This window comes from Pseudomonas sp. P1.31, from assembly GCF_001269815.1.
In the GTDB taxonomy this organism is placed as follows: Bacteria; Pseudomonadota; Gammaproteobacteria; order Pseudomonadales; family Pseudomonadaceae; genus Aquipseudomonas; species Aquipseudomonas rustica.
Genome location: NZ_LHVN01000003.1, coordinates 57,290 through 112,871, shown reverse-complemented (window position 1 = coordinate 112,871; position 55,582 = coordinate 57,290). Strand labels below are relative to the sequence as shown.

Annotated in this window: 59 protein-coding genes, 2 tRNA genes and 2 pseudogenes (2 of these 63 cut by a window edge); 35 read left to right on the top strand and 28 right to left on the bottom strand. The window is 57.4% G+C overall.

Translation table 11 applies throughout. The features are described from left to right. Both typA and thiI read right to left on the bottom strand, forming a co-directional pair. Nucleotides 1–1,772, bottom strand: the 5' portion of a protein-coding gene (gene typA / locus AD669_RS01335; protein WP_053116604.1) for a translational GTPase TypA. It extends 49 nt beyond the left edge of the window; 1,772 of the gene's 1,821 nt are visible here — the first part of the coding sequence; it begins with the start codon at nt 1,770–1,772; its stop codon lies off the left edge, out of view. Between the two features lie 139 nt (nt 1,773–1,911). Further along, on the bottom strand, nt 1,912–3,366 hold the full coding sequence (thiI, locus tag AD669_RS01330; RefSeq protein WP_053116603.1) for a tRNA uracil 4-sulfurtransferase ThiI: 1,455 nt from the start codon (nt 3,364–3,366) through the stop codon (nt 1,912–1,914). Between the two features lie 328 nt (nt 3,367–3,694). Between thiI and glnA the strand changes: the two genes are divergently transcribed. The 5 genes from glnA (at nt 3,695) to ntrC (ending at nt 9,216) form a co-directional block, all read left to right on the top strand. Then, nucleotides 3,695–5,101, top strand: coding sequence for a type I glutamate--ammonia ligase (gene glnA, locus AD669_RS01325; protein WP_008080570.1), 1,407 nt, complete (start codon nt 3,695–3,697; stop codon nt 5,099–5,101). A 232-nt stretch (nt 5,102–5,333) separates the two neighbouring features. Continuing rightward, entirely contained in the window at nt 5,334–5,846 is a 513-nt protein-coding gene (locus tag AD669_RS01320; RefSeq protein WP_053116602.1) for a DUF4124 domain-containing protein, read from the top strand. Next, nucleotides 5,843–6,466 (top strand): DUF4124 domain-containing protein, encoded by a 624-nt coding sequence (locus AD669_RS01315; protein ID WP_053116601.1) that lies wholly within the window; start codon nt 5,843–5,845, stop codon nt 6,464–6,466. Before AD669_RS01320 ends, AD669_RS01315 begins: the two co-directional genes overlap by 4 nt. A 231-nt stretch (nt 6,467–6,697) precedes the next feature. Continuing rightward, nucleotides 6,698–7,783 (top strand): nitrogen regulation protein NR(II), encoded by a 1,086-nt coding sequence (gene glnL, locus AD669_RS01310; RefSeq protein ID WP_053116600.1) that lies wholly within the window; start codon nt 6,698–6,700, stop codon nt 7,781–7,783. Then, nucleotides 7,780–9,216 (top strand): nitrogen regulation protein NR(I), encoded by a 1,437-nt coding sequence (gene ntrC, locus AD669_RS01305; RefSeq protein ID WP_053116599.1) that lies wholly within the window; start codon nt 7,780–7,782, stop codon nt 9,214–9,216. The genes glnL and ntrC overlap by 4 nt, the downstream gene beginning before the upstream one ends. Before the next feature lie 520 nt (nt 9,217–9,736). On the opposite strand, the gene AD669_RS01300 is transcribed toward ntrC, so the two are convergent. Further along, nucleotides 9,737–10,174, bottom strand: coding sequence for a hypothetical protein (locus AD669_RS01300; RefSeq protein ID WP_053116598.1), 438 nt, complete (start codon nt 10,172–10,174; stop codon nt 9,737–9,739). Between AD669_RS01300 and AD669_RS01295 the strand changes: the two genes are divergently transcribed. Then, entirely contained in the window at nt 10,173–10,628 is a 456-nt protein-coding gene (locus tag AD669_RS01295) for a tRNA (cytidine(34)-2'-O)-methyltransferase (RefSeq protein ID WP_053116597.1), read from the top strand. The genes AD669_RS01300 and AD669_RS01295 overlap by 2 nt on opposite strands. A gap of 183 nt (nt 10,629–10,811) precedes the next feature. On the opposite strand, the gene secB is transcribed toward AD669_RS01295, so the two are convergent. The 3 genes from secB to AD669_RS01280 are packed head-to-tail and all read right to left on the bottom strand — an operon-like array spanning nt 10,812 to nt 12,023. Then, a complete protein-coding gene (gene secB / locus AD669_RS01290) occupies nt 10,812–11,297 on the bottom strand; it encodes a protein-export chaperone SecB (protein ID WP_016772114.1) in 486 nt (161 codons plus the stop codon). A 57-nt stretch (nt 11,298–11,354) separates the two neighbouring features. Continuing rightward, nucleotides 11,355–11,609 (bottom strand): glutaredoxin 3, encoded by a 255-nt coding sequence (grxC, locus tag AD669_RS01285; RefSeq protein WP_007909231.1) that lies wholly within the window; start codon nt 11,607–11,609, stop codon nt 11,355–11,357. Then, nucleotides 11,610–12,023, bottom strand: coding sequence for a rhodanese-like domain-containing protein (locus tag AD669_RS01280; RefSeq protein WP_053116596.1), 414 nt, complete (start codon nt 12,021–12,023; stop codon nt 11,610–11,612). Nucleotides 12,024–12,176: 153 nt separating this feature from the next. On the opposite strand from AD669_RS01280, the gene gpmI reads away from it, so the two are divergent. From gpmI to AD669_RS01260, 4 genes are all read left to right on the top strand, one after another. Beyond that, nucleotides 12,177–13,706: a 2,3-bisphosphoglycerate-independent phosphoglycerate mutase gene (gene gpmI, locus AD669_RS01275; RefSeq protein ID WP_053116595.1), complete on the top strand. Its 1,530-nt coding sequence runs from the start codon at nt 12,177–12,179 to the stop codon at nt 13,704–13,706. A 241-nt stretch (nt 13,707–13,947) separates the two neighbouring features. Beyond that, nucleotides 13,948–15,234 carry a murein hydrolase activator EnvC gene (locus tag AD669_RS01270; protein ID WP_053116594.1) on the top strand — a complete coding sequence of 429 codons (1,287 nt, stop codon included), beginning with the start codon at nt 13,948–13,950 and terminating at the stop codon, nt 15,232–15,234. A 34-nt stretch (nt 15,235–15,268) separates the two neighbouring features. After that, complete coding sequence (locus tag AD669_RS01265) at nt 15,269–16,588, top strand: S41 family peptidase (protein ID WP_053116593.1); 1,320 nt, start codon at nt 15,269–15,271, stop codon at nt 16,586–16,588. A gap of 2 nt (nt 16,589–16,590) precedes the next feature. Next, on the top strand, nt 16,591–17,367 hold the full coding sequence (locus AD669_RS01260; protein WP_053116592.1) for a divergent polysaccharide deacetylase family protein: 777 nt from the start codon (nt 16,591–16,593) through the stop codon (nt 17,365–17,367). A gap of 84 nt (nt 17,368–17,451) precedes the next feature. Here AD669_RS01260 and AD669_RS01255 read toward each other — a convergent pair whose 3' ends face one another. From AD669_RS01255 to AD669_RS01225, 7 genes are all read right to left on the bottom strand, one after another. Then, a complete protein-coding gene (locus AD669_RS01255; protein WP_053116591.1) occupies nt 17,452–18,207 on the bottom strand; it encodes an ABC transporter substrate-binding protein in 756 nt (251 codons plus the stop codon). Nucleotides 18,208–18,289: 82 nt separating this feature from the next. Then, on the bottom strand, nt 18,290–19,060 hold the full coding sequence (hisF, locus tag AD669_RS01250; RefSeq protein WP_053116590.1) for an imidazole glycerol phosphate synthase subunit HisF: 771 nt from the start codon (nt 19,058–19,060) through the stop codon (nt 18,290–18,292). A gap of 90 nt (nt 19,061–19,150) precedes the next feature. Next, nucleotides 19,151–19,900 (bottom strand): 1-(5-phosphoribosyl)-5-[(5-phosphoribosylamino)methylideneamino]imidazole-4-carboxamide isomerase, encoded by a 750-nt coding sequence (gene hisA, locus AD669_RS01245; RefSeq protein ID WP_053116589.1) that lies wholly within the window; start codon nt 19,898–19,900, stop codon nt 19,151–19,153. Nucleotides 19,901–20,001: 101 nt separating this feature from the next. Further along, on the bottom strand, nt 20,002–20,262 hold the full coding sequence (locus AD669_RS01240; protein ID WP_053116588.1) for a DUF2164 domain-containing protein: 261 nt from the start codon (nt 20,260–20,262) through the stop codon (nt 20,002–20,004). Next, on the bottom strand, nt 20,263–20,901 hold the full coding sequence (gene hisH / locus AD669_RS01235; RefSeq protein WP_053116587.1) for an imidazole glycerol phosphate synthase subunit HisH: 639 nt from the start codon (nt 20,899–20,901) through the stop codon (nt 20,263–20,265). Then, entirely contained in the window at nt 20,901–21,494 is a 594-nt protein-coding gene (gene hisB, locus AD669_RS01230; RefSeq protein ID WP_042557195.1) for an imidazoleglycerol-phosphate dehydratase HisB, read from the bottom strand. The genes hisH and hisB overlap by 1 nt, the downstream gene beginning before the upstream one ends. A 273-nt stretch (nt 21,495–21,767) precedes the next feature. After that, nucleotides 21,768–23,432: an OFA family MFS transporter gene (locus tag AD669_RS01225; protein ID WP_053116586.1), complete on the bottom strand. Its 1,665-nt coding sequence runs from the start codon at nt 23,430–23,432 to the stop codon at nt 21,768–21,770. 306 nt (nt 23,433–23,738) lie between these two features. Between AD669_RS01225 and AD669_RS28685 the strand changes: the two are divergent. From AD669_RS28685 to AD669_RS01165, 12 genes and pseudogenes are all read left to right on the top strand, one after another. After that, nucleotides 23,739–23,879 (top strand): annotated as a pseudogene (locus tag AD669_RS28685) (aspartate 1-decarboxylase autocleavage activator PanM); the annotation flags it as partial. A gap of 78 nt (nt 23,880–23,957) precedes the next feature. Beyond that, the gene (locus tag AD669_RS01215; protein ID WP_053116585.1) at nt 23,958–26,180 is read left to right on the top strand and encodes an AsmA family protein; all 2,223 of its coding nucleotides are present in this window, start codon (nt 23,958–23,960) and stop codon (nt 26,178–26,180) included. Next, a complete protein-coding gene (mutY, locus tag AD669_RS01210) occupies nt 26,177–27,244 on the top strand; it encodes an A/G-specific adenine glycosylase (protein WP_053116584.1) in 1,068 nt (355 codons plus the stop codon). Before AD669_RS01215 ends, mutY begins: the two co-directional genes overlap by 4 nt. Beyond that, a complete protein-coding gene (locus tag AD669_RS01205; protein ID WP_053116583.1) occupies nt 27,241–27,513 on the top strand; it encodes an oxidative damage protection protein in 273 nt (90 codons plus the stop codon). The genes mutY and AD669_RS01205 overlap by 4 nt, the downstream gene beginning before the upstream one ends. 103 nt (nt 27,514–27,616) lie before the next feature. Further along, nucleotides 27,617–27,692: transfer RNA gene (locus tag AD669_RS01200), tRNA-Phe, on the top strand. Nucleotides 27,693–28,007: 315 nt separating this feature from the next. Further along, nucleotides 28,008–29,087 (top strand): hypothetical protein, encoded by a 1,080-nt coding sequence (locus AD669_RS01195; protein ID WP_053116582.1) that lies wholly within the window; start codon nt 28,008–28,010, stop codon nt 29,085–29,087. A 74-nt stretch (nt 29,088–29,161) separates the two neighbouring features. Next, a complete protein-coding gene (locus AD669_RS01190) occupies nt 29,162–29,953 on the top strand; it encodes a TSUP family transporter (RefSeq protein ID WP_053116581.1) in 792 nt (263 codons plus the stop codon). A 158-nt stretch (nt 29,954–30,111) separates the two neighbouring features. Next, nucleotides 30,112–30,372 (top strand): hypothetical protein, encoded by a 261-nt coding sequence (locus AD669_RS01185; RefSeq protein WP_053116580.1) that lies wholly within the window; start codon nt 30,112–30,114, stop codon nt 30,370–30,372. A 175-nt stretch (nt 30,373–30,547) separates the two neighbouring features. Continuing rightward, nucleotides 30,548–31,606 (top strand): YhcG family protein, encoded by a 1,059-nt coding sequence (locus tag AD669_RS01180; RefSeq protein WP_053116579.1) that lies wholly within the window; start codon nt 30,548–30,550, stop codon nt 31,604–31,606. A gap of 68 nt (nt 31,607–31,674) precedes the next feature. Continuing rightward, nucleotides 31,675–32,649 (top strand): alpha/beta fold hydrolase, encoded by a 975-nt coding sequence (locus tag AD669_RS01175; protein ID WP_053116578.1) that lies wholly within the window; start codon nt 31,675–31,677, stop codon nt 32,647–32,649. Between the two features lie 28 nt (nt 32,650–32,677). Next, on the top strand, nt 32,678–33,091 hold the full coding sequence (locus AD669_RS01170; RefSeq protein WP_053116577.1) for a hypothetical protein: 414 nt from the start codon (nt 32,678–32,680) through the stop codon (nt 33,089–33,091). A 6-nt stretch (nt 33,092–33,097) separates the two neighbouring features. Next, nucleotides 33,098–33,550 (top strand): hypothetical protein, encoded by a 453-nt coding sequence (locus AD669_RS01165; RefSeq protein WP_008080542.1) that lies wholly within the window; start codon nt 33,098–33,100, stop codon nt 33,548–33,550. A 70-nt stretch (nt 33,551–33,620) separates the two neighbouring features. On the opposite strand, the gene gabP is transcribed toward AD669_RS01165, so the two are convergent. Beyond that, nucleotides 33,621–35,012, bottom strand: a complete 1,392-nt coding sequence (gene gabP, locus AD669_RS01160) for a GABA permease (protein ID WP_053116576.1) — start codon at nt 35,010–35,012, stop codon at nt 33,621–33,623. Nucleotides 35,013–35,566: 554 nt separating this feature from the next. Here gabP and AD669_RS01155 point away from each other — a divergent pair. The 8 genes from AD669_RS01155 (at nt 35,567) to AD669_RS01120 (ending at nt 41,939) form a co-directional block, all read left to right on the top strand. Next, on the top strand, nt 35,567–36,340 hold the full coding sequence (locus AD669_RS01155) for an ABC transporter ATP-binding protein (RefSeq protein WP_053116575.1): 774 nt from the start codon (nt 35,567–35,569) through the stop codon (nt 36,338–36,340). Between the two features lie 13 nt (nt 36,341–36,353). Then, nucleotides 36,354–37,103: an ABC transporter substrate-binding protein gene (locus AD669_RS01150; RefSeq protein ID WP_053116574.1), complete on the top strand. Its 750-nt coding sequence runs from the start codon at nt 36,354–36,356 to the stop codon at nt 37,101–37,103. Between the two features lie 78 nt (nt 37,104–37,181). Continuing rightward, nucleotides 37,182–37,874, top strand: coding sequence for an ABC transporter permease (locus AD669_RS01145; protein ID WP_007909165.1), 693 nt, complete (start codon nt 37,182–37,184; stop codon nt 37,872–37,874). Beyond that, nucleotides 37,875–38,564: an ABC transporter permease gene (locus AD669_RS01140; protein ID WP_053116573.1), complete on the top strand. Its 690-nt coding sequence runs from the start codon at nt 37,875–37,877 to the stop codon at nt 38,562–38,564. It abuts the gene before it with no gap. Next, nucleotides 38,545–39,780 carry a methyltransferase gene (locus tag AD669_RS01135; protein ID WP_053116572.1) on the top strand — a complete coding sequence of 412 codons (1,236 nt, stop codon included), beginning with the start codon at nt 38,545–38,547 and terminating at the stop codon, nt 39,778–39,780. Before AD669_RS01140 ends, AD669_RS01135 begins: the two co-directional genes overlap by 20 nt. Before the next feature lie 345 nt (nt 39,781–40,125). Next, nucleotides 40,126–40,962 (top strand): FkbM family methyltransferase, encoded by an 837-nt coding sequence (locus AD669_RS01130; protein ID WP_053116571.1) that lies wholly within the window; start codon nt 40,126–40,128, stop codon nt 40,960–40,962. 76 nt (nt 40,963–41,038) lie between these two features. Continuing rightward, a tRNA-Thr gene (locus AD669_RS01125) sits at nt 41,039–41,114 on the top strand. A gap of 252 nt (nt 41,115–41,366) precedes the next feature. Then, on the top strand, nt 41,367–41,939 hold the full coding sequence (locus AD669_RS01120) for a hypothetical protein (protein WP_053116570.1): 573 nt from the start codon (nt 41,367–41,369) through the stop codon (nt 41,937–41,939). 74 nt (nt 41,940–42,013) lie between these two features. Here the strand turns inward: AD669_RS01120 and AD669_RS01115 are convergent, their stop codons facing one another. From AD669_RS01115 to AD669_RS01100, 4 genes are all read right to left on the bottom strand, one after another. After that, complete coding sequence (locus tag AD669_RS01115; protein WP_053116569.1) at nt 42,014–42,607, bottom strand: hypothetical protein; 594 nt, start codon at nt 42,605–42,607, stop codon at nt 42,014–42,016. A 9-nt stretch (nt 42,608–42,616) separates the two neighbouring features. Beyond that, complete coding sequence (locus AD669_RS01110) at nt 42,617–42,955, bottom strand: hypothetical protein (RefSeq protein ID WP_053116568.1); 339 nt, start codon at nt 42,953–42,955, stop codon at nt 42,617–42,619. After that, nucleotides 42,948–43,727: a TIGR04255 family protein gene (locus AD669_RS01105; protein WP_256218794.1), complete on the bottom strand. Its 780-nt coding sequence runs from the start codon at nt 43,725–43,727 to the stop codon at nt 42,948–42,950. The genes AD669_RS01110 and AD669_RS01105 overlap by 8 nt, the downstream gene beginning before the upstream one ends. A 384-nt stretch (nt 43,728–44,111) precedes the next feature. Beyond that, a complete protein-coding gene (locus tag AD669_RS01100; RefSeq protein ID WP_053116567.1) occupies nt 44,112–44,630 on the bottom strand; it encodes a hypothetical protein in 519 nt (172 codons plus the stop codon). Between the two features lie 900 nt (nt 44,631–45,530). Here AD669_RS01100 and AD669_RS01095 point away from each other — a divergent pair. After that, the gene (locus AD669_RS01095; protein ID WP_053116566.1) at nt 45,531–46,676 is read left to right on the top strand and encodes a PIN domain-containing protein; all 1,146 of its coding nucleotides are present in this window, start codon (nt 45,531–45,533) and stop codon (nt 46,674–46,676) included. A 193-nt stretch (nt 46,677–46,869) separates the two neighbouring features. Here AD669_RS01095 and AD669_RS01090 read toward each other — a convergent pair whose 3' ends face one another. Beyond that, on the bottom strand, nt 46,870–47,373 hold the full coding sequence (locus AD669_RS01090) for a hypothetical protein (protein ID WP_053116565.1): 504 nt from the start codon (nt 47,371–47,373) through the stop codon (nt 46,870–46,872). Nucleotides 47,374–47,477: 104 nt separating this feature from the next. Between AD669_RS01090 and AD669_RS28680 the strand changes: the two are divergent. After that, nucleotides 47,478–47,603, top strand: a pseudogene (locus AD669_RS28680) (Abi family protein); the annotation flags it as partial. A 114-nt stretch (nt 47,604–47,717) separates the two neighbouring features. Further along, complete coding sequence (locus AD669_RS28675; protein WP_256218793.1) at nt 47,718–47,867, top strand: hypothetical protein; 150 nt, start codon at nt 47,718–47,720, stop codon at nt 47,865–47,867. 10 nt (nt 47,868–47,877) lie between these two features. Here AD669_RS28675 and AD669_RS28670 read toward each other — a convergent pair whose 3' ends face one another. Further along, on the bottom strand, nt 47,878–48,063 hold the full coding sequence (locus tag AD669_RS28670) for a hypothetical protein (protein ID WP_256218792.1): 186 nt from the start codon (nt 48,061–48,063) through the stop codon (nt 47,878–47,880). 471 nt (nt 48,064–48,534) lie between these two features. Between AD669_RS28670 and AD669_RS01075 the strand changes: the two genes are divergently transcribed. Next, on the top strand, nt 48,535–48,816 hold the full coding sequence (locus AD669_RS01075; protein WP_053116564.1) for a DUF3077 domain-containing protein: 282 nt from the start codon (nt 48,535–48,537) through the stop codon (nt 48,814–48,816). Between the two features lie 43 nt (nt 48,817–48,859). On the opposite strand, the gene AD669_RS01070 is transcribed toward AD669_RS01075, so the two are convergent. The 3 genes from AD669_RS01070 to AD669_RS01060 all read right to left on the bottom strand — a co-directional run bounded on the left by AD669_RS01070 (nt 48,860) and on the right by AD669_RS01060 (nt 50,763). Beyond that, nucleotides 48,860–49,525, bottom strand: coding sequence for an RES family NAD+ phosphorylase (locus tag AD669_RS01070; protein ID WP_082341374.1), 666 nt, complete (start codon nt 49,523–49,525; stop codon nt 48,860–48,862). A gap of 11 nt (nt 49,526–49,536) precedes the next feature. Further along, nucleotides 49,537–49,944: an MbcA/ParS/Xre antitoxin family protein gene (locus tag AD669_RS01065; RefSeq protein WP_053116562.1), complete on the bottom strand. Its 408-nt coding sequence runs from the start codon at nt 49,942–49,944 to the stop codon at nt 49,537–49,539. A 255-nt stretch (nt 49,945–50,199) separates the two neighbouring features. Beyond that, complete coding sequence (locus AD669_RS01060; protein ID WP_172680062.1) at nt 50,200–50,763, bottom strand: PBECR2 nuclease fold domain-containing protein; 564 nt, start codon at nt 50,761–50,763, stop codon at nt 50,200–50,202. 449 nt (nt 50,764–51,212) lie between these two features. Here AD669_RS01060 and AD669_RS01055 point away from each other — a divergent pair, with 449 nt between their 5' ends. Continuing rightward, nucleotides 51,213–52,139 carry a LysR family transcriptional regulator gene (locus AD669_RS01055; RefSeq protein ID WP_053116561.1) on the top strand — a complete coding sequence of 309 codons (927 nt, stop codon included), beginning with the start codon at nt 51,213–51,215 and terminating at the stop codon, nt 52,137–52,139. On the opposite strand, the gene AD669_RS01050 is transcribed toward AD669_RS01055, so the two are convergent. The 5 genes from AD669_RS01050 to AD669_RS01030 all read right to left on the bottom strand — a co-directional run. Then, nucleotides 52,056–52,373, bottom strand: a complete 318-nt coding sequence (locus AD669_RS01050; protein WP_053116560.1) for an AzlD domain-containing protein — start codon at nt 52,371–52,373, stop codon at nt 52,056–52,058. The genes AD669_RS01055 and AD669_RS01050 overlap by 84 nt on opposite strands. After that, nucleotides 52,352–53,068, bottom strand: coding sequence for an AzlC family ABC transporter permease (locus AD669_RS01045; protein ID WP_053116559.1), 717 nt, complete (start codon nt 53,066–53,068; stop codon nt 52,352–52,354). The genes AD669_RS01050 and AD669_RS01045 overlap by 22 nt, the downstream gene beginning before the upstream one ends. After that, complete coding sequence (locus tag AD669_RS01040; protein ID WP_053116558.1) at nt 53,065–53,442, bottom strand: GNAT family N-acetyltransferase; 378 nt, start codon at nt 53,440–53,442, stop codon at nt 53,065–53,067. The genes AD669_RS01045 and AD669_RS01040 overlap by 4 nt, the downstream gene beginning before the upstream one ends. A gap of 79 nt (nt 53,443–53,521) precedes the next feature. Then, entirely contained in the window at nt 53,522–54,268 is a 747-nt protein-coding gene (locus tag AD669_RS01035; RefSeq protein ID WP_053116557.1) for a 2OG-Fe dioxygenase family protein, read from the bottom strand. Nucleotides 54,269–54,499: 231 nt separating this feature from the next. Beyond that, a protein-coding gene (locus tag AD669_RS01030) for an OprD family porin (RefSeq protein ID WP_053116556.1) crosses the window boundary here: on the bottom strand, nt 54,500–55,582 show its 3' portion. It continues 204 nt past the right edge of the window; only the last 1,083 of its 1,287 coding nucleotides appear in the window; its start codon lies beyond the right edge, outside the window; the stop codon is at nt 54,500–54,502.

Sequence of the window (55,582 nt, the reverse complement as noted above, 5' to 3'; positions counted from 1 at the left end):
ATCTTCTTGCGAAGACGGATGGACTTAGGAGTTACTTCGCACAGCTCGTCTTCCTGGATGTATTCCAGAGCCTGTTCCAGAGTGAACTTCACTGGTGGAACCAGAGCGATGGTTTCGTCTTTACCCGAAGCACGCATGTTGTCGAGCTTCTTGCCCTTGGTAGGGTTAACGCCCAGGTCGTTGTCACGGCTGTTCTGACCAACGATTTGACCGTTGTAGATCTCTTGACCGTGTTCTACGAACAGCTTGCCACGAGCCTGCAGGGTTTCCAGCGAGTAGGTCAGTGCCTTACCGGTTTCAACCGAAACCAGAACGCCGTTCTGACGGCCGGACATGTGGCCCGACTTGACGGTGTCGTAACGATCGAAGATCGAGGTCAGGATGCCAGCACCGTTGGTCAGGGTCAGGAACTGGTTACGGAAACCGATCAGACCGCGAGCAGGGATGTTGTATTCCAGACGAACACGGCCCTTACCATCCGGAACCATGTTGGTCAGGTCGCCTTTACGCAGACCCATCTCTTCCATGACCTTGCCCTGCGAATCTTCAGGGATGTCGATGGTTACGTTTTCGAACGGTTCTTGTTTAACGCCGTTCACTTCACGAATGATTACTTCCGGACGGCCCAGGGCCAGCTCGAAGCCTTCGCGACGCATGGTTTCGATCAGTACCGAGAGGTGCAGCTCACCACGGCCGGAAACCTTGAACTTGTCAGCCGAGTCGCCTTCTTCAACGCGCAGTGCAACGTTGTACAGCAGCTCTTTGTCCAGACGATCCTTGATGTTACGGGAGGTCACGAACTTGCCTTCTTTACCGCAGAATGGCGAGTCGTTTACCTGGAAGGTCATCGAAACGGTTGGCTCGTCAACGGTCAGAGGCTTCATCGCCTCAACAGTCAGCGGGTCGCACAGGGTGTCGGAGATGAACAGCGATTCCATACCGCTGATGCAAACGATGTCGCCTGCTGCAGCTTCTTCAACGTCAATACGGTGCAGACCGTGGTGACCCATCAGCTTCAGGATACGACCGTTGCGACGCTTGCCGTCGGCACCGATAGCCACAACCGGGGTGTTCGGCTTGACGCGACCACGAGCGATACGGCCAACGCCGATAACACCCAGGAAGCTGTTGTAGTCCAGTGCGGAGATCTGCATCTGGAACGCGCCTTCACGGTCGACTTTAGGGGCCGGAACGTGATCGACAACCGCTTGGTACAGCGGAGTCATGTCTTCAGCCATGTCGGTGTGATCCAGACCGGCAATGCCGTTCAGGGCCGAGGCGTAAACAACCTGGAAGTCCAGTTGTTCTTCGGAAGCACCGAGGTTGTCGAACAGGTCGAAGATCTGATCCAGAACCCAGTCCGGACGCGCGCCTGGACGGTCAACCTTGTTGATGACCACGATTGGACGCAGGCCGGCTTCGAAAGCCTTCTTGGTCACGAAACGGGTTTGCGGCATAGGGCCGTCTTGAGCGTCAACCAGCAGCAGAACGGAGTCAACCATCGACATTACGCGTTCAACTTCGCCGCCGAAGTCGGCGTGGCCCGGGGTGTCCACGATGTTGATGTGGTAGCCGTTCCAGTTGATGGCGGTGTTTTTCGCCAGAATGGTAATACCGCGCTCTTTTTCCTGGTCGTTGGAGTCCATCACGCGCTCGTCGTTGAGCTCGTTGCGCTCCAGAGTGCCGGATTGACGCAGGAGTTTGTCTACCAGGGTGGTTTTACCATGGTCAACGTGGGCAATGATGGCGATGTTACGTAGATTTTCGATCACTTGTGTATCTCGATCAGAGGATTCGGTTTGCTGACAAGTCTTGGCAGCGATTAGCAGTAGTGTCCGGCATGGCCGTTACAGCTTGACGGCGGTGTCGGGGGGCCGGTGACGCAGGCCACAGGCAAACAGCCCCGGGCACTTAGCTCGGTCGATAAACGCGCACATTGGCATGCCCCTCACTGAGCAAATGGTGAGCATGCAGGCGACTCATCACGCCTTTGTCGCAATACAGCAGGTACTGGCGAGTCGGATCCAGCTCCTTGAAACGAGCGTTCACTGCGTAGAACGGCATCGTCTGTACTTCTACGCCAGCGAGTTCCAGCGGCTCATCCTCGGCGGCATCCGGGTGACGGATGTCGATCACGATCTGGCCAGCCAGTGCTTCGCTGACTTCTTCAATCTGTACGTCCTGGCCCAATTCGTCGATCACGCGATCGATCGGCACCAGTTTGGCGTTTTCGAGCGCACGCTCGAGCACCGCCATGTCGAATTCTTTCTCTTCGTGCTCAACGCGACCGCGTTTGGCGGCGGTCTTCGGGTTGACCGAAATGACCCCGCAGTATTCCGGCATGTGCCGGGCGAAATCGGCGGTGCCGATTTCATTGGCCGTGTCGATGATGTCCTGCTTGTGCGCCACGATCAGCGGGCGCAGGACAAGCTTGTCGGTCACGCAGTCGATCACCGACAGGTTCGGCAACGTCTGGCTCGACACCTGGGAGATCGCTTCGCCGGTGACCAGCGCTTCGATCTGCAGGCGGTCAGCGATGTTGGACGCCGCGCGCAACATCATACGCTTCAATACGACGCCCATATGACTGTTATCGACTTTGAGGAGAATTTCGCCGAGAACTTCTTCGAACGGAACACTGACAAATAGCACGCGTTGCGAGCTGCCGTACTTCTTCCAGATGAAATGCGCGACTTCCATAACGCCCAATTCATGGGCGCGACCGCCCAGATTGAAGAAACAGAAGTGGGTCATCAGGCCGCGACGAATGATCTGGTAGGCCGCAACGGTCGAGTCAAAGCCGCCGGACATCAATACCAGTGTCTGCTCAAGGGCGCCGAGCGGGTAACCGCCGATGCCGTTGTGCTGGCTGTGAATCACAAACAACCGTTTGTCGCGAACTTCGATACGGACTTCGATTTCCGGCGATTTCAGGTCAATCCCGGCAGCACCGCACTCACGACGCAGCTTGCTGCCGACGTATTTTTCCACGTCCATCGAGCTGAAGGCGTGCTTGCCGGCACGCTTGCAACGCACCGAAAAGATCTTCCCGGCCAGCGCATCGCCGTAGTGCTCTTTGCACTTCTCGGTGATGTCGTCGAAGTCCCCCAGCGGGTACTCGTCGATCTGCAGAAAGTGCGCGATGCCCGGCATGCAGGTCAGGCGCTCACCCATCTCTTTCAAGGCTTTGGCATCGGTAATGCGGGTTTCCAGCTCGAGATTGTCCCACACACCGTTCACCACCACGGCCGGGTCCAGGTCGCGGAGCACGGTGCGGATGTTCTTGGCCAACTGGCGGATGAATTTCGTCCGGACAGGTCGGCTTTTGATGGTGATCTCGGGGAAGACTTTTACGATTAGTTTCATGAAAACAGCGCGCGAACGGCCAGCCGAAAAAGGGGGGCGCGGATTATAGCGGAAATTGCTCAAGGTTTAACCAGTTAATGTGCAGAAGGTTTTGTCTGCACCAAAACGGGTCATTTTCGATTGGGGACGCTACATTAGGGGGCGAGATTTGCAGCATTAAGGCGCTTTGCACCTTAATAAGCGTGAATTTGGGGCAAAAAACCCATGCTGGGGCACTGGCATGCAATTTGCTCCCTTGTGAGGCAGGTTGCCTTGGCAGAGTATTCGCGCCGGCATCACCCACATTTAAGGGCATCCACTACCAAGCCCGAAGCCACCCGGAGGACATATGTCGAAGACGGTTCAACTCATCAAAGATCATGACGTCAAGTGGATTGATCTGCGCTTCACGGACACCAAAGGTACTCAGCACCACGTGACCATGCCGGCTCGCGATGCTTTGGACGATGACTTCTTCGAAGTCGGCAAAATGTTCGACGGCTCCTCCATCGCTGGCTGGAAAGGCATCGAAGCCTCCGACATGATCCTGATGCCGGTTGACGAAACTGCCGTTCTCGACCCGTTCACCGAAGACGCCACCCTGATCCTGGTGTGCGACATCATCGAACCTTCGAGCATGCAAGGCTACGACCGCGACCCACGTGCGATCGCCAAGCGCGCCGAAGAACACCTGAAAGCCACCGGTATCGGTGACACCGTATTCGCCGGTCCAGAGCCAGAATTCTTCATCTTTGACTCGGTGAAATTCAAGTCGGACATTTCCGGCTCGATGTTCAAGATCTACTCCGAGCAAGGTTCGTGGATGTCCGACCAGGACATCGAAGGCGGCAACAAGGGTCACCGTCCAGGCGTCAAAGGCGGCTACTTCCCGGTTCCACCGTTCGACCACGACCACGAAATCCGTACCTCCATGTGCAACGCACTGGAAGAAATGGGCCTGACCGTTGAAGTTCACCACCACGAAGTGGCGACTGCCGGCCAGAACGAAATCGGCGTCAAGTTCAACACCCTGGTGAAGAAAGCCGACGAAACCCAAACCCTGAAGTACGTTGTACACAACGTTGCTGACGCTTACGGCCGCACCGCGACCTTCATGCCGAAGCCACTGTACGGCGACAACGGTTCGGGCATGCACGTACACATGTCGATCTGGAAAGACGGCAAGAACACCTTCGCAGGTGAAGGCTATGCCGGCCTGTCCGATACCGCTCTGTACTTCATCGGCGGCATCATCAAACACGGTAAGGCCCTGAACGGCTTCACCAACCCGGCGACCAACTCGTACAAGCGTCTGGTACCAGGCTTCGAAGCTCCGGTCATGCTGGCCTACTCGGCTCGCAACCGTTCCGCTTCGATCCGTATTCCTTACGTGTCGAGCCCGAAAGCCCGCCGTATCGAAGCCCGCTTCCCGGATCCGGCTGCCAACCCGTACCTGGCCTTCGCAGCACTGCTGATGGCTGGTCTGGACGGTATCCAGAACAAGATCCACCCTGGCGACGCTGCTGACAAAAACCTGTACGACCTGCCGCCTGAAGAGGCGAAAGAGATCCCACAAGTTTGCGGCAGCCTGAAAGAAGCCCTGGAAGAGCTGGACAAGGGCCGCGCGTTCCTGACCAAGGGCGGCGTATTCTCCGACGACTTCATCGACGCTTACATCGCGCTGAAATCGGAAGAAGAAATCAAGGTTCGTACCTTCGTACACCCACTGGAATATGAGCTGTACTACAGCTGCTGATCCGGTAGCGCCGCGTTCCGTGGCGTGAGTAAAAGAGGCCTCCTTCGGGAGGCCTTTTTTATTGCAGATCAAAAGATCGCAGCCTTCGGCAGCTCCTACATCGATCCCTGTAGGAGCTGCCGAAGGCTGCGATCTTTTGACTTTGCTTTTCAATTCCAATTGTTAACAGCTTGGGCCTCTCGCCCACCCTGACCTATGCTGCACCCCATCGCTTTCAATCCCGGTCGATTTCATGGGTCGCACCTTTCTCTATATTCTATTGTTGATCGCCCTGCCCGCCGCCGCGCAGATCTACAAGTACACCGATGCCAACGGCAACACCGTCTACAGCGATCACTCGCCGGACGGCGTACAGGCGCAGCCCGTGGAGTTGCCGCCGCTCAATCGCGTCGAGCCGCAAGCGCCGAGCGCACCCCCTGCGCCCGTCAGCGACAACCGCGAACCTCAGCGCAACGCCTACGACATCCTCGAACTCGCCGGGCTGCCCACCGAAGAAGCCCTGCGCGCGAACAACGGCACCTTCACCGTCAACGTGCTGATCAAGCCGCGTCTGCAACCGCCGCATCAACTGAGGCTGGTACTCGATGACGAACCCTACGGTCAGCCAAGCAATGTGCCGATCCTGCAATTGGTCAACGTCGATCGCGGCGAGCATCGTCTCGCCGTGCAGGTCATCGACGGTCAGACGATCATTCAACAGAGCCCGCCAGTCGCTCTCAGCGTACAGCGGGTGCACACGCCATGATCCGCGCATGGCTGATCGTCGCGATGGTGCTGGTGACACTGCAGGCCTCAGCCGAGGTGTTCACTTACATTGATGCCCAGGGCAATCGCGTCTACACCGATCAACCGCGCAGCAACGCCAAGCGCGTACCGATCGCGACCAGCAATCGCATGTCCGCCAACCCCACCGCCGCTGCACCGATCACCACCGCGAAAAAATCACCGGAGCAACCGCCCTTCCACTACGACATGCTGCGCATTCTGGTGCCCGAACCCGATGCGACGATTCGCAGCAGCGCCGGCGAAATCATCGTCAGCGTCACCAGCGAACCCGGCCTGCAACGTGGTCACCGCTATCGCCTATTACTGGACGGCCAGGCCACCGGCGAACCCGGCCTGAGCCCTGTGTTCCCGCTGAACAACATTGATCGCGGCAGCCACAATCTCTCGGTTGAAATCCTCGATTTGGAGGGCCGCACCGTCGAACGCACCGCCAACCAGCCGTTCCACATGTTGCGCATTTCCCTCGCGCAGAAGCGCCAGGTCAAACCCTGCGCCGCCGACGACTACGGCGTACGTCCGGAATGCCCTTTGAAAGACAAACCGCCCGAGCCGAAAAACCCCTTCCTGCGTTTCTTCTAACGCCGTTCAGCTTTGCGCACTATATTGGTGCAATAGCCTGCACCGTACTCACATTCCAACCCATTTTGGTTCGAAACTACCCGCGAGAGCTGGCCCAGTGCCACGTAAACGAGCGTCAAACGCCTGTTTCAGGGGTTAAGCGCTTCTTTTCAGAGCCTTGGTTTGGTTTTTGCATTTTCAGTTCACCGACGCTTGCTTGTTGCGCACGCTCCGCCCCCAAAAGAGGCTCCGATGACCATTAGCGACGCAATCCACCGTTTGCTGCTCGACAACCTGACCACCGCCACCATCCTGCTCGACGCCGAACTGCGCCTTGAGTACATGAACCCGGCGGCGGAGATGCTGCTCGCCATCAGCGGGCAGCGTAGCCATGGGCAATTCATCAGCGAGCTGTTCACTGAATCCACCGAAGCGCTGAATTCGTTGCGCCAAGCGGTAGAGCAGGCGCACCCGTTTACCAAGCGCGAAGCGATGCTCACTGCCCTCACCGGCCAGACCTTGACCGTGGATTATGCGGTTACGCCGATCCTCAGTAACGGCGCGACCATGCTCCTGCTGGAAGTGCATCCGCGTGATCGCTTGCTGCGGATCACCAAGGAAGAGGCGCAAATTTCCAAACAGGAAACCAGCAAAATGCTGGTGCGCGGCCTCGCCCACGAGATCAAGAACCCGCTGGGCGGCATCCGTGGCGCCGCGCAGTTGCTCGCCCGCGAACTGCCGGAAGAAAGCCTGCGCGATTACACCAACGTGATCATTGAAGAGGCCGATCGCCTGCGCAATCTGGTCGACCGCATGCTCGGCTCGAACAAGTTGCCGTCGCTGGCGATGTGCAACATTCACGAAGTGCTGGAACGCGTTTGCCATCTGGTCGAAGCCGAAAGCCAGGGCTGCATCACCTTGGTGCGCGATTACGACCCAAGCATTCCCGACGTGTTGATCGACCGCGAACAAATGATTCAGGCGGTGTTGAATATCGTGCGCAATGCCATGCAGGCGATCAGCAGCCAGAACGAACTGCGCCTGGGCCGCATCAGCCTGCGCACCCGCGCCATGCGCCAGTTCACCATCGGCCACGTCCGTCATCGTCTGGTGACCAAGATCGAGATCATCGACAACGGCCCGGGGATCCCCGCGGAACTTCAAGAAACCATTTTCTTTCCCATGGTCAGCGGACGCCCGGACGGTACCGGACTCGGCCTGGCCATTACCCAGAACATCATCAGCCAGCACCAGGGCCTGATCGAGTGTGACAGCCATCCAGGCCACACCACCTTCTCGATCTTTCTGCCACTGGAACAAGGAGCCACATCGACATGAGCCGTAGTGAAACCGTGTGGATCGTCGATGACGACCGTTCTATCCGTTGGGTTCTGGAAAAGGCCTTGCAGCAGGAAGGCATGACCACCCAGAGCTTCGACAGCGCCGATGGCGTGATGAGTCGGCTGGCCCGTCAGCAGCCTGACGTGATCATTTCCGACATCCGTATGCCGGGTGCCAGCGGTCTGGATCTGTTGGCGCGGATTCGCGAGCAGCACCCACGGTTGCCGGTCATCATCATGACCGCTCACTCCGATCTGGACAGCGCTGTCGCCTCGTATCAGGGCGGCGCGTTCGAGTATTTGCCGAAGCCGTTCGACGTTGATGAAGCGGTGTCGCTGGTCAAGCGCGCCAATCAGCACGCGCAGGAACAGCAAGGCCTGGAAGTCGTTCCGGCGCTGACGCGCACCCCGGAAATCATCGGTGAAGCGCCGGCGATGCAGGAAGTGTTTCGCGCCATCGGGCGCTTGAGCCACTCCAACATCACCGTGCTGATCAACGGCGAATCCGGCACCGGTAAAGAACTGGTCGCCCACGCCCTGCACCGCCACAGCCCGCGCGCGGCCTCGCCGTTTATCGCGCTGAACATGGCGGCGATTCCCAAGGATCTGATGGAGTCCGAGCTGTTCGGCCATGAGAAAGGCGCGTTCACCGGCGCGGCGAATTTGCGTCGCGGCCGCTTTGAACAGGCTGACGGCGGCACGCTGTTCCTCGATGAAATCGGCGACATGCCGGCAGATACGCAAACCCGTTTGCTGCGGGTTCTGGCCGATGGCGAGTTCTATCGCGTTGGCGGGCATGTGCCGGTCAAGGTCGATGTGCGCATCATCGCCGCGACGCACCAGAATCTGGAAACCCTGGTGCACGCCGGCAAATTCCGTGAGGACTTGTTCCATCGACTCAACGTGATCCGCATCCACATCCCGCGCCTGTCGGATCGTCGCGAAGACATCCCGACCCTGGCCAAGCACTTCCTCAGCCGCGCCGCGCAAGAACTGGCGGTCGAACCGAAGCTGCTGAAAAGCGAGACCGAGGAATACCTGAAAAACCTGCCGTGGGGCGGCAACGTGCGTCAGCTGGAGAACACCTGCCGCTGGATCACGGTGATGGCGTCCGGGCGCGAAGTGCACATCAGCGACCTGCCGCCGGAACTGCTGAACCTGCCGCAGGATTCGGCGCCAGTGACCAATTGGGAGCAGGCGCTGCGTCAGTGGGCGGATCAGGCCTTGGCGCGCGGCCAGTCGAGTTTGCTCGACAGCGCAGTGCCGGCGTTTGAGCGGATCATGATCGAGACGGCGCTGAAGCACACGGCCGGACGTCGCCGTGATGCGGCGGTGTTGCTGGGTTGGGGGCGTAATACCCTGACACGCAAGATCAAGGAATTGGGGATGAAGGTTGATGGTGCGGATGAGGATGAGGGGGATGAGGGTTAAACCCCAAGTTCTTCGCTGAACGTCAGACCAATCGCGAGCAGGCTCACTCCTACAGTTGGAATGCGCTCCCCTGTAGGAGTGAGCCTGCTCGCGATGCTTTTGAGGCCACTGTGCACCGCATGGATGCACGATGACCCTTGATCGGGCACTGCCAGTCTTCCGAAAGACCACCTCAAAACCTTTAAAGCTCAGCCTTCAAAAAACACGAAAGCCCCGAATCCCGGGGCTTTCGCGTTTCTGCTCAGCTTTTTTGTTTCAACAAATTAAAACCTGGCACGCGCCCTGCAACACCTCTTACAGGTGATTCGTTTCACCACCCGTTTCGGGGACCTTGGTACAGGCAGGCCGGGGATTCCCCTCTTTACACCGGGCGCAGATCGCCACGCGATGCGCCCACCCTTTTGGGATCCTTGGTACAGGCAGGCCGGGGGTTCCCTCTTTACACCGGACCGACGCGTCACGCGAAGTCCACCCCGTTTTGGGAACCCTGATACAGGCAGGTCAGGGATTCCCGCTTTTATTACTCGCGGAGATGGATCTCCAGCCGCCAGCGGTCATCGACCTTGCTGCCGGCCCAGTCTCCCTGCAGCGGCCGCGCCGCCAACACCGTCAGCAACAACCCTCCGTCACTCGCTCGCGTGCGCCAGTTCACGTCCTTGCCGTTGAGCTTGAGCTGACCTTTCTGCGCTCGGCCCTCGGCCTGAAACAGCAGGGCCACGGTGCCATCGATGATCTCACCGTGCAGCTTCGGCTCGTTGTTGAACCACACCACCAAACCGCCGTCAGTCACTTCGACTTGCTGCAGCACACTGGGATCCGGCGTGGTCAGACGGCCAATCATCAAGCCGATCATCATCCCGACAATCGCCAGCGAACCGATCACTCGCGGGAATAGTTTCGAACGCCGGTCTGCTTGCGGCGTAGAATGCGCGTCATCTTTACCTTCGGAGCCGTGCATGTTTCACGTCATCCTTTTTCAACCAGAAATTCCGCCGAATACCGGCAACGTTATCAGGCTGTGCGCCAACAGCGGCTGCCACCTGCATTTGATCGAACCGCTGGGCTTCGAGATGGACGACAAGCGCTTGCGCCGTGCCGGTCTCGACTACCACGAATATGCCACGCTGCAACGCCACGCCGACCTCGCCAGTTGCCTGGAAAGCATCGGCAACCCTCGGGTGTATGCGTTCACCACCAAGGGCTCGCGGCCGTTTCATGATGCCGCGTTTGTCCCGGGTGATGCGTTCATCTTCGGCCCGGAAAGTCGTGGCTTGCCGCCGGAAGTGCTCGACGCCCTTGGGCCGGATCAGCGCCTGCGTCTGCCGATGCGTGAAGGCTGCCGTAGCCTGAACCTGTCCAACACCGTAGCGGTCGCCGTGTACGAAGCCTGGCGCCAGAACGACTTCAAGTAACACCACAAAACCGCAGTTCCTGACTCCACTGTAGGAGCTGCCGAAGGCTGCGATCTTTTGATCCTGCTTTTCAAGATCAAGATCAAAAGATCGCAGCCTGCGGCAGCTCCTACATGAGACGAGTATTTCAGCCCAAGAAAAAAGCGCCTGTTACGGCGCTTTTTTCGTTGTAGCCAGGACCGTTTATTGAACGGTTGGCGTCTCGCCGCTTTCCTGCATGCGCTGCAGTTCTTGCGCGTACAGGGCGTCGAAGTTCACCGGAGCCAGCATCAGGGCCGGGAACGAACCACGGGTGACCAGGCTGTCCAGGGTTTCGCGGGCGTACGGGAACAGGATGTTCGGGCAGAACGCACCCAGGGTGTGGCTCATCGAAGCCGCGTCGAGGTTCTTGATCAGGAAGATACCGGCCTGTTGCACTTCAGCGATGAAAGCAACTTCTTCACCGTTTTTCACGGTGACGGACAGGGTCAGCACGACTTCGTAGAAATCACCTTCCAGCGCTTTCTGACGAGTGTTCAGATCCAGACCGACCGCCGGATCCCACTGCTGGCGGAAGATCGCCGGGCTTTTCGGGGCTTCGAAGGACAGGTCGCGTACATAGATGCGCTGCAAGGAAAATTGCGGTGCGGTTTCTTCTTCGCTGGCTGCAGTGTTCTGTTGGTCAGTCATCTCAGATCCTTTCTGATCTTGGGTCTTTTAGGGAGTGCTGTACGTGGGTGCAGCCGTTCAGGCCTTGAGCAGCGCGTCGAGTTTGCCGGCGCGCTCCAGGGCAAATAAATCATCACAACCGCCGATGTGCTTGCTGCCGATCCAGATCTGCGGCACGGACGTGCGCCCCGCTTTCTGGGCCATTTCGGCGCGCACCTGCGGCTTGCCATCGACCTTGATCTCTTTGAAGGCCACGCCTTTGTTCTCGAGCAAATACTTGGCTCGGGAGCAATAAGGGCAGTAGTCGCTGGAGTAGACGATGACTTCGCTCATTTACTTCACCAGCGGCAGGTTGTCGCCTTTCCAGCTGGAGATCCCGCCGGACAGCTTGGCGGCGGTAAAGCCGGATTTCATCAGTTCGCGGGCGTGAGTGCCGGCGGTCTGGCCCAGGGCGTCGACCAGAATGATGGTCTTGGTCTTGTGCTTTTCCAGCTCGGCGGTGCGCGCAGCCAGTTTGTCCTGGGGAATGTTGATCGCGCCAACGATGTGGCCGGCAGCGAAATCCTTGGCCGGACGGATGTCCACCACCACGCCTGCGTCTTTATTGACCAGCGCAGTCAGTTCGCCGGTGCTCAGGCTTTTACCGCCGCCCTGCATCGTGTGCGCCAGCAGCAGAGCCAGCAGTACGACGAAGATACCGACAAGAATGTAGTGGTTAGTGGCAAATTCAATCAGGTGAGCAACCATCGAAGGAGGTTCCAGGGCGTTAAAATGTCGGCCAGTATACACAGCCACTATGGTCGGCCAAACCCCGTCCGGCGGTGACGCGGTCGGAACTTAGCTTTAAACTCCAACTCCCTTTTCCATCGCCCTCTTCTTTATTAGCCACGAGTGGATTCCATGACTACCACGCCTAAACCTTTGGTCCTGATGATTCTCGACGGCTTCGGTCACAGCGAAAGCCCCGAATCCAACGCCGTTTTTGCGGCGAAGAAGCCCGTCCTTGATCGCCTGTGGGCCACCGTGCCAAACGGCTTGATCTCGGGCAGCGGCATGGACGTCGGTCTGCCGGACGGCCAGATGGGCAACTCCGAAGTCGGCCACATGAACCTCGGCGCCGGCCGCGTGGTGTATCAGGACTTCACCCGCGTGACCAAGTCGATCCGCGACGGCGAATTCTTCGAGAACCCGACCATCTGCGCCGCTGTGGATAAAGCCGTGGCCGCCGGTAAAGCCGTGCACTTCATGGGTCTGCTCTCCGATGGCGGCGTGCACAGCCACCAGGATCACCTGATCGCGATGGCCGAACTGGCCTTCAAGCGCGGCGCTGAAAAAATCTACCTGCACGCTTTCCTTGATGGCCGCGATACGCCGCCGAAAAGCGCTGCGTCGTCGATCGAATTGCTCGATGCAACCTTCCAGGCACTGGGCAAGGGCCGCATCGCCAGCATTATCGGCCGTTACTTCGCAATGGATCGTGACAACCGCTGGGATCGCGTCGCTCAGGCCTACAACCTGATCGTCGACGGCAACAGCGAATTCAACGCCGCCACCGCGCAGGAAGGCCTCGACGCGGCTTACGCTCGCGGCGAGAGCGACGAATTCGTCAAAGCCACGACCATCGGTGAGCCGGTGAAAGTTGAAGACGGCGACGCTGTGGTGTTCATGAACTTCCGCGCCGACCGCGCCCGCGAGTTGACTCGCGTATTCGTCGAAGACGATTTCAAGGATTTCGAGCGCGCACGCCAGCCAAAACTGGCCGGGTTCGTCATGCTGACCCAATACGCGGCAAGCATCCCGGCACCGTCGGCATTCGCCGCGGGCAGCCTGGAAAACGTGCTCGGCGATTACTTGGCGAAGAATGGCAAAACCCAGCTGCGCATCGCTGAAACCGAGAAATACGCGCACGTGACCTTCTTCTTCTCCGGCGGTCGTGAAGAGCCGTTCCCGGGCGAAGAGCGCATTCTGATCCCGTCGCCGAAAGTCGCCACTTACGACTTGCAGCCGGAAATGAGCGCGCCGGAGGTCACCGACCGCATCGTTGAAGCCATCGAAAACCAGCGTTTCGATGTGATCGTGGTCAACTACGCCAACGGCGACATGGTCGGCCACAGCGGTGTGTTCGACGCGGCGGTGAAAGCGGTTGAATGCCTGGATACTTGCGTCGGTCGCATCGTTGAAGCACTGGAAAAGGTCGGTGGTGAAGCGCTGATCACGGCTGACCACGGCAACGTTGAAAAAATGGCCGACGAAGAAACCCACCAGGCGCACACCGCGCACACCACCGAGCCGGTGCCGTTCATTTATGTCGGCAAGCGTGATCTGAAAGTGCGTGAAGGCGGCGTGCTGGCGGATGTGGCACCGACCATGCTGAAGCTGCTGGGTCTGGAAAAACCGGCGGAGATGACCGGTACCTCCATCCTGGTCTAACCCGCCCGATCAAACACCACAAAACCCTGTGGGAGCGGGCTTGCTCGCGAATGCGGTAGATCAGTCGACTTCAATGTTGCCCGACCCACCGCATTCGCGAGCAAGCCCGCTCCCACATTGGTTTTGCGCTATTTTCAATACCGAATCTGCTCCAGTTATCACACAGCCCCAATTTGGCGTTTTTTTTGCAGCCTCGGGCGGGCATACTAGGCCGTCCCTTACCCTGGTGCCGCCCGCCCCTATGCTTCGCGTCCTGATCGCCCTTGCTCTGACCTGCCTGCTCCAACCGGCCTTCGCTGACGAGCGCGCGCAAACCCAACAGCAGTTGGACGCCACGCGTCAGGACATTGCCGAGCTGAAAAAGCTGCTGGGCAAAGTCCAGGAAGAAAAATCCGGCGTGCAGAAAGAGCTCAAGGGCACGGAAACCGAGCTGGGCAAGCTGCAGAAGCAGGTCGATGCGCTGCAGAAAGAACTGCAGAAAAGCGAATCCGAGCTGCAGCGACTCGATGCAGAGAAAAAAAAACTCCAGAGCGCGCGCACTGAACAGCAACGACTGATCGCCATTCAGGCCCGTGCGGCTTATCAGAACGGTCGGCAGGAGTACCTCAAGCTGCTGCTCAACCAGCAGAATCCCGAGAAATTCGCCCGCACCCTCACCTATTACGATTACCTGAGCCAGGCCCGCCTGGAGCAGTTGAAGAACTTCAACGAAACCCTGCGCCAACTGGCCAATGTCGAACAGGACATCGCCGCGCAACAGGCGCAATTGCTGGTGCAGAAAAGCAGCCTCGACACCCAGCGCGACGAACTGGAAAAAGTCCGCAAGGAACGTCAGCAGGTGCTCGCCAAGCTCAATGACGACGTAAAGGCCCGCGATCAGAAACTCGCCGCACGCGAGCAGGATCAGGCAGACCTGTCTAAAGTCCTTAAAACCATTGAAGAAACCCTGGCCCGTCAGGCCCGTGAGGCAGAAGAAGCGCGGCAGAAAGCGCTGATCGCCCAGCAGGAAGCGGAAAAAAAGCGCTTGCGTGAGGCGCAGGCGGAAAACACCGACGCCCCACGAAAACCCGCCAAATCGACGCCCGGCGCGCTGGTTTCCAGCAGCGGCGAGACCTTCGGTGGCGCTTTTGCTGCAACCCGGGGAAAACTTCCTTGGCCGGTTGATGGTCGACTACTGGCGCGCTTCGGTGAAAGCCGTGGCGACGACGCCCGTACCAAGTGGGATGGCGTAATGATCAGCGCCGCCGCCGGCAGCCAGGTGCATGCCGTGCACGGCGGGCGCGTGGTGTTCGCCGACTGGTTGCGTGGCGCCGGGCTGCTGGTGATCCTCGATCACGGCAACGGTTTTTTGAGTCTTTACGGCCACAACCAGACGCTGCTCAAGTCAGCGGGTGATGTGGTCAAAGCCGGTGAGTCGATTTCCACTGTCGGTAACAGTGGCGGTCAGGACACATCAGCGCTGTATTTCGCAATTCGTCAGCAGGGTCACCCGAGTGATCCGGCGCAATGGTGCCGCGCGCAAGGATAGGCGTTGAGTCACCTACATTAGGAGTTCGTTCGACATGCTGCATTTGTCCCGTCTTACCTCGCTGGCCCTGACGATCGCCCTGGTGATCGGCGCGCCTCTGGCGTTCGCCGCTCAACCGGCTCCGGCCGTCGCTCCGGCAGGCACAGCCGCGACCTCCAAGGCGCCGTTGCCGCTGGAAGAGTTGCGCACCTTTGCCGAGGTCATGGATCGGATCAAAGCCGCTTACGTCGAGCCGGTGGACGACAAGACCCTGCTGGAAAACGCGATCAAGGGCATGCTCAGCAACCTTGATCCGCACTCGGCCTACCTCGGCCCAGAGGACTTTACCGAACTGCAGGAAAGCACCAGCGGAGAGTTCGGCGGGCTGGGTATCGAAGTCGGCGCTGAAGACGGCTTCATCAAAGTCGTCTCGCCAATCGACGACACCCCGGCATCGAAGGCCGGTATTCAGGCCGGTGACTTCATCGTCAAGATCAACGGCCAGCCGACTCGCGGCCAGACCATGACCGAAGCCGTCGACAAGATGCGCGGCAAGATCGGCCAGAAAATCACCCTGACCCTGGTTCGCGATGGCGGCACGCCGTTCGACGTGACCCTGGCTCGTGCAGTGATTCAGGTGAAGAGCGTCAAGGCGCAGCTGCTGGAAACCGGCTATGCGTACATCCGCATCACCCAGTTCCAGGTCAAGACCGGCGAAGAGGTCTCCAAGGCTCTGGCCAAGCTGCGCAAGGACAACGGCAAGAAGCTCAACGGCATCATTCTCGACCTGCGTAACAACCCGGGCGGCGTGTTGCAGGCAGCGGTGGAAGTGGTCGACCACTTCATCACCAAAGGCCTGATCGTTTACACCAAGGGTCGCATCGCCAACTCCGAACTGCGCTTCTCCGCCACCGGCAAAGACGAAAGCGAAGCGGTGCCAATGGTGGTGTTGATCAACGGTGGCAGCGCCTCGGCCTCGGAAATCGTCGCCGGCGCCTTGCAGGATCAGAAACGCGCCGTGGTCATGGGCACCACCAGTTTCGGCAAGGGCTCGGTACAAACCGTGCTGCCGCTGAACAACGACCGTGCACTGAAAATCACCACCGCGCTGTACTTCACGCCGAACGGCCGCTCGATTCAGGCGCAGGGCATCGTCCCGGACATCGAAGTGCGCAAAGCGAAGATCACCAACGAGGCGGACGGCGATTACTTCAAAGAAGCCGACCTGCAAGGTCACTTGGGTAACGGCAACGGCGGCGCCGACAAACCGACCGGTTCGGGCGCCAAGCCTAAAGCCATGCCGCAGGATGATGACTACCAATTGGCCCAGGCCCTGAGCCTGCTCAAAGGGCTGAGCATTACGTCCGGCCGTTGAGGATGTCTTTGCGTTTCGTCTTCGTTCTGTTGTGCTGTCTGGCGGGTGCTGCTCACGCAGAGCCCGTCAGCCCAAAGCCTCACAAGGCCTACCTGAGTCTGATCATCGATGACCTGGGGCAAAACCTGCCCCGGGATCGCCGCGTGCTGGCCCTGCCCGGCCCGGTGACCACGGCGATCATGCCCGACACCCCGCACGCCACCGAATTTGCCCGCGAGGCCCATCGCGCCGGCAAAATCGTCATCCTGCACATGCCAATGGATCCGGCCACCGGGCCTTACGCCTGGCATCCCGAACTGCCCATCGAAGAACTGGAAAAACGCCTGAACGCCGCGTTCAAAATGGTGCCGTACACCGCCGGCATCAATAACCACATGGGCAGCCGCATGACTGCGCAACCAGTGGCGATGGCGTGGTTGATGGGCGAGTTGCAGCGCCGTCACAAGTTTTTCGTCGACAGCCGCACCAGTGCGCAAACGGTCGCCGCGCAGCAGGCGCAGAAGATCGATCTGGCGAGTGTTTCGCGGGATGTGTTTCTTGATGATGAGCGAACTGAGGCGGCGATTTACACGCAGTTGCAGACGGCGATCAGCCTGGCGCACAAGCAGGGTTCGGCGGTGACGATCGGGCATCCGTATCCGCAGACGCTGGCGGTGCTGGAGCGCGAATTGCCGAAGCTGAAGGCTCAGGGGATTGAGTGGATTGATATCCGGCAGATGATCAGTGTGCGCAGCAACAAGGCGACTGCGGCACACGGCAAGGATGGCGTGTACCGCTGAAAAGATCGCAGCCTTCGGCAGCTCCTACATTGGCAATGCATTCCTCTGTAGGAGCTGCCGAAGGCTGCGATCTTTTAACAAGCGCTACAAATACCGCCCCATGATGTCATCCACCACACCATCCTTGCGCATCTGGTCCAGCGCGGCCTGCAGCTTCTTCACGGTTTCTTCCGGCACGTCCTTGTTCAGCGCCAGATACAGTTCAGCGCTGTTGAAGCGCAGCACCGTCTTCAGCCCCGTCACCCCATCCTGTCGCGCCAGATAGCGCCCCGCCGGATCACCCGTCGCCCACAAATCAATCTGCCCGTTGACCAGCTTCTTGGCGTTGTCCTGATCGCGTAACACCACCACCGGCTTCAAGCCTTGCTTGGTCAGTGTCTCGGCAATCGCATCGCCCTTGTACGCGCCAATCTTGTATTTGCGCGCGTCCTCAAGGGTTTCGAGGGTGATCTTGCTGTCGGCCTTGGCCAACAGGATCCAGTCATCCGGGCCGATCGGGCCGACCCATTTGAAGAGTTTTTCGCGATCCGGCAGGCGCGCCATCACGAAGGCGCCGTAACCAGGATTTTCCAGGGCGAGTTTGTACACGCGCTCCCAAGGAAAGCGCAGGGTCAGGCTGTAAGTAACGCCGGCACGCTGGAACATTTCCCGAACGATGTCGGTGGCGATGCCGTTGATGTTTTCGCCTTGGGCGAAATTTTTGCCGTTCTTCGCCATGTTGTACGGCGGGAAGTTTTCGGTAAGGAGCACCAGATCGGTGTCGGGACTGGTTTCGGCGCGGGCCGTGTTGATGAGCAACAGAGAGGCGCTGGCGAGAACTAGAAGCAGGCGTTTGATCATGTTGGGCTACCGAAATCCATGGCGTGCCCAAGAGTGCCTTGGGTGCGCCATGGTGTCCACTGGCCTGTATCGATTTTGACGCTTAACGCATCGTGATGCCGCGTTTAGCCATGTAGGCCTTGGCTTCCTGCACGGTGTATTCGCCGAAGTGGAAAATACTCGCCGCCAACACAGCGCTGGCGTGGCCCTCGAGAATGCCGTCAGCCAAGTGCTGCAAATTGCCGACACCGCCGGAAGCGATCACGGGAATGCCCAGCGCATCGCTGATCGCGCGGGTCACGCCGAGATCGAAACCGTTTTTCATGCCGTCCTGATCCATGCTGGTCAGCAGGATTTCGCCGGCACCGAGGCCTTCCATTTTCTTCGCCCACTCGACGGCATCGAGGCCGGTTGGCTTGCGCCCGCCGTGGGTGAAGATCTCCCAGCGCGGGGTTTCGCCCGGCCCCGAAACCTTCTTGGCGTCGATGGCAACGACGATGCACTGCGAGCCGAAATGCTGCGCGGCTTCGCCAACGAATTCCGGGTTGAACACGGCAGCGGTGTTGATCGACACCTTGTCCGCACCGGCATTCAGCAGATTGCGAATGTCCTGCACGGTACGCACACCACCGCCGACGGTCAGCGGAATGAACACCTGGCTGGCCATGCGCTCGACGGTATGCAGCGTGGTGTCACGGCCATCGACGCTGGCGGTGATGTCGAGAAAAGTAATCTCGTCGGCACCCTGCTCGTCATAGCGACGGGCGATTTCCACCGGGTCACCGGCGTCGCGGATGTTCTCGAATTTCACACCTTTGACGACCCGGCCGTTATCCACGTCCAGGCAAGGGATGATGCGTTTGGCCAGAGCCATGCTTAATCTCCGATTAAGAGTTGCAAGCTTCAAGCTTCAAGCTGCAAGAAAGAGCGGACGCGGTCGCGCTTCTAACTTGCAGCTCGCAGCTTACAGCTTGGAGCTGGTCGCGTAGCTATCGCAGAAAGCCTGGGCTTCTGCCACATCCAGCGTGCCCTCATAAATCGCGCGACCCGTGATGGCGCCGATGATGCCCGGCGCCTTGGCGTCGAGCAGCGATTTGATGTCACCGAGATTGTGGATGCCCCCGGACGCGATCACCGGAATTTTGGTAGCGGCAGCCAGCGCAGCGGTAAACGGCACGTTGCAGCCCTGCATCATGCCGTCTTTGGCGATGTCGGTATAAACGATCGAGGAGACGCCGTCGGCTTCAAACTGCTTGGCCAGATCGATGACCTGCACGGTGCTGATTTCAGCCCAGCCATCAGTGGCGACGAAGCCGTCTTTGGCATCCAGACCAACGATGATCTTGCCCGGGAACGCGCGGCACGCTTCAGCAACGAACGCCGGATCTTTCACGGCTTTGGTGCCAATGATCACGTAGCTCACGCCAGCCTTGACGTAGTGCTCGATGGTTTCCAGCGAACGGATGCCGCCGCCGATCTGGATCGGCAGAGTCGGGTAACGCTTGGCGATCGCGGTAACCACTTCGCCGTTGACCGGCTGGCCTTCAAACGCGCCGTTCAGATCGACCAGATGCAGACGGCGGCAACCGCCCTCCACCCACTTGGCAGCCATGCTCACCGGGTCATCGGAGAACACTGTGGAATCTTCCATGCGGCCCTGGCGCAGACGTACGCAGGCACCGTCTTTAAGATCGATAGCGGGAATAATCAGCATGCTTTTTCCTTCGTCAAAAGAGCGGCAAGCTGCAAGCGACTAGCTGCGAGCATGCGGTGTACCAGTTCTTGCAGCTTGAAGCTTGCGGCTTGCAGCTGCTCCTAATTTTTTTCGAGCGCCCACAGGTCGCTTTCGATGCTTTCAAACCGCTCTTTGAGGTGGGTCTGAACATCGAAAATCGCCCTGTTGTAATAGTGCGGAGCAATTTCGCGGGTAAACAGCTCAAGAATTTCACCCGCTTCGAACGATCCCAGATCGAGTTCGAAACGGTCTTCCATGAACCGCTGAATCTTGCGATTGGCCTCGTTCTCCTGTTCGGGAGTGAGGGTCAGAATCGGCGGTTTGGTTTTCTTGGCGGCCATTTACCAGCGACCGTCCCACGCCGCGAAGTTCTGCAGCAACTGCAGGCCATGGGTATGGCTTTTCTCCGGGTGGAACTGCACGGCGAAGCGCGAGCCATCGGCCAGCGCCGCAGCGAAATCGACACCGTAATGACCGCCACCGACCACTTGCCGCGCATTGGCGGCAGCGATGTAGTAGCTGTGCACGAAGTAGAAACGCGCCATGTCCGGAATGTCATGCCACAACGGGTGGCTGACCTTCTGCTGCACTTCGTTCCAACCCATGTGCGGGACTTTCAGGTGCTCGCCGTCTTCGTGCAGGTCTTTGCCGAAGAACTTCACTGCGCCCGGAAACAGGCCGATGCAGTCAACGCCATCGTTCTCTTCGCTGCTGTCGAGCAAGGCTTGCATGCCGACACAGATGCCGAGGAACGGACGATCCTGACTGACTTCACGCACCAACGAGTCGAAACCGAGGCGACGGATCTCCGCCATGCAATCGCGAATCGCGCCAACACCGGGGAACACCACGCGGTCAGCTTCACGAATCACCGCCGCATCGCTGGTGATCAGCACTTTACCGGCACCGACGTGCTCGAGAGCCTTGGCCACCGAGTGCAGGTTGCCCATGCCGTAATCGATAACTGCAACCGTCTGCATTACAGAACGCCTTTGGTCGATGGCATTTGCCCGGCCATGCGCTCATCCAGCTCGACGGCCATGCGCAGCGCGCGGCCGAAAGCCTTGAACACGGTTTCGATCTGGTGGTGGGTGTTGGTGCCACGCAGGTTATCGATGTGCATGCTGACCAACGCATGGTTGACGAAGCCCTGGAAGAATTCCTGGAACAGGTCAACGTCGAAACCACCGACGGTGGCGCGGGTGTACGGCACGTGCATCTGCAGGCCTGGACGACCGGAGAAGTCGATGACCACGCGTGACAGCGCTTCATCGAGCGGCACGTAAGCATGACCGTAGCGACGGATGCCTTTTTTATCGCCGATGGCTTTGGCAAATGCCTGGCCGAGGGTGATACCGACGTCTTCCACCGTATGGTGGTCGTCGATATGCAGATCGCCCTTGCATTCAATATCCAGGTCGATCAACCCGTGACGGGCGATCTGATCCAGCATGTGCTCAAGAAAAGGAACACCGATATCGAATCGGGCCTTTCCGGTGCCATCAAGGTTGATCGAGGCTTTGATCTGGGTTTCCAGAGTGTCGCGCTCGACAGAAGCCTTACGTTCGGCCATCACCAGCTCCGCAAAATCATTGGGCGAAAAAGGCAGCCATTATAGGCACGCGGGGCGCAAACAGAAACACGAGAGGTGATATGGCTGACGGATAGAACGCCCGGCTGTCGCGGGTAGACATGTCCATACAAGCCATTACAGGCAACCGAAAACAAATGTGGGAGCGAGCTTGCTCGCGAAAGCGGTAGTTCAGCCAACACTGATGTCGACTGACACTCCGTCTTCGCGAGCAAGCTCGCTCCCACAGGTTCGGTGTTTTATCCAGCTAACACCTTAGTGAAACAGTACCGCCGTTTTCTGCAGGGTTACCCACACACCCCACGCCAACGGAATACCCACGGCCAACCACGCAGCAATCGCCAGCGGCTTGCTGCCCGGCGCGGCTTTCCACTCCAGAACCGTGCTGGCATCAGCACCTTTGTCGTGACCCAGCGCCTGTTCGGCGGCCAGTTCAGCGTCGGTCATGAAGTACTTGTCGGCCACCGGACGAACCAGCATGTTGCACAGGAAGCCCAACACCAGCAGGCCGGCGAGGATGTACAAGGTGATGTCGTAAGCGGCAGCGCGTTCAACGCCGATGCTCAGCTGATATTCACGCAGGTAGTTCACCAGCACCGGGCCGAGCACACCAGCCGCCGCCCAGGCCGTCAGCAGACGACCGTGGATCGCGCCAACCATTTGCGTACCGAACAGGTCAGCCAGATACGCTGGAACCGTCGCGAAACCACCGCCGTACATCGACAGAATGATGCAGAACGCCGCCACGAACAGCGCAACGTTGCCCAAATGACCCATGTTCGGAATCAGCGCGTACAGGGCAAAACCCAGGGCGAAGAACACGAAGTAGGTATTTTTGCGGCCCAGGTAGTCCGAGAACGAAGCCCAGAAGAAACGACCACCGATGTTGAACAGGCTCAGCAAACCGGTGAAGCCTGCTGCGATCGCAGCGATCGAAGCCAACTGCCCAGCATCGAGCTGACCAAACGGCACGTCAACGCCCAGCAGCTTGCCGCCGAACACTTCCTGCAACAGTGGCGACGCCATGCCGAGGATGCCGATACCGGCAGAAACGTTCAGGCACAGTACCAGCCAGACCAGACGGAATTGCGGGGTTTTCCACGCCACATTCACGTGCACGTGACGATTGGTGATCATCGCGTTCGCGGCTTTCTTCGCCGGCGCAGTCCAGCCTTCAGGTTTCCAGCCGGTTGGCGGCACGCGGTACGACAGAGCGCCACCGATCATGAACACAAAGTAGATCGCGGCCATGGCCACGAAGCTCTGCCAGACGCCAACACCTTCAGCCGAGCCGAAGTGGCTCATCAGCGCAGTCGCCAACGGTGCACCGACCATCGCGCCGCCACCGAAGCCCATGATTGCCATGCCGGTCGCCATGCCGCGCTTGTCCGGGAACCACTTGATCAGGGTCGAGACCGGCGAGATGTAGCCCAGACCGAGACCGATACCGCCGATCACGCCCGAGCCAATCCACATCAGCCAGATCTGGTGGGTATAAATACCCAGCGCCGAAATCAGCAGACCGCCGCACCAGCACAGTGCCGACACCACGCCAGCCTTACGCGGCCCTGCGTGCTCCAGCCAGCCACCCCAGATCGCTGCCGAGCAACCGAGGAAGATGAAGAACAGCGTGTAGATCCAGCCGAGCATGGAGATCGGCCAGTCGCATTGCGACGAAAACACTTGTGCGATGAAGCTCATGTCCGGCGCGCAAGTCACTGGCGCGGTGACGCCCAGCGCCTTGGACAGCGGCAACCAGAAGACCGAGAAGCCGTAGGCCATGCCGATGCACAAGTGGATGGCCAACGCGGCCGGTGGAACCAGCCAGCGGTTGAAACCGGGCTTGGCGATGATGCGCTCCTTGGACAGGAACGCAGGCTGGGCGGCGCTGAGGCCGTCCGCCGTAATGCTCGTGCTCATTGTGTATCCCCCAATTATTAGTATGGTTCGCCAGCCACTGTTCACCCTCGGCCTTATGCACGCAGGCATGACCGTTTTTTGGGTGAAGCTCCTTGAAGGCGCGACGTTAAGTCGCAGAGGGACGGACGAACGGGGCGAAGGTTACCATTTGCAGGTGACAGAAAAACCAAACTGATATCACCTTTTTCATGTCATCTGATCTCTACACCTGTGTAGGAGCTGCCGAAGGCCGCGATCTTTTGATCCTGTTTATGAAAAACATCAAAAGATCGCAGCGTTCCGCAGCTCCTACACGGGGCGATTTTTGCTGAACGACGGGTGAACCAAGCGCAGAAAATGGCGTCGCAAGCGGGGGCCGAACTGCGCCTGCTGGCACCTGCCGGACATCCTGAAGCTCTGGCCATCGCGGCGAAGTTGCACGTGCCATCCGAGGTACTGGCAACATGACGCCACACCGAACCGGGCATTTGCAGCGCTATACTCCCCGGCTAAATTACGAATTCGACTAATTACAAGGACTCGCCCATGAAAGCGTTCGGCAAAATCCTGGGTCTGGTACTTCTCGGGCTGTTGCTGATCATCGTGGCGGCAGGCTTCGCCCTGACCCACCTCTTCGATCCCAACGACTATAAAGACGAGATCCGCCAGATAGCCCGCGACAAGGCCCACATCGAGCTGACGCTCAATGGCGATATCGGCTGGAGCCTGTTCCCGTGGCTCGGCCTGGAATTGCACGAGGCCAGCGTCGCCACCCTGATCAAACCGGGCGAACCATTTGCCGACTTGCAGATGCTCGGCCTGTCCGTGCGTGTGCTGCCGCTGCTGCGCCGTGAAGTGCAGATGAGCGACGTGCGCGTCGAAGGCCTGAACCTGCGCCTGAACCGCGACAAGGACGGTCATGGCAACTGGGAAGACATTGGCAAGCTGCCGCAGCCTGCCGGTGCAACGCCAGCCGCCGCTGCCAGTCAACCGGCCAGCGAAACCCCGCCAGCAGCGGAAAAACCACCTCAGCCAATCCGCCTCGACATCGACAGCCTGACCGTCAACAACGCCCGCGTTGAATACAACGACGAGAAGACCGGCAAGCAGTTCAGCGCCGAAAGCATCCAGTTGAGCACCGGCGCGGTTCACGATTCGACCAATATTCCGTTGAAGGCCACCGCTTTCCTCAGCACCAATCAGCCGATGCTGCGGGTGCGCACCGAGCTGAACGGCGAATTGCGCATCGAGCGCGCGCTGCAACGCTACAGGTTCGAAGACATGAAATTGTCCGGCGAACTGACTGGCGATCCGCTGCAAGGCAAAGCCATGACCTTCTCGGCTCAAGGCCAGGTTTCGCTGGATAAAGCCGCGAACGTCGCCGAATGGACGGGGATCAAGATCTCCGCTAACCAATTGCGCGCTTTGGGCGAACTGAAAGCCAACGATCTCGACAAAACCCCGCAGATCACTGGCGGCCTCTCCATCGCTCAATTCGATCTGGCGAAATTCGTCGACAGCATCGGTCAGACACTTCCGGCGATGGCCGCCGGCAGCCTGAGCAAAGTCGAACTGGTCAGCCGCATTGCCGCCACGCCAACCAGCGTCGCGTTCGACAACATCAACCTGAAAGTCGACGACAGCAGTTTCAGCGGCCGCATCGCCGTCGAGGATTTCGCCAAGCAATCGCTGCGCGCGATCCTCAAGGCTGACACCTTCAACGTCGACCGCTACCTGCCGCCGAAATCGGAAAAAGCTGCGAACGCCACGCAAGTGCGTCAGGCCGAAGTCGCCAGCACCGAAGCCGATGCCATGGCCGGCGCCGGCAGTACGCCGCTGCCGGACAAGCCGACCAAAACCGCGTGGAGCACCGATCGCCTGCTGCCGGTGGAACGTCTGGCCAAGCTCGATGTGGACGCCGATCTGACTTTCGGCCAACTGACCCTCGACAAATTGCCGATCCAGAACGCCGCACTGAAAGCCACCGGCCAGGGCGGCCTGCTGACCCTGACCAACCTGAGCGGCGACTTGTACAACGGCAACTTCGCCGCCAATGGCACCCTTGATGTCCGCCAAACCGCGCCCGTGCTGAATTTGCAGACCAAGCTCAATCGCGTGCCGGTCGATAAAATCCTCGAAAGCCAAGGCAAGAATCCGCCGGTGAAAGGTCTGGTGACGCTCACCAGTAACGTCACCGGCAACGGCAACAGCCAGCAAGCGCTGATCGAAAGCCTCAATGGCAACGCCAGTTTCGTGATCAATAACGGCGTGCTGCTCAACGCCAACCTTGAACAGCAATTGTGCAAAGGCATCGCCACACTCAACCGCAAAACCCTCAGCGGCGAGCCACGCGGCAAAGACACGCCGTTCCAGGAACTCAAGGGCAACCTGACCTTCCGCAACGGCATCGCCAGCAACCCGGATCTGAAAGTGCGCATCCCCGGCATGACCGTCAACGGTGACGGCGACATCGATTTGCGCGTGCTCGGCATGGACTATCGCGTCGGCATCATCGTCGAAGGCGACACCAGTGCGATGCCGGATCCAGCCTGTCAGGTCGGCGAAAAATTCGTCGGCATCGAGTGGCCGCTGCGCTGCCGTGGCCCGCTGGAGCTGGGCGCGAAAGCCTGCCGCGTCGACAATGATCGACTCGGTCAGGTCGCGACCAAACTGGCTGGCGACAAGCTCAGCGACAAGATCGACGAGAAACTCGGTGACAAGGTCAGCCCGGAATTGAAAAACGCACTGAAGGGGCTGTTCAAGCGATGAGAGCGGAGCAGTTTTCCACGGCGGTGCTGGATTGGTTCGACCGCCACGGCCGCCACGATTTGCCTTGGCAGCAGGACATCAATCCGTATCGGGTGTGGGTGTCGGAGATCATGCTGCAGCAGACTCAGGTCAGCACCGTGCTCAATTACTTCGACCGTTTCATGGCCGCGCTGCCGACGGTCGAAGCGCTCGCCGAAGCGCCGGAAGACGAGGTGCTGCACTTGTGGACTGGCCTGGGTTATTACACCCGCGCGCGCAATTTGCAGAAGACCGCGAAGATCGTCGTCAGCCAGTACGGTGGCGAGTTTCCGCGTGACGTCGAAAAGCTTACGGATTTGCCGGGTATCGGCCTGTCCACTGCTGGCGCGATCGCCAGCATCAGCATGGGCCTGCGCGCGCCGATCCTCGACGGCAACGTCAAACGCGTGCTGGCGCGTTTTACTGCGCAAGAGGGCTACCCCGGCGAGCCGAAGGTGGCCAAACAGCTTTGGGCCAACGCTGAGCGCTTTACGCCGCATGATCGGGTCAACGCCTACACCCAGGCGATGATGGATCTCGGCGCCACGCTCTGCACGCGCAGCAAGCCGAGTTGCCTGCTGTGTCCGCTGGAGCGTGGTTGTGAAGCGCACATGCTCGGCCTCGAAACCCGCTACCCGATTCCCAAGCCGCGCAAAGCCATCCCGCAAAAGCGCACGCTGATGCCGATGCTCGCTAACGGCGACGGTGCGATTCTGCTTTACCGTCGCCCCTCGAGCGGTTTGTGGGGCGGTTTGTGGAGCCTGCCGGAACTCGACGACCTCGACGACCTGCAACACCTCGCCGACCAGCACGCACTGACCATGGGCGAACAGCAGGCGCTGCCGAGCCTTGTCCACACGTTCAGCCATTTCCAGCTGTCCATCGAACCCTGGCTGGTTCAGGTACAGGAGGCCGCCCATCACGTGGCCGAGGCCGACTGGCTCTGGTATAACCTCGCCACCCCGCCGCGCCTGGGCCTCGCCGCCCCGGTCAAAACCTTGCTCGAACGCGCGGCCGCCGTCTTGAATGCAGGAGAGTCGCCATGACCCGCACCGTAATGTGCCGCAAGTACAAAGAAGAACTGCCAGCCCTGGAACGCGCCCCTTTCCCGGGCGCTAAAGGTCAGGATATTTTTGACCACGTCTCGGCCAAGGCCTGGGCCGACTGGCAGAAACACCAGACCCTGCTGATCAATGAGAAGCGTTTGAACATGATGAACGCCGAAGACCGCAAATATCTTCAGGGCGAAATGGACAAGTACTTCTCCGGCGAGGAATACGCTCAAGCCGAAGGCTACGTTCCACCTGCAGAGTAAACCCCGGAAATCGGGGGTCGGATCGTAAGCGACGGAATTAATTTAAGAAATTTTAAAAAAGTCGTTGACGTAAATCCGAAAAACCCTTTTAATGCGCCCCGTTGCCCAGATAGCTCAGTCGGTAGAGCAGGGGATTGAAAATCCCCGTGTCGGCGGTTCGATTCCGTCTCTGGGCACCAAATACCGAAAACCCTGAATCGCAAGATTCAGGGTTTTTTTATGCCTGCGATTTGGTAAGGCACGGTTACATATCGACGGAATCGCCGGACAACGTTTCCCTCCCCCTCTATCTACCCCTCCCAACAAGCATCAGATCGCGATCAGACGAATAAGCCTACAAGGCCCGGAGTCGCACATCCCTGAAGTCTCTCAAACCTGTCGGAACGCTCCGTAGGCAATAGCGGAAATGGACGACATACGCGCTCTCTCAACTTAGGCAGAATAAGACGAAGAGCTGGAAGCTCGACAGCAGATTCACAACAGGGATGTAGCCAATGACTCACGCCACCAAACCAGACGTCGCAAATGCTGGGGGCCTTAAAGAACAAGAAATCAGAACCTTCAAATTTGACCTTCGACAATCAGAGTTGCTTCAAAAATTCACCGAAGTATTGGCAAGCCGCGGCGGACCGCAGGCGTCTGAAGCCCAGTCCATAACCACCAAGGCATACGCTGAACTCATGTCTGCTTTTTCGGAGCAACAACGCACATTGCTGACTGCCTACTCCGATTGCTTGTTGTCCGTCTTGATTTTTGAAGGACTAAAAAAAATCACTGATTGCGATCCTCCCGATGAATTGCCCGACGTGGCTTCCTTGGAAAACAGGTTCGACGTGCTCTGCCTGGCCGCTCGCAACCAAATATTACTGAGCCTTGTTGATAATCGTGCATTCGCTTATGACATGGATAACGACGGCAAATTGGTTCGTCTGGTAGCCAACTTCAAGGGCGGGGGACTTACCAAGATCAAAGCTGAGCCGAAATCCAATGAGCTGAGCTCACATTCGGGCCTGGCGCTTGGCCCACATACCGAAGCACCTTACTGGTGCGCTGTTAAGGTAAAGGACAGCCATTCCCCCTCCCCATCGTCGTTGATACTTTCCGCGTTATGGAATCCCGGCCGTGAACCAACACGCGTGATACCGCTCCCTCCAATTCTCGAAAAGATCGGCGCCGTCCATTGCCTTGCCCTCACCAGCGACAATTTTGAGTTCACCCGCAGTGACTCCTTTGTAAGTGGTAAAGGAGAAGCCGGACGCGGCGTTTCGATTTTGGAATTCGACGAAAACACTGGATTCGCTGCCCGATTCAATTCCTATCGTTTCTCGGTCAGTAGCAATGCATCGACCTTCGTTAGCAAGGCTTACTCCGCTCTATGCGAGTGCGTAGATAAAGCGATTCCAGCGGATTATTCGCTGACGCAGGAATCGGCCATGGTGATCAACAACACGCGAGCCCTCCACTGCCGGGATGTCATCAAAGACAACAGAAGGGTTCTGGTGCGAATTTTTGGACTGTCCAGATTTGCCTCACCAATCGTCATTTCAGAGAACCCGTTACTGCTACAAGGTTGAATTCCTAGCGCTTATCAGCCTGCTGAACACCTCGCCAGTTAATGGCCGACAAACAACCATAAAGAGGGAACACAATGTCTTGGGACATCATCGGCATGCTCGCGCTCGTCGCGTTCTGCGCCGGTTTTTTTGATGCGATCGCTGGGGGCGGCGGCTTGATCACCCTGCCGGCTTTATTTCTGGCGGGGGTGGATCCGATCAGCGCCATTGCCACGAACAAGTTTCAGGCGGCATCAGCCACGATCTCGGCCACGGCAACCTTTGCCCGCAAAGGCTTGATCGAATGGCGGGAAGGTCGCTATCTGATGATCTGTGGCTTCATTGGCGGCGCCAGCGGTGCGCTGCTGGTCAGCTCAATCGACAAGCGCTACCTCGAAGCCTGCGTGCCGATCATGTTGATTCTGGTGGCCATCTATTTTGCGCTGTCACCAAAACTGGCGAATGAAGATCGACGCAAGCGAATAGGAATTCTGCTGTTTTCATTCACCGTTGCGCCCATCCTGGGCTTTTACGACGGTATATTCGGGCCGGGCGTGGGTTCTTTCTTTATCGTAGGATTTGTACTTCTGTGCGGCTTGGGCATGATGCGCGCCATGAGTTTTACCAAGCTCGCCAACGCATCCTGCAATCTGGGTTCGCTGGCGGTGTTCATCACCAAAGGCGTGATCATCTGGCCAGTCGCAATTGCCATGGCACTGGCGGCGTTTGTCGGCGCGCAGTTAGGCGCGCGTGCCGCTGTTCGGGTCGGGCCGCGACTGATTAAACCGATGCTGATCGTGGTTTGCTGCGCCTTGGCCATCAAACTGCTGAGTGTTGAAAGCAACCCATTGCGCGTTGTGCTATCGCAGGCAGTGGCCTCGTTTTAAGCGCCAAAGCGCCGCAACCTTGAAAAACCCGCGCCCCCCCAGAGATCCGCCCCTTACGGAAGAGGGTCATCCCCGCGATGAACCAGAAACGAACTCGCATCCCCCTGCCCCATCCGCCGCCACCTCAGGAAAGCCTGGTATCGAGAGGACTGGCGATCATGATCAGCGTGTTTCTGATCTTTACTGGCGCGCTGCTTTGCTACTCGGCCATCGACGGCTTGATTCACGACACCATCACCACCGCCACTCGCGGCGGGCCGGCCAAGGTCTACACCCTCGCCGGGCAACCGGGCGCGTACTGGTTTCATATCGTTTTTGAAGGATTTTTTGGCGGATTGCTGCTGGTCGCAGGGGTGGCGTGGCATCAACTGACGCGTATCGGCAGACCCGCGAGCAGGGCCCGGCGTAAATACCGGTAGCACTTGGCGCTCGTAAGAAATGGACTACAGACCATGCCCGCCAACGTCCTTTTCCTCGGCAGTGTCCTGCATGACCAATCGCCTCTTCCTGCGGATTTCACCGTCTCTCCCGACATACTCAAACGGCGACGCCGGGCATGCTTTTGCGTCTGTTCACAATGAAGCGGAAGACCCGATGAGCCAGTTAAAACCTGCTGACACGCGAGACCCGAAAATCGATTCATTGCTGGGGGAGCTTGGCGAGTTGATTCGTCAGGCACGGCAAAAAGTGCTGCGAGCGGTTGATACGATTCAAGTACAGACCTGCTGGCAGATCGGCCGGCATATCGTCGAGTTTGAGCAACAGGGTGCCCAGCGTGCGGGCTATGGAAAGCAGCTGCTGGCTCTGCTGGCGAAGGATCTGACGGCTCAGTTCGGGAAGGGGTTTGACGCATCAAACCCGCGTTATATGCGCCTCTTTTATCAGGCGTTTCCAATTCGTGACGCACTGCGTCACGAATTGAGCTGGACCCACTATCGTCGGCTATTGGGAGTGAACAATGAAAAAGCGCGCCATTGGTACATGGACGAGTGCGCCAACCTGAACTGGTCAAGCCGCGCCCTCGATCGCCAAATCCTGACGCTCTACTACGAGCGGCTCCTCATGAGTCGAGACAAAGCCGACGTGATCGAAGAAGCCACCACCAACATCGAGGCAATGAAGTGCAATCCGCGTGAATTCATTCGTGATCCGGTGATGCTCGAGTTTCTCGGCCTGCCGTCAGCCGGCAAGGTCAGGGAAAGCAGTCTCGAACAAGCCCTCATCGATCACCTGCAGGGCTTTCTGCTCGAACTGGGCAAAGGCTTTTCCTTCGTTGCTCGCCAGCAACGCATCAGTACCGACGGCGTTGATCTGTACATCGATCTGGTGTTCTACAACTACCTGCTCAAATGCTTTGTGATCATCGATCTCAAACGCGGCAAGCTCAGCGCCCGCGATGTCGGGCAGATGGACATGTATGTGCGCATGTATGACGAGCTCATGCGCAGCGAGGGCGACAAGCCGACAGTCGGGATAATTTTGTCTGCCGAAAGCAACGATTCGGTGGCGCGCTATTCAATGCTCAAAGGCAACGAACAACTGTTCGCCAGCAGTTACAAAACCATATTGCCGAGTGAAGAAGAGTTGCGCGCTGAACTCAATCGCGAACAGGCCTTGATCCAAGAACGCATGCTGACTCAATCCACTGAATAAACCCTACGGATTGTTCCCGGGCGGCGCGGAGACTATCGTTGGCAGCTTACCCGCCAAGGTCGAGAGTCATGAGCTGTCAGGACATGCCCGCAACGCAGGATGTGCAGTCAAGGTCGCCGATTTTGAATACTGCTCAAGGCGAGCCTTTCAAAGAATCGGCCGCCGACGGGTACGTGCTGGGCGGTTTCACCTGGCGTCACACATCCCCCGATGCCCAGCGCCCGGTGGTCATCATCAATGCCGCCACCTCCGTGCGCTGCCGCCACCACTCGCGATTCGCCGCCTATCTGTTCGCCAATGGCTTCGACGTCATTACCTACGACTACCGCGGCATCGGCGAATCGCGACAGGCTTCGATCAAAGGCCTGAACGCTTCGTGGACTGATTGGGGCGCGCTGGATTTCGAGGCGATGCTCAAGCGTGCGCAACGCGAGTTTCCCGGTCAGCCGATTGACGTGGTCGGGCACAGTTTTGGTGGTTGCGCGGCGGGGTTGGCTGAATCCGGGCGAGTTATCCGACGGTTGGTCACTGTCGGCGCGCAGTTCGCCTACTGGCGAGATTACGCGCCCGAGCATCGCTGGCGCATGTTCGGCAAATGGCATCTGCTGATGCCGTTGATGACCCTGTTCTGCGGCTACTTCCCCGGCAAACGCCTCGGCTGGCTGGAAGACACACCGACGGGCGTCGTGCGCGACTGGAGCACGCCTGCCCCGCGTTTTGAAGGGCGCCCAAGCGGTCGCGCACTGATGAAAAAAACCGGCACCCTGCCCTTCGCCAATGTCCGCGCGCAGACGCTGGCCATCAGCATCAGCGACGATCCCTACGGCACGATTGCGGCCATCGAACGCCTGCTCGGCTACTTCAACAACGCTTCAAAAACCCACCTGCGCATCGAACCGCAGGACATCGGCGAACAACAAGTCGGACATTTCGCCTTTTTTCGCAGCGCATACCAAGCCACACTATGGCCCATCGCTCTGACCTGGCTGCACACCGGCGCACTGGCCCCCGACACACCGGGGCGGCAAGTCCCGCGCAGCTGAGCCCTCTCAACGCACGACGGAACACATCATGGCCTCCGCCAACAAGCAGCAAAAACGCGCCACCCGGGCCAAAGCCAAGGCCAAGCAGAACCGCACCAAACGCGCTGAAGCGCCGGTCGAGCTGGATCCGAACGACGACCGCATCGACTTCGAATCGGTGGATCTGACCGAGCTGTTCAAGAAAATGATCGACGCAGAGAAGATCAGCCAGCAAGCCCTGTGCACCGCGTTCCTCGAAGACCCGCTGCTGGAGCTGGTTTATGAGCAGGAAGGCGAAGAAGGCGCGATGGACTTCATCCTCGCCGCGCTGATCGAGTATCGCCAGTGGTCGCAGGAAACCGACGAGGCCGGCGCGCTGGCATGGATCGAATCACCGGCCTTCCAGGCCGACTATGTGGCGGCGTCCGACGCGATCGCCGCAAACACCCAACAGAAGAACTGAGCTCCCATGGCATCCCTGAACAAGCAACAGAAACGCGCCAAACGCGCCAAGGCCAAAGCCAAGCAAATCCGTATGGTCGGCCGCAAGCCGCTGGAGCAGGACGAAGACCTCGACCACCTCGCCGAGCCGGTGCCGGAATACGTCCTGGCGATGTTCAGCAAAATGCGCGACGCCGAAGCCATCAGCCGCAACGAAATGCTGCTGACCCTGCTGCGCGAACTGGCGTTCGTCATCGTTGACCATCCAGAGCTGCTGGACATGGAAAACGCCGACAACGAAGGCATGGCCGCCACCCACCTGGCCGCCGACATGCTGATCGACTACCGCATGTGGGCCGAAGGCGTAACGATCGAAGAAGCCCAGGCCTGGCTGAGCGAGCCACAGTTCATCACCGATTTCGGGGTTGCGCTGGATGCTTATGGCAAGTCGGTGGAAGCACAGGAAGACAAGAGCGAATAAACATCGCTCAAAAACAAAAACGGCCGCTAGTCATCACTGACAGCGGCCGTTTTGCATTACGCGTTACGGATCAGTTCAACACCACCGCGCCACGTTTTTCCAGCTTGCGACGGCGTGCGACTAGCAGACCGGCAGCCACCACCATCAGGCTCAGCAGGCCAGTCGCGAGGATCTCCACGCGATGCGCTTCCTGGAACAGCATGATCGTCAGGGCCGCGACGATGAAGATGATCACCGCGTAGGTCAGGCCCGGGAACAGCCACATGCTGAAGACGATTTTCTCGCCGCGTGCCATGCGCTGTTTGCGCATACGCAGTTGCGAGAAGGCGATTACCAGGTACACCAACAGTGCGATCGCGCCGGAGCTGGCCAGCAGGAACTCGAACACGGCGGCCGGGGCCACGTAGTTGGCGAACGTGCAGAGGAACGCTGCGCCAGTCGACAACATCACCGCCCAGTAAGGCGTGCCGCTTTTGTTGGTGCGGGTCGACATGGCCGGGGCATCGCCACGCTTGCCGAGGGAGAAGAGCATGCGCGACGAGGTGTAGAGCGCTGAGTTCAGGCAGCTGGTCACCGCGACCAGAACGACGATGTCGACGATCATTTTCGCGTTAGGAATGCCCATGCGCTCAAGCACGGTCTGGTAGGAACCGAGGTTGGCCAGCGTAGGATCGTTCCACGGCACCAAGGCCACAACGATGAAGATCGACACGAGATAGAACAAGCCGATCCGCCAGATCACCGAGTTGGTGGCCTTGGAGATTTGCTTGCCCGGGTTCTTCGATTCCGCGGCCGCGATGGTCACGATCTCGGTACCCATGAAGGAGAACATGGTGGTCAGGATTGCACCCAGCACCGCGCCCATGCCGTTCGGCAGGAAGCCGCCGCTGTCGAACAGGTGCGACACACCGCTGACCTGGCTGTTCGGCAGGAAGCCAAAAATGGCGGCAAGGCCAAGGCCGATAAAGCCGATGATCGCCAGCACTTTAATCAGCGCAAACCAGAATTCGAACTCGCCGTAATTCTTCACGCTGAACAGGTTGGTGACCGTGAGCAACATGGTGATGATCAGCGCGAAAGCCCAGATGCCTACGCCCGGGAACCAAGCGTGGAGAATGGTCGCGGCGGCGTTGGCTTCCAGCGGAATCACCAATACCCAGAACCACCAGTACAACCAGCCGATGGTGAAACCGGCCCAGTGCCCGATGGCACGGTCGGCGTAAGTCGAGAACGAACCGGTGTCCGGCGAGGCAACAGCCATTTCGCCGAGCATGCGCATCACTAACACCACCAGGGTACCGGCGGCGGCGTAAGCCAGCAGCACGGCAGGGCCGGCGGCAGCGATGGCGTGGCCGGAGCCAACGAACAGACCGGCGCCGATCACACCGGCGATCGACAACATGGTCACATGACGCGGTTTGAGCCCTTGTTCAAGGCCATTGGAGCTTGGGGTACTGCTCATCGAAACTACCTTTGCGAGGAAAGCGATTCAGTCCGTCCTGTCTGGTGTGTTCTTTCTCGTAAAAAGAAACCAACAGGGCGTTCCGGATTCTGCACGCAATAAATGCGCCAAAATGTTTCAAAGTCTTCTGGATCGCGGCTTTGCGTGCGACCGGACGGTCATCGCAAGTCCTTGAGATTAATGGCTATTCGCCAGAACGTTACCCTGCGACTCACATTCAAGACAAATCAGCGCACCAGAAACACACTGAAAAAGTGTGGGATGCACAATAAAAGAGCGAATCCTGTACGTTCGGCCGGATAGCGCTTCCAACACCCCGCCAAAGCTGGCAACATCGCGCCTTTTTTTACGCGACACCCACGGGTTTGCACGATCAAACACCCGTTCGGTTGTTGATGGGGCGACAGTCTGCTGTGCCGATGCGACAACCTGCCACATGCCACCCGTTAACCGCTCGTAGCGCTGTTGGCTGCCATTGAAACGCTATGCTAGCTTGGCCGCCTCGCCAGGAAGGCCACCCAACAGCTGGAGCGCAACATATATGAGGAACGCACATGGCTGAGGCCACGCCCGCGCTTGAAATCCGCAACTTGCACAAACGCTACGGACAGCTTGAGGTGCTCAAAGGCATCTCGCTGACCGCCCGCGACGGCGATGTGATCTCGATCCTCGGTTCCTCCGGTTCCGGCAAGTCCACGTTCCTGCGTTGCATCAACCTGCTGGAAAACCCGCACCAGGGCCAGATTCTGGTGGCCGGTGAAGAACTCAAGCTCAAGGCCGCCAAGAATGGCGAACTGGTTGCCGCCGACGGCAAACAGATCAACCGCCTGCGCTCCGAGATTGGTTTTGTGTTTCAAAACTTTAATCTGTGGCCGCACATGAGCATCCTCGACAACATCATCGAGGCCCCGCGTCGCGTGCTCGGCCAGAGCAAAGCCGAAGCCATCGAAGTCGCCGAAGCGCTGCTGGCCAAGGTCGGCATCTCCGACAAGCGCCACGCGTACCCAGCGCAATTGTCCGGCGGTCAGCAACAACGCGCGGCGATTGCCCGCACGCTGGCGATGCAACCGAAGGTGATCCTGTTCGACGAGCCCACCTCGGCGCTTGACCCGGAAATGGTTCAGGAAGTACTTAGTGTCATCCGCGCATTGGCCGAAGAAGGCCGCACCATGCTGCTCGTGACCCACGAAATGGGCTTCGCCCGTCAGGTCTCCAGCGAAGTGGTGTTCCTTCACCAAGGCCTTATAGAAGAGCAAGGATCGCCACAGCAGGTGTTCGAAAACCCGCTTTCGGCGCGCTGCAAACAATTCATGTCCAGCAACCGCTAACGGAGCAACATGCATGCAGAACTATAAAAAGGTCTTCCTGGCCGCCGCCGTCACCCTCGCGTTCAGCGCCGGTGCCATGGCTGAAACCCTGAAGATGGGCATCGAAGCGGCTTACCCGCCGTTCAACAACAAAGACGCCAGCGGCAACGTGGTCGGCTTCGACAAAGACATCGGCGACGCCCTGTGCGCGAAGATGAAAGTCGAATGCAGCGTGGTCACTTCCGACTGGGACGGCATCATTCCGGCCCTGAACGCGAAGAAGTTCGACTTCCTGATCTCCTCGCTGTCGATCACCGAAGAGCGCAAAGGCGCGGTCGATTTCACCGACCCGTACTACTCGAACAAGCTGCAGTTCATCGCACCGAAAAACGTCGACTTCAAAACCGACAAGGACTCGCTGAAAGGCAAGACCATCGGTACTCAGCGTGCAACCCTGGCCGGTACCTGGCTGGAAGACACCTACGCCGATGACATCAAAGTCAGCCTCTACGACACCCAGGAAAACGCCTACCTCGACCTGACCTCCGGTCGTGTCGACGCGATCCTCGCCGACAAGTACGCCAACTATGACTGGCTGAAAAGCGACGCGGGCAAGAACTACGAGTTCAAAGGTGACCCGGTCGTAGAAAGCGACAAGATCGGCATCGCTGTACGTAAAGGCGATCCACTGCGTGAGAAGTTGAACGCTGCCCTGAAGGAAATCGTCGCCGACGGTACCTACAAGAAGATCAACGACAAGTACTTCCCGTTCAGCATCTACTGATCCTGACCTGTGGGACTGGCGCCGTGATGCAACGGCGCTGGCTCCCGACTTTGCCTGCCGCAATTTGAACAGAATTCCATGATTATCGACCTCTACGGATTCGGCCCGGCCCTCGCTGCCGGCGCGCTGATGACCGTCCAACTGGCCCTCACGGCCCTGTGCCTGGGACTGGTGCTCGGTCTGCTCGGCGCCTTGGCCAAGACTTCCCCGTACAAGCCGCTGCAATGGCTTGGCGGCACTTATTCGACCCTCGTGCGTGGCGTCCCGGAATTGCTCTGGGTGCTGTTGATCTACTTCGGTACGGTCAACCTGATGCGCGCCCTCGGTGAGTTCTTCGGCAACCCCGACCTGCAACTCAATGCCTTCGCCGCCGGTGTCATCGCCCTCGGCCTGTGCTTCGGCGCTTACGCCACGGAAGTGTTCCGTGGTGCGATCCTCGCCATTCCCAAAGGCCACCGTGAGGCCGGCCAGGCCCTGGGCCTGTCGAAATGGCGGATCTTCACCCGTCTGATCATGCCGCAGATGTGGCGCATCGCCCTGCCCGGTCTGGGCAATCTGTTCATGATCCTGATGAAAGACACCGCGCTGGTCTCGGTGATCGGCCTGGAAGAAATCATGCGTCACGCGCAAATCGGCGTGACCGTGTCGAAACAACCGTTCACCTTTTATATGGTCGCCGCGATCATGTACTTGGGCCTGACCGTGCTGGCGATGACCGGCATGCACTTCCTGGAAAAACGCGCCGCTCGCGGCTTTGCGAGGAGCGCTTAAATGAACTGGGAAGTCATCATCAAGTGGCTGCCGAAACTGGCGCAGGGCGCGACCCTGACCCTGGAACTGGTGACCATCGCTGTCATCGCCGGTTTGCTGCTGGCGATTCCGCTAGGCATCGCCCGCTCTTCGAAGCTGTGGTACGTGCGCTCGTTGCCTTACGCCTACATCTTCTTTTTCCGTGGCACGCCACTTTTGGTTCAGCTGTTTCTGGTTTATTACGGTTTGGCGCAGTTCGACGCGGTGCGTGCAAGTGCGTTGTGGCCGTACCTGCGCGATCCGTTCTGGTGTGCGACCGTGACCATGACCCTGCACACGGCGGCGTACATCGCCGAGATTCTGCGCGGAGCGATTCAGGCGATTCCGCCGGGCGAAATCGAAGCGGCGCGGGCCTTGGGCATGTCCAAGCCGAAAGCGATGTTCTACATCATCCTCCCGCGCGCGGCGCGCATCGGCCTGCCGGCCTACAGCAACGAAGTGATCCTGATGCTCAAGGCCAGCGCGCTGGCCAGCACCGTGACCCTGCTGGAACTGACCGGCATGGCGCGCACGATCATCGCGCGCACCTATCTGCCGGTGGAGATCTTCTTCGCGGCGGGCGTGTTCTATCTGCTGATGGCTTACGTGCTCGTGCGCGGCTTCAAGCTGCTGGAGCGCTGGCTGCGCGTCGATGCCTGCCAAGGGCGTTGATTCTTCCTACGTGCTGACGGGCGAGGACTTACTCGCCCGCTTCACCGCGCTGGATGCTTTTTTGATTGAGCATCAGGCGCTGTGGAAACCTCGACCGTTCACTCACCTTTCGCTTGCTTGGGAAGCGTCCTACCCGGAATTGTCCTCGTGGCTACGCGGGCGGTCGCTGGAAGACGCGGAAAACGCTCATAACCACCCTGCTGATCTTGCTGATGCGCCGGAGCCGTTTGCTTCATTGGCGGCGTTGTCGGCTGAGTTGAGCGTGGTTGGCGAGTTGCCGGGACATGCGCTGGAAGCTGCGGGGCATCGGTTGAGTGTTGATGTACCGGGGCGCAAGTGGCAACAGATCGAGGCGTTTGCCAGTCGTTTGTCTTTCACCTCGCAGCCGATGCATTGGCTGGACTGGTGCTCTGGCAAGGGGCATTTGGGGCGACGCTTGTTGGGCGCGGGGCAGCAACTGACTTGCGTTGAATACGATCCTTTATTGGTCGCCAGCGGTCAGGCGTTAAGTCAGCGTCATCACTTGCACGCTTTGCATGTGGAACAGGATGTACTGGCGGCGAACGCCTCTGCTGTATTGAGCGCGAATCACACGCCCGTCGCCCTTCACGCCTGCGGTGATCTGCATGTGCGATTGATGCAACTGGCCAGTGCCGCAGGTTGCCAGCAAATGGCGATCGCGCCGTGCTGCTACAACCGCATTTGCACAAGCGAATATGAGGCCTTGTCCTACGCCGGATTAACATCGTTCCTACAACTCTCGCTGGAAGATCTCGCTCTGCCGATGAGTGAAACCGTCACCGCTGGTGCACGCGTCCGACGTCAGCGCGACACCTCGATGGCCCGTCGCCTCGCTTTCGACCTGCTGCAACGGCAAGTGCGCGGCGTCGACGAATACTTACCAACGCCCTCCCTGCCCAGCGCTTGGCTGGACAAACCGTTCGCCGATTACTGCCGTGATCTGGCCGATCTCAAAGAGTTATCCACAATCGGCACGCCAGACTGGGCGGCACTGGAAGCGGCGGGATGGCAACGATTGGCCGAAGTACGCAATCTGGAACTGCTGCGCGGATTATTCCGACGACCACTGGAGCTTTGGCTGAACCTCGATCGGGCACTTTTCCTCACCGAACAGGGATACGCCGTACGCCTCGGCACCTTCTGCGAATCAGCGCTGACCCCGCGCAATTTTCTGTTGTTGGCCGAACGCGAATAAACCACCGCCAGCCTGTGGATAACTCTGTTGATGGATTTTACTCGGATCCAATATCCACGCCTGTTTCGGTGCTGAAACAGCTCTGGTCATTTTTTGTTCACATATAGAAAAAACCAATAAAACAGGGATTTGCGAACAAAATGAGAACGCGTCCACAAAAACCGGCCTAAGCACGTCTTCACGGTGCTCGGTTGTGCATAAGCCGCCAATCAAAACGACATAATCGCCGAAAATCAGCAGCCCCCGGCGAATAATTGCAGCGACCTGCCACCCTTGCTATACAGGGTCACAGCGCACCGGCAGCGCACATTCAAACAAGAAAAATCTGACCGACAGGAAGCGACAGTGACGCTCATTTCTTACGCACAGAATTTTGAAGACGTCCGCCTGTGGCGCGCACTCAAACAGTTCGAACACGGCTTCTACATCGATGTCGGCGCCAACGACCCGAGCCACGACTCGGTCACCAGAGCCATCTACGATCACGGCTGGCGCGGCGTTAACGTCGAACCCATGCAAAATTATTACGACGCGCTGTGCCAGGCGCGCCCACGCGACGCGACCGCGCAGTGCGTCGCCAGCGACCAACCCGGCGAAATGACCTTCTACGGCATTCCCGGCACCGGCCTCTCCACCGCTGACCCCGCCGTCGCTCAGCAACGCAAAGACCTCGGCATGGACGTGCGCAGCCTCACTGTCAAAGCCCGCACGCTGACCTCAATCTGCGAGCAATACGCCGCCGACCGCCCGATCCACTTCCTCAAAATCGACGTCGAAGGCCACGAAGAAACCGTCCTGCGCGGCATGGACTTCAGCCGCTTCCGCCCATGGATCATCGTCATCGAAACCCCATGGAAACGCGATCACACCTGGGAACACCTGGTCACCGACGCCGGCTACCAGTCGATCCTGTTCGATGGCCTCAACACCTGGTTCCTCGCCGACGAACACCTGAGCCTCAAACCCGCATTCGACATCCCACCGTGCAACCTCGACAACTTCCAGCTCTGCCAAGGCCACGCCCTCGCCCACCCACTGAGCCCCGGCGAACTCGACACCGCCCAACAACTCACCGACGCCCTGCACCGCGCCGAACAGGCCGAAGCGCAGTTGTTTGCCCTGCAAAACAGCCGGACAGTGAAGGCTGTGCAAACGCTGCGAAATGTACTGAGAAAGGCTTGATTTGCAGGGATGCAAAAATAGTCTGAATTCAGGGGTTTACAGAAATTATCCAGTCGCTATAATCGTCGCCCACAACGCCGGTATAGCTCAGTTGGTAGAGCAACTGACTTGTAATCAGTAGGTCCCGGGTTCGACTCCTGGTGCCGGCACCATATAGAAAAACGACTTAGGCTCACCTTGCGGTGGGCCTTTTTCGTTTTAGGCTTCCTCCATTATAAATTTTCCCCGTTCACTCCCCGTTTCTTTGAAAGCCTACTGATTCCTCCCTCGCCAGTTATGCGCGCAACTATCCATCTCGCACAAACATTCCCCCCTGACATCATAACCATCCAAGAGTGGGCAGACACCTCAAAATTTGGCGCCTGATATGATTGCGCTAATCGAAATCTCAGGAGTCAGCTGGAATGGATGCGAAACAAGCGATCGAGGTTCTTCAGAAAGATCTAAAGAACAATAGGGAAAAAGGGCTTACGACTGTCAACGTTGATGCTCTGAATCAGTATCTTGAACAGCTCAAAGGACATGCGATGCAAAATGCCGGTTCTCCAGAGACAGAACTTCAAGATGCCGAGCATTCGCATCAATGGGATATTGAAATGGTTAGGTCTGGCTGGGAAGCTGGCACTAACGCCCTGAAAACATGCTTCTTAGTATCAGGGGGCTCCGCTGCGGCACTACTGGCGTTCGCAGGGTCTGCTTGGTCAGCATTAAAGCCTGAGGGGCTTGAGGCTCTTGCGTTGACCATGGCACTGCTTGGTTGGGCGCTTTTCGCCACAGGGATCGCGACTGCCATTACTTACCTAGCGCAGTATTTTTTTGCTGATCGATTGAAGTGGCATGAGAGAGCCGGGGATGTATGCCAATGGTCTGCTGTATCACTAGTCTTGGCGTCTTACGTGCTGATACTTCTTGCTTACCTTCAGGCTGGCAAAATGTTATCAATGTTCAATATCGTGAAGGCCATAACTGTCAATTGACCCGGTGCGGCACAGTGGACATTGGAGCGCTGAGACGCAATGTCACAATCATATGAAAAATCTTTTTGGATAGCTCATCCGCGTGCGATCGCTTCATGCATCCTACAAAAATGGATCGCCAGCTTAAAGGAAAGCAGGTAATGACCCATTTGGCTGAGCGAAGTCAGCTTGGTTTTTTCGGCATGATTGTCGAACGACCTGTAAGGGATCGAAGTCACTCTGTCCAGGAGTGCTACGCCCTCCTCATCCATCCCATATCCCACGGGCAAAAAAAGCATGCTCGTGATTTTTTGCTCGCGGATTGACTGGATTTTGGACTTTATGGCATCCGTATCAATTCCGCTTTTTTCCAAGACGCTAGCGTAGCCCGCCAGCCCTATTACTGGAGCGTAGGTGATATAGATAGGAAGCTCTCGTTTGTTATCCGGGGATACGTCACAACTATTAGATATTACTAAAACCCGAACAGACCTAATTTTACCTGAAGGGAAATCCATTAACGGAGTCTGTCCCCAAAGGTCGCCTTGCAGGGTTTCATCTGCAAAATCAGTAGTATAGAGATTTGTTTTTTCAGAGAAATCCCTAAGAGCTCCGGCCAATCCGAGCTTCTGCTCTGCTGTGAGGTAGTAGGGTAAAAAATCCTTGTAATCAAACCGATCGATGTTCATCCAAGAATATTACCCTAGCACTAGATCCCAGAAGTTATCTTCAAGAACCTCAGCAAAGTCAGCCCCCAGTGGCTGCATGCCTCCTGACAGCTGTGTGACAAACGATTGGGAGGCGTTGTCCAGATATCGATGGATATCAAGCTCAACGGTTTCACCTACGTTAACCCTGATGGTTGGGCTTGTACCGGATTCTCGATAATTGCCGACAACCATAGTTGAAACGTTTCTTCCAGTAATGCTATCCATAGCTTCTACCTGGGAATGGGCGGCCATCACGACCGCGAGTACGAGTGCGGAAGCAGCGGCACTGTAGGTTGCAGGGGAGAACTGAAGAGTGTAGTTACGCATAGACAGGCTCCAAATACTCCAGTGCGGCCGCAGAAATACAATCGAACACTACTCGTTTGTTGGCAGTGTGCAACCGTTCAGTGCGCTCAGCTAATTTATCCAAGAAAACCTGAGGGTTTTCACCTTGTAGGTCTAGCACAGAATCAATATCAAGCACTGGGCCAGTTCGCGTTGTGCCGTTCGCAAGGACGTACTGCGCTGCCGAGCCGACCTGAATACTATGAAGCAGCTCCCCGTCTCGTGATTCCATTCTGACATGGAAATTATTGCCTGTTGGAGAGCGCCGGCCTAACGAAAGCTCAAAATTGAAACAGTCGCTAGCCTCCAGAGGTGAGCTGTCCAGAATATCCACATACTTAATAGAGCATCTATTCACAGCAGTTATCATCTGCGTTCGCAAAACCATGCTAAACGCGGTGTGAATCGCTTCTGAAAATTTGGCCCAACCTTGATATGGAAGCTTTGCTGCAACGCAAAAAATGTGGTCGCCCAGCAAAATCCAGAAATCTCCCCAACTGATGCGGCAGATTGGCGAGTGGATCAAATTTGGGTCTTGGTCACGGATTTCCTTTGGTAGAGAAGTCAGAGGTAAGTTTTCCAATGACTTTTCGCCTGGCAGTTGGCTGTAGAGCATCCCAGGCCAAATAGATGCAACCGGCACATGGCTATCAAAACGCATCTCGAACACCGCGTCTATCAGCGGCTCTTTGCCCAGCTTGATTGGCATAGCTGCCCCAGCCATCTTGTGCCCCACCTGACTTACTCCTCCCATTCGATTCTGAGCTCCTTCTCGAAGAAAAGGGGACTGCGCTCGGCCCTTGCGGCATTAATGCTGTGGGCGCGCGATTCTAGAGCAGCACGCCGGCCGTGTCGATGAACAGACACCCCAACGGGAAGCGAATTCACCATCTAGGTCCGCGTTGCTCTATGGGGCAGTGTAGGTGATCCATAGTTCGAAGGCCATGACGCTACTCGGCAGCCCCAACATTGTCGGCGTTCGCGCCAGCACCACCCCGGATCAGGGTAGTGGTAGTGACCCGGGATAGCTATCTGAGCATTCCAGCGAATCGCTCCAACAGGTCCAGAGTCTGCAGCGCCCCTCGAAACTATGGGAGCGATGAGTAATCACCTCGTCGACTGACGGCCTTAAGCATATTCAACAGCTTAAGTTATGTACGCAGCGTCCCAGTACTTTGCCATCGTCTGCGATGGAGTAACCGCATTCATAATTGAGTATCTCGATATCGGCTTCCTGCTCACCGTCCACACCACCATAAATCGTATGTGATTGACGGCCAACCAACGGATCACCGCAGTGCGGGCATACCAAATCGCTTTCGCGGATCAGTTCAGACAGGGCTGATAGCTTATCCTGAATGTTTTGGAGTTCTTCCTCCTTAATGTCGATCTCGCTGCGATGCATTTCCCCGTCGGCTTTGAGACGGCCAATTTCATCCTGGGTGACTTTGATTCGATCATTGAGGATGGATACCAATGTGTCGGGCGTCTGAGCCTTTAGCGCCGCAATCTGCTCGTCCTTATTGATCAAACGTTCTTTGAGCACCTGGATCGCTGCCTCCTTTGCCTGCGCAAGGACGCTATAAACCGTAAAAAGGGCGATGATGAATGCAACGATTGAGGCCAGCTGGGTGAAAAAAATTACTTCGTTAGTCATGGCCGTATTCCTTGGCATCAGTGCTTTTGTCGAAGCTTACCTATGTCGGAAGGCTTTGACATGACCTTGCTGCAAACGCGGTATCTGGCGGGATTTACTCTTTGTATCTGGGGGCGGGGGCTAGGATGTTGCCGGCCACCGAGCACCCGAAGGCGCCCAGGCGAGTTTCTTCACTGTGATGCGGTTCGGTTCCCTGCCTCTTGCCGGATCGGCGTTTAGTAACCCGTGAGACTGGATATCGCACACCACTTTGTCGGCGGGTAGATAATCGCAGCCAATAATGGACACGGCTCTATCCTCGATGCACGGTTGACGCTGGCGCCGGCACGACTCTAGGCCAGCAGATGACCTGCAGATTTTACCAACGAAATATGAGCCATTACCCATAATTCGGGTAGTTTGACAAGTGGGCAAGCCGACCAAGTGCCGGTTCCGGGCGAACGAATCGTTCACCCCTGCTCCGATCTGCTGTCAGGGCGATGGTCGCTCCAGTAAATTCTTGACGAGCGTCCACGCCGTCACATTACTTTTCACTCTGGAGGCCGCACAGCAATGGGCTTCGGGCGATTTGAAAGGCATCAGTCGGCGAAATCCGTCAAGGAACTGTCAAGAATTGCCTGGCGCGCTAAGCATTCGTATGGCCAAGCATTTGACAGCCCAGCTGCCGTCCTCGCCCGCGGCTTTTAAGATAACTCCGTAAAAGTCTGGCGGCGATTCCAAATCTCGTGAAGATGCCGGGCCGACCGAGTGCGCCACGTTCGATATATACCCCGATCTCATCGTAATTTCGAAAGGCTACCTGCAATGCTTGACGAAACTGAAGGCACTTCGCCATTCTGCGAGCCATATCGTGCAAGAGATCTTGCGCTAAATCGAAGTGGACCAACAAGGAATGGTTGTATGCCAAAAGGCAATCCAACAGCAGCCCAGCTTTGGCAGGGTGATGTCTCTTTCTTTTCCCTCGATACGGACCTAATCCAAGCAGCCGGTTACAACTTTGAGGGCGGAGCGCTGAAGCAACTTCCTAAACAGTTGCCTGACACTATGAGCCTCCAGCTATCAGAGGTCGTTGCGCAGGAAATAGTCTCTCACCGTATGGCAGGTGTTACGAAAGCAGTCGACGGCTTTAAAAGCTCCTCCAACGAGTTAAAGAGACTGGCTTCTATCAGCATGGACGACATCGATCAGTGCTTCGAAAAGCTCACGGTCGGAGCCAATGCATGGGCGTACTTCTATCAACAGATCAAAGACTATGCCTCTACCTGCCAAGGTCAAATTCTGCCAATAGATGGTCATCTCTTGGCGCAACGTATTTTCGATCTTTATTTTGATACCTCTCCGCCATTCGGTACTCGTAAAGATAAGAAAACTGAGTTTCCAGATGCTACGTCTCTACTTCTACTCGAAGATTTTGCGAAAGACAAAAAAACAATGGGCATGATCGCATCTGGGGATGAAGGCTGGAGTAAGTTTGCCGACACCTCTGATTATTTGTACTGTGTCAGGTCAATTGATGAGCTAGCTGCTCTTTTCTCCGCAACAGACGCTTACGCAAAGGCTATCGAAAGTAAAGTTATCGAGTCTGTTCAAAGTGATGAGTCATCTCTTAGAGATAGCCTCCACGATGCGCTAGTTGAGCATGTAAGTGACTCGTCTTGGAGTGCGACCGACGTAGTAAGTCACACAGTTAGTAGAGTGGAAGCCGAAGTCTATGACACTAAATTCAAAGGCTATAAGATAGAATCTGCAGAGGTTTGGTCTATCAGCCCAGATAAGAAAACCTGGGTTATTGAACTCAACATTACTGCGGCAGTCGAGCTTTCAATTAGCGCAGAGTTTTTCGCATGGGATTCCATCGATCGGGAGGAGGTCTCTCTCGGAGCAGATGTTTTTCCCTCTGAAAGCACAATCGAGATTCAAGTGTATTTTACTTGCGGGGGAGTAGAGGAAGACTCCCAGCCGGAAGATTGGGATATAGAGATTGAGATCGCTAAGGGAGACTATGAATGCGACCCGATGGATGTTGAGCCGGACTTCTTCGATTGAGATCGAATCCGTCCAGAGCCTGTCCATAATCCGCCTGAGGTGTATCATGGGTACGAGGCGGCAAATCCCCACTCTTTGACGCCACGCACGCGGAATAAGCCTCAGACGGGTGACCTGCGTGGGCTTCGTCTCATGCATGTCTCAAATTCCGTCAAAGCGTGGTCAAAGTAAGCGGGTCGTCCACAGGAACCCACTAGTTCTCATCTTCCGCATCTTTCGGTTCTGCATTTTTGTCATCACCGTTTTTTTCCATTTTCTCTAATAACTTGTCGCATAGGTGGCGAAAAGACATTCGTTTTACTTTCCCTTCCTGTAGAAAAATGCAATGACCTAGCGAGTAAGCCCCGTCATTAGGGAATCCCGTAGTGTCTGCTGGGATGTTGCTCATCCCCATAAAGTTGCCGAGCACACCAACAATCACACCAAAGCAATTTTTTCCAGGAAGCATTAGCACGCAGGAGCAACCACTCAACTCTATGGCGGCTTTAAATAGTTGGTAATCAGATGGATCTGGAAGTGCTTCAGGGTCTTGAAAGCGGGTGTACAGTCTGACACTGGGATTAACGTCAGTAAGGCGCTTTGCGGTCACGATCATGCGGGCTTGGCTGTGCTGCACGCCATTTTTAAAAAACTCCTCGCAGGCGAAGTACCCCGCTGCCAGCGCTACCTTCGTCACGAAACGAATATCTGCATCCATATCGGAGTTTCAAATCGCGGACCTCGATTGTCCGGATTCCCTCACCCTTTGCTACATAGCGCTTTTGTTTTAAGTCATATAGTCGTAACCCGGTTTTTGAAAATATCGCTTGGATAGGCAAAAGCGCCGATAAAAAATCGATCGCGAGCAGATTCAATCTCCCCTTCGAAGTGCTGGCCTCCTGGCTCCACACTCTGACCTTCATTCGAAACTGCTGCGCCCACCACTCACGACTATGGAACCGAGAACTCTCGATTCGACCCTCCTTACCTAAAGAATGGGTCATCCAAAATGCGCCTGGCGACCGGCCTCAGCCCAAGCAGCGGCTATATATAGTGTTAACGATGCTGGCGTATCTGACCGATTTGATCAGCCCGGACAGCCAGTGGAAATTTCACCTGGCCGAAATGATGGACGAGAGGGAGCAAGGTTATTTGAAACTTATGGGATTTCCAGATGACTGGAAACGGCAACCGCAATGGTGTTTGGGGTGAGCAGCATATCTCAGTGCCCTGAACTGGCGGGCTCAATGGCAATAAGGCTTCCCAATCCAATATCGCTTGATCCTTCGACGCTTTGTTCTTCCGCCGCGGAGAGCGGCCTCTGCGATACGCGCGCGATCTCACCGGCCTTCATCTGACGTACAGCCTCCAGCAAGTCCTGCTGAAATTGATCCAGTTCATCGACCATCGCTGATCTCCTCGTTCTGTTGTTGAATAAAGGTCAAATGCAAGTCGCGACTGAGAAAACTTGGCGCAAAATCCTGAGAAATCTGCTGTAACGAGAAGGAAGGCAAGCCACTACTGGCCACGATTGCGCGCCTGCTGCTCCCCGAGCTACCGTCAAACCCGTCGCTGCCAATTCAGCGACCGGGCCTGATAACCCGCGTAAGATACAGGCGCACCAGCGCCCCAACTCACGTTTGCCGGCGCATTTTTTGTGTCTGCATTACCGTGCAATGGCGGCTGTGCGTGGGAGACCTTCGGGTCTGCCGGGTTCCTGTATCTCCGGTTTATCAGCCCGCGCATAGCTGCCACCCATTCGTCTGATAACGAATTGGCAGCTCTCATTTGGTACAGGGAGTTCACAAATGAAAGCCATTGATCCGTCAGTAACCCCGGTCACTTCACGCCGCCCTTCTCGAACTGAAGGTGAAGCGAAATGACCCATTCTCAAGATTTGAAAACACTCGGCCTCACCCACTTTTCATTTCAATCCAATCAAGCGATGTTCCGCACCAACCGTGGTGTGCCGGTAATCGCCGCCCTTTCCCATGCATCCCACTTGCTTCACATCTCACGTTTGCTCACTGCGGACACTTCAATCTCGCGAGACCCTGATCTTCACGCTTATGCCTCGCAATATCTGCAGGAGTTAAGCAAAGCGCTGATCGATGATGTAGTGAAAGTGATGGATGCGCCGTCGGACAAGCCATTGATGTAAACACCGGTGTATGGCCCTCGCTGATGCGAGGGCTTTTTGCGTTTCAGACCTGACTGATTTCAAGCACAAACGAAATCTTCTGCTGAGTCGCACTCCACACATAGCGCAAATGCTTACCCTGCTTCGGAATCGACACCGCAGGCGGCCGAAACGCGGCGACGCATTCATGGCCCGGCAGGCGAACGCTGTTGTAGAGCAGTCCCCATGACTCGGTTTCGCGCAGTTGCCGGGCGAAAACCTGAGACGGCCCATAAGCCTCAGGATCCGGATTGTGCAGCTCGGGATGATCGTGACGAATGTCGTGTAACGGTTTAACCACCCGATTGACGTAAGTGCGCATGGTCAACTCAAGATCCGCTTCCTGGGTCGCCGCCAGAAATCGCTTCTGGTGATAACAGGTCTCGGCGATGGCAGCCGCCTGACTGCTTGCGGCGTAGTAAACGCCGAAGGTGCCGTCGCAGAAACGGCTGCGTTTGCCGATATGAGTAAACGCAGCCATCACCGGAGTCGATCCGGGGCCGGAGAGTCGATCTTCGGGACGCACTCGGGCGAGAACGCCGGCCTGCTCTATCAATCGATCATTGGTCAGCGCCTCAATCGCGTAGGCAATTTCCAGGTCTTCGGGATCGAGCACATCTTCAAACAGTGCAATCGGCGGGAAGCTGCTGTTAACGATCCGGTAGGCTCGCGGCCACGGCACATCAACCAAATCGGGCGCCTTCAACCGCGCACCCCATCGAGGTAGCGGCGCACATCGGCGATATCGACCACGCGTCCGGCGAGCATGTAATCCAGCGCCGTTTGGCCATTGAACGGCGACGCCGTGTTTGGGCTGCTGACCCACGTGTAGGCGCGTTCGCGGCTGTTGCTGAAGATGATACTCAGCGCCTTGTGAATGCCCATCAGGTAGGAGATGCGCTCAAGGGTGTCGTTCGGCAGACGGATATTTGGCAGGTGTTTGTATTTGTAGAACGTGGTGTTGCCGACGCCGCCCAGCAATGTGCGTTGCTGCTCGGCGCTGCAGCCCCAGCACTCCATGAGGTTGAAGAAGAACTTCAGCGCGACGCGACCGGCTTCGGGGGCGTCGAGTTGTTCGCTTGGAGTGAGAGCTGGAGGTGAAGTAGGCATCAGATCGTTACCAACTCGTTATGTGATACATCAAGATTAGTACACATATGAACCAAACAAATAAAGCGCTTCATATGCGGACTCCTACTGCCTATTTTTCGTTTGACTTGCCAATACGCCTGACAGAGAATCGGCCCCAAGAGCGCGAAACCGACTGCCTTCAGGTGGCAATAGTCGGCGTTAGGAACCCCGTTGATAACCTGAATATCAGCGCTCGGGTGAGACCTCTTCTCCCCTGCTTGAGGGAGCACAATATCAAGCACCTACTTCAGAAAAAGCAGCCTCTTCAGGCTGCTTTTTTTGTTTGGCGGTTTGGAAACGCTGATACACCAGTATTCCATGGCGATGCTTATTCAACGCTTTCTTGTCGCAGTTCATGAAATTCCAGAGAGCGTGTCCATAGTCAGCGTGGATCACCACAAGCATCTGATATTTCGTGTCGTACGCACCGATGAACGCCAGTCGTATCGAACCGTCATCGTAGGAAATTTGCCAGATTTCCAAGGGATTCTGAATGGTATCCAATGCAAACTCGGTGAAGCGCTCTCGCGCATTGGGCCTTTTTTCGACGATATGTAGTAGGTATTCGCGTCTGACAGTGACCGCGACGTAAGGCGTTTGTATCACGGAGTAACTCTTGCCTTCCGACAACCCAAACCCCAACGCAACCTGCTCCCAAGCCAATTCCAAACTTGTCGCACCAGGAATTTCTCGAGCATTCGAATTCAATAACCTCACTTCGATATCGCGTATGTCCGGTAAGCCAAGGGCTATCCAATTGGTTTGATTGGGAGTAGCGCGCTTTCCTGGCAAATTCATTGGTACCCACCCAGTCGCGCCTTGGCTAGGCGGAAATATCCTTAACTGCAATGGATTCGGCCTTAACAAAATCCTCAAAGTAACAAGTCCATATTTCGCTGGTTTTTGGCGGTGGGGTAAATCAGCCACATCCTCATTTGCAATCGGACACTTCTGGTATATGGAAGGATTGCTGCCGAGCGAAGGTGGGAAAAATCGCCACAGCTCTTAGATTCCAAACGAAAAAAAGTGCCCGGATCTTTCGATCCGGGCACTTTTTTTGACCCCCATCACCCCCCTTCCCCCAAAAACCCCGATCCTGTGTCAGCCTCCAGCCATCGGCGGGGACATCAATTCGCTACTAAACCCGCGACAACTATGCTCAGGTACAGGAATATACCCAGCATATGGCCGCCGAACCGGCAGTCTCGTAAACAACAATACCCAGCCCACTTTAGAGGGCATTACCCATGGATAGCAGAACCTTACGCAATCTGATGCGCATCGTGCAGACCGGCTCTTTGTCGGCCGCAGCCGAGCATTCGTGCCTGACTGTGCAGGCGTTGGCCGCGCAGTTGAACAAGGTCGAAGAGCAGTTCGGTTTCCGCTTGTTTCGTCGTTCCAACAAAGGGCTGACGCTGACGCCGCAAGGCACCGAGCTGACGCCGTATATGGACAAAGTGCTGATTGCCACGCGACAGATGGAAGAAAAGGTCGAGGCGCTGAAGGTGCCGGGCCAGCGGACGTTGAAGGTTGCGTTGAACAACACGTTGTCGACTGACTTCAACCGGCGAATGATCGGGCGCCTGATTGAGGTGTTTCCCGATTATCAGATGGAATTCAGCTACGCCGAGTCGATGGAAAATCTCAGCAAGTTGAAGAACGAAGACTTTGACCTCGCGGTGCTGATCGGCCCGCAGCGTCCGGGTTTGCCGAGCATTGTCTTGCCCGAAGTGCAGGTGCAGGTGGTCGGCGCGCATTGCGGGCAGGAGAACGATCCGCTGACGTTGCTGGGCAACAAGTTTCAGGTACGTCCTGCAGAAGATTGTCCGTATTCCCACAGCTTTTTGCGTTTTCTCGACGCCGGGCTGGGCAATCACGAGAACGGTCAGCGCATGGTCTATTCGTGCAGCGAAACGCTGACGTTGTCGTTGATCACGCAGATGGACGCGGTCGGCATGGTCTCGCGTGAGGCTGCGCAGAAAAACGGCCTGACGATTTTCCCGGGGTTCGAGGACTTCCTCGAAGTGCGCCTGGCGGTGAACAACTCCGAGTTGTCGCGCCAGGCACTCAGCGATGTTGTCGATCTGCCGTTACATGAACGAGCCGAGCGCAATGTACGCAGCCGTCCCAACCGCCACACTGAGAAAGAGGTTTTTGCTGAAATACGCACATAACAACGTCGGAATCGCGGCATAGAATTCCGGGCGGTCGAGCTGTATGTGCTGATCCTTGATCAACAAGGGAGTCAGGCTGATCGCAGCCACGATCGCCACCGGCAGGTATTCCAGCGCCCGCGCGACAAATGGCGGCCAGTGCTCGGTGTTGATTTGCAGCGGCAAGGCGCGCGGCAGGAAGGTCACGGCCATCATCAGCACAACGACCAGAATCAGGAACGTTTGGTCAGGCATACACCCACTCCGCAGCCCACAAACGTGGCGATAAACACATTAAACGGCGAGCTGCCGACCAAGCTCAGGGCGCCCATGCAGATCACCGCAGCCGCAGCGGCGATCAGTTTGTTGCGCGTGTTGCACAGCGACACCAGCACGTAGAGCATCATCGCCGTCAGTGCGTAGTCGAGCTGATATTTGATCAGGTGCGCCGCGTACTGTGCGCAAACTGCGCCGAGCAATCCGCCGAGCACCCACGAGGTGTGGCAGAACAGGTTGAAGCCGATCAGATAGCGCACGTTGACTGGTGCGCCGGTGCCGAGTTTCACACTGTGGAAGGCGAAGGATTCATCGGTCAGGCCACCGGCGTAAGCCCAACGCTCCATGCGGCTCAAACCGAGCGCGCGCAGGGCTTTGGCCATATAGACCGACATCAACATGTGCCGCGCGTTGATCAGGAACGTGGTCAGCACAATGGTGGTCAGCGACGCGCCGCTGGAGATCAGCGCCAGCGCGGCGAATTGCGAAGCGCCGGCATAGACGAACAGGCACATCGCCACCGGCAGCCACATCGGCAACCCGGCGTTGACGGCCATCAGCCCGAACACAAACGACACCGTGAAGTAGCCGGCGACGACCGGGCTGGCTTCGGCAAATGTGCGCGATGGCTGATGGGTGACCATCAGCGGCGCACTGCCGGACCGTTCATTCATAGATCCCTCTCAAATGTCCGTTCGCCGTGGGGCTCGCAAAAACCCTGGGCAGTCCAAAAACGCTTGCCCGCGAGGTTAGCATCGTCGACGAACAGAAACATCCGCAACACGCCGACACGTTTCATGTCGGACGACGCCGCTTCAACCAGACGCTGACCGACACCCTGGCTGCGATAGCGCGGGCTGACGGCCAGATGATTGATCGTGCCGCGACTGCCGAGCATGCCGCCAAGCACCGCGCCGACGATTTCGCCGGCGACGTCGAAGGCGAGATACGACGTGGTGGTTTTCTGGATCAGCACGCCGCGCAGGCACTTGGCGTCCTGCCATTCGCAGAAAGACACTTCGTCGAACTGGCGGAAGAAGCGCTCCATGCGCTGCGCATCCTTGGCCGTGGCGCGTCGCAGCACCACAGGCGTCGAGCACTCGACGCCATCGATTGGGGTGATCTGATTAGCGAACAATGTCGAAAGCGGTCCCGGGCCGCGAGAAAGAAATCGCCAGAATCTGCCGATATGCCATGGCATGGGTGTGCGTGTTGCGCGCAGGCGTCACGTAGTGGCGCATGTCGCGGTCGAGGAAGTAAGTGGTGTCGAGAATTTCCTTGTAAGTGGTCGACGCCAGTTGATGCTCGTGGATGTCGTACAGACGACTCTCGGCACCCTCGACGTTGTTGCGGCCCCAGAAGTGCACACCGCTGAACGGGTAACCGTCGCAGTGAATCCCTTCCGGAGTAATTTCCAGTTGTTTGCCGGGTTTGATCTCGATACGGATCTGATGGATCTGGCACTGCCAGATTTCATCGTGCAGCTCTTCCGGCAGCACGCTTTTGTACACTTCAAAATCGGTGTCGATCAGGCTGCGCATCACTGGCGACGAAATCACTTCATCGGAGAAGTCCTGGAAGTGTCGTACCAGGCCGCCGACGTAAGCGTTGTTCTCTTTCGACTGCACGTACGCGCGATGCTCAAGTTGCGTCAGCTCGCGGGTTTTCGGGTTGTACTCGAAGTCACTGTAACGACGGTAACGCATGCCGGCTTCGGCCTGACCGTAGTAGCTGTCAGGCTCCATGTTTTCCCAACTTTTGGTCAGTCTGACGAAGTCGGCAAAATGACCGTAGAGATTGAAGTCACCACCCTGGACGTTGACAAATTTGTCGCGCCGTAGCGATTCGCCCACTTCTCTGTTCAAAACGATCATTACCCAATTCTCCACTGCGTTGAGCGGCCTAATCTATTAGGTGGAGAATTTGCGTCCATGAGAAAGAATTTCAGGCATTTAAAGCCCTGTTTGAAACGAAGTTTGCAGCGACTTAAAAACTACTTTTACATGACAAAAACATGGTTTTTTTCTGGTTTTCATCGAAAAACCGTCGAAAAAAAACCCCGAGCGAATCGGGGTTTTTTTCAAGTTTTTACACTTAAGCGATCATCAGAAGATGTTGATCGGGTAATCCACGAACACACGCAGCTCGTTGCCGCTGACGTTGTACTCGCTGGACTTCTGCGACACGCGCAGGATCGAGCTGCGCAGTTTCACGCTCAGGTCTTTGGCCGGGCCACTTTGCACGACGTACTTGAACTGGTTGAAGATCTCGCGCTCGGTGCCGCCTTCGCTGGTGGACGTAGTGATGTTGTCGCCACGTACGTAAGCAACGTTGTAGCTCAGACCCGGCACGCCGAAAGCGCTGAAGTCGAGGCCGTAGCCCAACTGCCAGCTGCGTTCGTCTTCAGCGTTGAAGTCAGACCAGTAGGAGTTGGCCAGGTAGATGGTGTTGCCACCGTCGCCGACACGACCCTGATCTTTCTGATAGCCGCCGTAGGCGTAGCCCAGGTTGCTGTCGCCAGTGGAACGCTGGTGCGCCACGGTGAACGAGTGTGGGCCGGTGACGAAAGTCGCGGCCAGGCTCCAGATCTTGTTGTCGTCGCCGGTTGCACCGCTTTCGCGGACGTAGGAATTGTCCAGCTTGGTGCGGTAGCCGTTGAAGTCCAAGGTCAGGGACTGATCCTTGTCGATCGGGAACACGTAGTTGGCGTTCACGTATTGCTTCTTCAGCACGTCTTCGACGTCGGAAGCGTACAGCGCAGCCTTGAACTGTTCGGTGAACTGGTAGCTACCGCCCAATACGTTGATCGATTTCAGACCACCGCTGTCACGGCCTTCAGCGCTCTTGCGCGATTCGGCGGTGAAACGACCGGCGTTCAGCTCCAGGCCTTTGATCTCTTTGGAAGTGATCAAAGTACCGGTGTAGCTTTCCGGCAGCAGACGCGAGTTGTCGTAGTTCAGCACCGGCAGGGCCGGCATCTGGTCACCGTACGTCAGGGTGGTGCTGGACAGACGGAATTTGACCGCTGCGCCGCCCTTGGACAGGTCGTCGGCCGGAGCGCCGCTGGCGCCCTTCTTGAAGAAGTCGATACCACCGGCGCCGCTGCGATCTTCGCTGCGTTCCAGGTTCAGTGCGTACAGACCGAAAGCGTCGACGCCGACACCGATGGTGCCTTGGGTGAAGCCGGA

Bases quoted from the DNA above. Each gene is read 5' to 3' on its own strand.
- thiI (WP_053116603.1), bottom strand. From the start codon at position 3,366: ATGAAACTAATCGTAAAAGTCTTCCCCGAGATCACCATCAAAAGCCGA.
- glnA (WP_008080570.1), top strand. From the start codon at position 3,695: ATGTCGAAGACGGTTCAACTCATCAAAGATCATGACGTCAAGTGGATT.
- AD669_RS01320 (WP_053116602.1), top strand. From the start codon at position 5,334: ATGGGTCGCACCTTTCTCTATATTCTATTGTTGATCGCCCTGCCCGCC.
- AD669_RS01315 (WP_053116601.1), top strand. From the start codon at position 5,843: ATGATCCGCGCATGGCTGATCGTCGCGATGGTGCTGGTGACACTGCAG.
- glnL (WP_053116600.1), top strand. From the start codon at position 6,698: ATGACCATTAGCGACGCAATCCACCGTTTGCTGCTCGACAACCTGACC.
- ntrC (WP_053116599.1), top strand. From the start codon at position 7,780: ATGAGCCGTAGTGAAACCGTGTGGATCGTCGATGACGACCGTTCTATC.
- AD669_RS01295 (WP_053116597.1), top strand. From the start codon at position 10,173: ATGTTTCACGTCATCCTTTTTCAACCAGAAATTCCGCCGAATACCGGC.
- AD669_RS01300 (WP_053116598.1), bottom strand. From the start codon at position 10,174: ATGCACGGCTCCGAAGGTAAAGATGACGCGCATTCTACGCCGCAAGCA.
- secB (WP_016772114.1), bottom strand. From the start codon at position 11,297: ATGACTGACCAACAGAACACTGCAGCCAGCGAAGAAGAAACCGCACCG.
- grxC (WP_007909231.1), bottom strand. From the start codon at position 11,609: ATGAGCGAAGTCATCGTCTACTCCAGCGACTACTGCCCTTATTGCTCC.
- AD669_RS01280 (WP_053116596.1), bottom strand. From the start codon at position 12,023: ATGGTTGCTCACCTGATTGAATTTGCCACTAACCACTACATTCTTGTC.
- gpmI (WP_053116595.1), top strand. From the start codon at position 12,177: ATGACTACCACGCCTAAACCTTTGGTCCTGATGATTCTCGACGGCTTC.
- AD669_RS01270 (WP_053116594.1), top strand. From the start codon at position 13,948: ATGCTTCGCGTCCTGATCGCCCTTGCTCTGACCTGCCTGCTCCAACCG.
- AD669_RS01265 (WP_053116593.1), top strand. From the start codon at position 15,269: ATGCTGCATTTGTCCCGTCTTACCTCGCTGGCCCTGACGATCGCCCTG.
- AD669_RS01260 (WP_053116592.1), top strand. From the start codon at position 16,591: ATGTCTTTGCGTTTCGTCTTCGTTCTGTTGTGCTGTCTGGCGGGTGCT.
- AD669_RS01255 (WP_053116591.1), bottom strand. From the start codon at position 18,207: ATGATCAAACGCCTGCTTCTAGTTCTCGCCAGCGCCTCTCTGTTGCTC.
- hisF (WP_053116590.1), bottom strand. From the start codon at position 19,060: ATGGCTCTGGCCAAACGCATCATCCCTTGCCTGGACGTGGATAACGGC.
- hisA (WP_053116589.1), bottom strand. From the start codon at position 19,900: ATGCTGATTATTCCCGCTATCGATCTTAAAGACGGTGCCTGCGTACGT.
- AD669_RS01240 (WP_053116588.1), bottom strand. From the start codon at position 20,262: ATGGCCGCCAAGAAAACCAAACCGCCGATTCTGACCCTCACTCCCGAA.
- hisH (WP_053116587.1), bottom strand. From the start codon at position 20,901: ATGCAGACGGTTGCAGTTATCGATTACGGCATGGGCAACCTGCACTCG.
- hisB (WP_042557195.1), bottom strand. From the start codon at position 21,494: ATGGCCGAACGTAAGGCTTCTGTCGAGCGCGACACTCTGGAAACCCAG.
- AD669_RS01225 (WP_053116586.1), bottom strand. From the start codon at position 23,432: ATGAGCACGAGCATTACGGCGGACGGCCTCAGCGCCGCCCAGCCTGCG.
- AD669_RS01215 (WP_053116585.1), top strand. From the start codon at position 23,958: ATGAAAGCGTTCGGCAAAATCCTGGGTCTGGTACTTCTCGGGCTGTTG.
- mutY (WP_053116584.1), top strand. From the start codon at position 26,177: ATGAGAGCGGAGCAGTTTTCCACGGCGGTGCTGGATTGGTTCGACCGC.
- AD669_RS01205 (WP_053116583.1), top strand. From the start codon at position 27,241: ATGACCCGCACCGTAATGTGCCGCAAGTACAAAGAAGAACTGCCAGCC.
- AD669_RS01195 (WP_053116582.1), top strand. From the start codon at position 28,008: ATGACTCACGCCACCAAACCAGACGTCGCAAATGCTGGGGGCCTTAAA.
- AD669_RS01190 (WP_053116581.1), top strand. From the start codon at position 29,162: ATGTCTTGGGACATCATCGGCATGCTCGCGCTCGTCGCGTTCTGCGCC.
- AD669_RS01185 (WP_053116580.1), top strand. From the start codon at position 30,112: ATGATCAGCGTGTTTCTGATCTTTACTGGCGCGCTGCTTTGCTACTCG.
- AD669_RS01180 (WP_053116579.1), top strand. From the start codon at position 30,548: ATGAGCCAGTTAAAACCTGCTGACACGCGAGACCCGAAAATCGATTCA.
- AD669_RS01175 (WP_053116578.1), top strand. From the start codon at position 31,675: ATGAGCTGTCAGGACATGCCCGCAACGCAGGATGTGCAGTCAAGGTCG.
- AD669_RS01170 (WP_053116577.1), top strand. From the start codon at position 32,678: ATGGCCTCCGCCAACAAGCAGCAAAAACGCGCCACCCGGGCCAAAGCC.
- AD669_RS01165 (WP_008080542.1), top strand. From the start codon at position 33,098: ATGGCATCCCTGAACAAGCAACAGAAACGCGCCAAACGCGCCAAGGCC.
- gabP (WP_053116576.1), bottom strand. From the start codon at position 35,012: ATGAGCAGTACCCCAAGCTCCAATGGCCTTGAACAAGGGCTCAAACCG.
- AD669_RS01155 (WP_053116575.1), top strand. From the start codon at position 35,567: ATGGCTGAGGCCACGCCCGCGCTTGAAATCCGCAACTTGCACAAACGC.
- AD669_RS01150 (WP_053116574.1), top strand. From the start codon at position 36,354: ATGCAGAACTATAAAAAGGTCTTCCTGGCCGCCGCCGTCACCCTCGCG.
- AD669_RS01145 (WP_007909165.1), top strand. From the start codon at position 37,182: ATGATTATCGACCTCTACGGATTCGGCCCGGCCCTCGCTGCCGGCGCG.
- AD669_RS01140 (WP_053116573.1), top strand. From the start codon at position 37,875: ATGAACTGGGAAGTCATCATCAAGTGGCTGCCGAAACTGGCGCAGGGC.
- AD669_RS01135 (WP_053116572.1), top strand. From the start codon at position 38,545: ATGCCTGCCAAGGGCGTTGATTCTTCCTACGTGCTGACGGGCGAGGAC.
- AD669_RS01120 (WP_053116570.1), top strand. From the start codon at position 41,367: ATGGATGCGAAACAAGCGATCGAGGTTCTTCAGAAAGATCTAAAGAAC.
- AD669_RS01115 (WP_053116569.1), bottom strand. From the start codon at position 42,607: ATGAACATCGATCGGTTTGATTACAAGGATTTTTTACCCTACTACCTC.
- AD669_RS01110 (WP_053116568.1), bottom strand. From the start codon at position 42,955: ATGCGTAACTACACTCTTCAGTTCTCCCCTGCAACCTACAGTGCCGCT.
- AD669_RS01105 (WP_256218794.1), bottom strand. From the start codon at position 43,727: ATGGGAGGAGTAAGTCAGGTGGGGCACAAGATGGCTGGGGCAGCTATG.
- AD669_RS01100 (WP_053116567.1), bottom strand. From the start codon at position 44,630: ATGACTAACGAAGTAATTTTTTTCACCCAGCTGGCCTCAATCGTTGCA.
- AD669_RS01095 (WP_053116566.1), top strand. From the start codon at position 45,531: ATGCCAAAAGGCAATCCAACAGCAGCCCAGCTTTGGCAGGGTGATGTC.
- AD669_RS01090 (WP_053116565.1), bottom strand. From the start codon at position 47,373: ATGGATGCAGATATTCGTTTCGTGACGAAGGTAGCGCTGGCAGCGGGG.
- AD669_RS28675 (WP_256218793.1), top strand. From the start codon at position 47,718: ATGCTGGCGTATCTGACCGATTTGATCAGCCCGGACAGCCAGTGGAAA.
- AD669_RS28670 (WP_256218792.1), bottom strand. From the start codon at position 48,063: ATGGTCGATGAACTGGATCAATTTCAGCAGGACTTGCTGGAGGCTGTA.
- AD669_RS01075 (WP_053116564.1), top strand. From the start codon at position 48,535: ATGACCCATTCTCAAGATTTGAAAACACTCGGCCTCACCCACTTTTCA.
- AD669_RS01065 (WP_053116562.1), bottom strand. From the start codon at position 49,944: ATGCCTACTTCACCTCCAGCTCTCACTCCAAGCGAACAACTCGACGCC.
- AD669_RS01060 (WP_172680062.1), bottom strand. From the start codon at position 50,763: ATGAATTTGCCAGGAAAGCGCGCTACTCCCAATCAAACCAATTGGATA.
- AD669_RS01055 (WP_053116561.1), top strand. From the start codon at position 51,213: ATGGATAGCAGAACCTTACGCAATCTGATGCGCATCGTGCAGACCGGC.
- AD669_RS01050 (WP_053116560.1), bottom strand. From the start codon at position 52,373: ATGCCTGACCAAACGTTCCTGATTCTGGTCGTTGTGCTGATGATGGCC.
- AD669_RS01045 (WP_053116559.1), bottom strand. From the start codon at position 53,068: ATGAATGAACGGTCCGGCAGTGCGCCGCTGATGGTCACCCATCAGCCA.
- AD669_RS01040 (WP_053116558.1), bottom strand. From the start codon at position 53,442: ATGGAGCGCTTCTTCCGCCAGTTCGACGAAGTGTCTTTCTGCGAATGG.
- AD669_RS01035 (WP_053116557.1), bottom strand. From the start codon at position 54,268: ATGATCGTTTTGAACAGAGAAGTGGGCGAATCGCTACGGCGCGACAAA.